We start from the raw sequence: 56,114 nt of genomic DNA on the forward strand, positions 1-56,114 counted from the left end.
TCGATCAAGGATCGCGCAGCGCTGGGGATTATACGCGCCGCCGAAAAGTCCGGAGCCCTCAAACCCGGCGGGACAATTGTGGAAGGCACCGCCGGTAATACCGGCATCGGCCTTGCCATGGTGGGCGCCGCGCTGGGTTACAGGGTCGTGATCGTCTTCCCGCGCACCCAGTCCAAGGAAAAGAAGGACGCGATCCGCCTGCTCGGGGCCGAGCTGATCGAAGTCGATGCGGTGCCCTATTCCAATCCTGCTCACTATGCGCGTTATTCCGGTCAGCTGGCGCAAGAGCTCAATGAAAGCGAACCCAATGGCGCCATCTGGGCCAATCAGTTCGACAATCAGGCCAATCGTGATTTTCATGCAGAAACGACGGCACAGGAAATCTGGGATCAGACCGACGGCGAGCTGGACGGCTTTATCTGCGCGGTCGGGTCGGGCGGCACGCTGGGCGGTGTTTCGCGCGGACTGAAAGCGCTGAACAAGAACATCCAGATCGGTATCGCTGACCCGGGCGGGGCCGCACTCTACGGCTATTACGCCAACGGCGAACTTGCTGCGGATGGAACATCGATTACCGAAGGCATCGGCCAGAGTCGTATTACCGCCAATCTGGAAGATGTGGTCGTCGATCATGCCTACCGGATTTCCGACCATGAGGCGCTGCCCATCCTTTTTGACCTGGTGCAGGAAGAAGGTCTGTGCCTTGGAGGTTCTGCTGGCGTGAATATCGCCGGAGCGATGCGACTGGCCCGCGATCTTGGGCCGGGCCACACCATCGTGACCATCCTGTGCGATCATGGATCGCGGTATCAGTCGAAGCTGTTCAATCCCGATTTCCTGCGTGAAAAAGAGCTACCGGTACCGTCATGGCTGAGCTGACGCTTCCCAACCTCGTCTCCGCTGAGGCCGCGCTCGCTTTTTACGGCGAGGACAACACGCTGTTCCTGGACGCAACCTGGACCTATCCCGGTGGCCCGCAGCCACTTACGGACCAGGTCGTCGAAGGCGCGATCGGCTTCGATATCGACAAGATCGCAGACGCTCATTCCAGCCTCCCTCACACCCTGCCGACAGCCGGAGATTTCGGACATCTGGTTGGCGCCCTTGGAATCTCCACCAACACCCGCCTCGTGGTTTATGACAGGATGGGCGTTTTCACGGCTCCGCGTGTGTGGTGGATGTTCAAGACTATGGGGCACGCGAATATTACAGTCCTCAATGGCGGTATGCCGGCCTGGATGACCGCGGGTGGACCGAGCGCTGACACGCTGGCACGGCCTGCGGGGCCCGCCAATTACCAGGCGCAGCTGGACGATAGGCGGATCGCTTCCATTAAAGCCATGAAATCGGCCGTCGACGCGCGTGATCACAGAATACTCGATGCCCGCAGCCCGCAACGCTTCTCCGGGTCCGGTGCGGAGCCCCGCCCCGGCATGCGTCCCGGCCATATGCCCGGCGCCACCAACTTTTTTTTCGGCGAACTGATGGATGAAACCGGCGCCCTTGATGTGAACAAGCTCCCGCCCAGTTTCCTTGCCGGCGACAGCAAGCCGGTCATTACCACATGTGGTTCCGGTGTCACGGCGTGTATCCTGACGCTTGCTCTTGAGGAAAAGGGCGTGCATTCACGGGTTTATGACGGGTCGTGGTCGCAATGGGGCAGCCGCGATGACCTTCCTGTCGAAACCGGCACCGGAGCTTGACCATGAAAGACGCCACGCGCCTGACCCGCATCGGTCGGCCTGCCCATGAAACAGGTCTGGTCAATCCGGCCATCGAACGCGGCTCCACCGTTCTTGCGCCAAGCGCTGGCGAACTCTATGACGCCCCGCCCGGACGGCCGCATTATGGCCGGGTCGGTCTGGCCGCGCAGCAGGCTTTGCGTGAAGCGATTCAGGATCTGCAGGGTGGCAGCTTCTGTGCCCTGACCAGCTCAGGCCTCCAGGCCAACATCCTCTCCATCCTGACCGTGGTCGAGGCCGGCGGAACCGTGCTGGCAGCAGACAATATCTACGGCCCCGTGCGCAGCTTCCTTCGGAATATCGCGCCGAGATATGGAATTCAGACCCGCTTCGTAGCACCTGATATCACTGACGAAATAGGCGATCACTTGGATGGTGACGTCCAGGCGATTTTGTTGGAAAGCCCGGGTTCGCTGACCATGGAATTGCAAGACCTGGAAGCGATTGCCCGTATCGCCCAGGACAAGGGCGTCACCACGATCATCGACGACACCTGGAGCGCCGGCCTCACGCTCAAGCCGCTTGAAATCGGTATCGATCTGGCTGCGCAGGCCCTCACAAAATACGTCGCCGGGCATTCCGACGTAATGCTGGGGGCTGTCGTGGCCCGCACCGAGGCACTTGGCCAACGACTGCAAACCACTGAACGGGGCATGGGTTTTTACGCTGCGCCGGATGACGCCTACCTGGCGGTTCGAGGGCTGCGCACGCTCGAACTTCGCATGCAGCGCAGCGCGACCAGCTCGCTTGACATAGCAGACTGGTTATCCGCGCGCGCCGAAGTCGGTGCCATCCGTCATCCCGCCCGCAGCGATCATCCCCAACACCAACTCTTCAAGCGGGACTTCACCGGAAGCGCTGGGCTGTTTTCTTTCGAGCTTCCAGGCTGGAGCGTGGCTGACAGTGAGATATTCCTCGATGCGATGGAAATTTTCGGGATCGGATATTCCTGGGGCGGTTTTGAGAGTCTCGCCATCCATTGCGATCCGCAGATCCGTCGCTCAGCCACCGAGGCCAGACATGACGGCGCATTGATCCGCCTGGCCATTGGTATGGAGGCCCCGGAGGATCTGATCATGGATCTTGAAAAGGGATTTGCCGCGGTTGCAGCGCACAGCTGAGTGGCGCCCCCGGCAGGACTCGAACCTGCAACCATCCGCTTAGAAGGCGGGCGCTCTATCCGGTTGAGCTACGGAGGCACATTCAGGGACTAGTGAGACCAAGGCTGTTTGCGGTCCGCGGAGAAATTCTCCGCATAGGACTTCACATAGCGCTTGGCCTGCTGTGGCTCGCTGACCTGGAAGGGAATGCCCTGGCGCTTGGCATAGGCAATCGCGTCATCCTTGTTGTCGAACTTGAGACGGACCTGGGTCTTGGTGTCTTTCGTCGAGGTCCACCCCATCAGCGGATCGGGTCTGCGCGCCATGGACGGCGTGAATTCGAGAAGCCATGTATTGAGTTTGCCGCGACCGGATTGCATTGCATTCTTGGTCGGACGGTAGATCTTCGCAAACATTCAGCTCTCCCCTCGGACGGGTTCCGACAATGGTCGGGGCGGCAAGATTCGAACTTGCGACCCCCTGGTCCCAAACCAGGTGCGCTACCAGACTGCGCTACGCCCCGTTATTGCCCTTATGTAAGCGGTCGGCTCTTAAGGCAAGCCTACTGAGTGTCAGAAACCGTTTCCTCTGCAGTCTCGGTTTCGGCAGCCTCGTCAACAGCTTCTTCAGCGATCGTTTCAGTGTTGTCGAAGAAGCGGTGTCGAACGATGTCGCCCGGACGGATTTCCAGATCAACCGCGCGACCGGCTGCCAGTTCGAGCACGCCTGCGACATCCGTGTCAGCACTCAGACTGCGGCGCGATTGCGGCTGGGCATAGGCGATGATCTTCTCGATCACGCCATCTTCGTCAACGTAGACGATATCCAGGGCAATGAGTGTGTTTTCCATCCACATGGACGCCGGACGAACCGGATCATAGCGGAACAGCATGCCTGCGCCCGGATCCAGCGTCTCTCGCCACATCAGGCCACGCTGCATCTGTTCCGGCGTTTCGGCCAGTTCGACCACAAATTCGTGCTCGTTTTCAGCAGTGGCGATGATGACGCTCTCAGGGCCGCCAAATTCTATGACGGTGTCCTGGGCGGACGGATCAACCTGTGCGGCAGCAGCGCCAGCAAAGGCCGAGACAAGAAGGGATGATATCAGAATGCGCATGGTCGGCACGCTATCCGGGCTTACCGGCCAACGCAATCATTCGATGCGCGCAATTCACCGCGCATTGCAGCAAAAGATCAGGCGTGTGCCACGTTTTTGATTTCCGCCGCCAAAGCGCCCTTCGGCCCTTCTACGCAACGGACCTGCAGACTCTCACCCGGCTGGACCTCGTCTAGACCTGCCCGTCGCAGCGTCGCCGCGTGCAGGAAGACATCCCCCTCAACCTCGTCACAGGTGACGAAGCCATATCCACGCAGCGCATCAAACCATTTGACTACAGCATTGCAGAAAGGAGCTGAGGACGCGGTGCCGGGATGAAAACGTCGTGGACGAACCGGAGCTTCGGCGTCGCCTCCCGTCATTTCGACAATCTCGATCGCCTGGCGCCCTTTGGCACCCTTGACCGCTTTGCAAACAATTGTCGCATTGGGAAGAGCCGGACCTTGTCCGTATCGTCGGAGACAACTCGCATGGAGCAGGATATCGCCCTGCCCGTCTACCGCATCAATGAAACCATAACCGCGCGCCGGATCATACCATTTCACGCGACCCTCGAGACGAAGCACTTCCGCGTCGTCGAAAACTTCATGAGCTAGAACCATAACTTTTTGCTCGCTTAGACAACCCTCGAGCGAATAGTTCTACACAATTTCAAATGTTAAGAGAAGGTGAATCACCCATTCTGTTGCATTTTGCATCCGCTACATCTAGCGACTGAGAGCCATTCTCAGCATCATTAACACAATATGTGGTGAGTGAGCACTGTTCACCCCCCTATAAGGTGCGAGTTGCATGAACTTTCGGTCATCTGCTTTTTTCTCCTCTCAGGCGAGTGATTTCTGTGGAAAAGTCACACCGTGGGGAGGCGCGTTCGTTAATTTTCACCTTTTCGGCGAGTGTAGAACGCAAATTTCGCACCTGCGAGGGTATGTAATCCAGGCGATTGTATCGCTAACGCGAATCGAAGCTTGCAGAAGAATCGCTCTCTATTCGCTTCAGAGGTTATTTCTCAGCCTGTCTGCTTCAATCAGTCGAACCTGTGCTTCGGTGGATCGGTAAATTCCACTATTGGAGCCGTGTTCTGAACACTCCACCGACTCAACCCAGCATCGACCTTTGGTCAAGGTCTGCACGATCTCATTGGCCTTGTGGAAGGTCATTTCTGCGACGCGCTCACAACTCGTGCCCTCAACCACCCGAACTCTCGCAATGCCGCGTTCGCCCAGCGCGACCAGCGCTTCGCGTTCCGGATCATCCTTTGCGACAAGAAGCGTGTGATCGAACATTTCATGCAGCCAGTCGCGGATCTGCCCGAAACCACCCTTCCCGAAATCCAGCACCCAGCCCCGCTTGTCCAGCTGCTCTGCAGCGAACACGAAATGGAAGCCGAAGGAATAGCCGTGCAGCAAGTGACAATCGCTCTCCGCAGCCCACTGCCGGGACGTGCAGGACAGCCCGCGTTCATTGCCGTAGGTCTTGGTCGAAAGATGCGCCATGGTCGTGATCCGATTGCAAAGCCCTCACCCTGTGGGTTCAACACAGGGGCAGGTCTGAATATCAGGCATGGAGGGGTAAAATCCACATCGTTGGCACTCCCTAGGGGAATCGAACCCCTCTTTCCAGGTTGAAAACCTGGCGTCCTAACCGATAGACGAAGGGAGCGCAGCGATGTGAGAGCGGTCGTATAAAAAAGCTTGGACCGGGTTGCAAGCACCTTCTGCTGAAAAACCTCAGCTTAATGCAGCAGCCATGTCCTCGACCTGCAGCTGGACCGTTTTGCGGCCCTGCCATTCATTGATCTTAACACGGCCCAGCACGTGCCAAAACCCATCTCCTGCCGCCAGAAGTGTCTCTCCCAGGGGATTGTCTGCGCAACGAAAGCATATGGCCTGCACCTGGGTACCGTCCGCCGCCGTGAAGCTGGCGCGCACATGATCCGTGCCCACACGCTTGGCGAAGGAGACACGCAGCTCCGGAACGACAACCCGCGGCTCCGGATTGCCCTGCCCGAAGGGAGCCAGGCTGGCAATGTGTTCGACAAGGTCCAGCGAGACGCCACTGGCAGAGACCAGTGTGTCCACCCTCAGCCTGCGTGCCTCGTGCGCCTGCGCCAGCTCGGGGGCAAGGCGGTCGTCGAGGAAACTCACCAGCGCGTTGATCGCATCAGCCTCCACACTCAAACCACCGGCCATGGCGTGCCCACCGCCTGCCAGCAACAGGCCGGCCTCGCGCGCTGCTGCAATGGCACCGCCCAGATTGACCCCCTCTACAGATCGCCCAGACCCCTTGCCAAGGGCTGGCGAGCTGGAGCGATCAATGCCTATAACGATCGCAGGCTTGTCGAAACGCTCCTTGATGCGCCCCGCAACCACCCCAATCACGCCAGGGTGCCAGCCATCCCCGGCCGCAACTAGAATCGAGCGGGCAGCCGCCTGCCCCTGGACCTGGGCCATGGCTTCGTCGAGCACACGCGATTCGATTTCCCTGCGCTCTCGATTGAACCGGTCGAGTTCAGCGGCGATACCGGCGAGGTCATCTTCATCTGTGCCGGAAAGCAGCCGAGTGCCCAGCTGTGACTGTCCGACCCGACCACCGGCATTGATCCGCGGCCCGAGAACAAAACCCGCATGATAGGTACTGGCCTCGCCTTCGACGGAGGCGATATCCGCAAGCGCTTTCAGGCCCGGGCGCTTCCATCCACTCATCACCTTGAGCCCCTGCGCGACCAGGGCACGATTGATGCCATGCAAGGGCACCACATCACATATCGTGCCCAGTGCCGCCAGATCCAGGAAGGAGAGAACATCGGGCTCGTCCCGCCCCTCGAATGCCCCGCGTCGACGTCCCTCGCGGTTCAGGGCGGCGAGCAGGACAAAACACACACCTGCTGCAGCCAGGTGGCCACAGCCAGACGTGTCATCGGGCCGGTTCGGGTTGATGAGTGCATCGGCGGGCGGGAAACGCTCATCCATCAAATGGTGATCCACCACGATCACCGACAGGCCCATGGCGGCAGCCGCTTCGAGCGGCGCATGTGCAGCGGCACCACAGTCGACCGTGATAACAAGCTCTACGCCCTGATCCTGCAAGCGCTGGAAGGCCTCGGTGTTGGGGCCATATCCCTCGTCGACACGGTCTGGAACGTAAAAGCTCCACGCCTGGTCCACGGCGCGAGCCCAGCCAAGTAATTGCGAGGCAGAAGTCGCCCCGTCCACATCATAGTCAGCGAACACCGCAACCCGGGTCCCGCTCTCAATAGCGTCCCAAATCAGCGCCGCGGCCTCATCCATGTCCCTGAAGGAGCTTGGGTCGGGAAAACTGTCTTTCAGTCGGGGATTGAGATAGCCGGCAACATCGCTCGCCTCATGCCCCCTGCCCGCCAGGATGCGCGCCAGCAACTCCGGTAGGCGGTGCTGGCGCACGATCGTGCTGACTGTCTCGTCACTGGCATTGTACCCATACCAAGACTTGCCGAGCACGGACCGCTCGACACCCAGGACGGCACCGCCAGAATGAGAGGTTTCGTCCCGGTGCGTCTTTTCCATGCCTAAAGCGGCAGGTCGGTGCGGATACGGCGGACGGAATGGTCGGCAGAATCAAGGACGAGTGTCTCGGAAGAAACAATACCGCCGGACTTGCTGACACCTTTCACGAGGTCGCCGTCCGTCACACCGGTTGCCACGAACAGGCAATGGCTCGCAGCCAGTTCGGACAGATCGTACTTGCGATCAAAATCGGTGACACCGACACGCTCGGCTCGCGCGCGCTCCTCATCATTGCGGAAGACCAGGCGCGCCTGCATTTGACCGCCGATGGAGCGAAGCGCCGACGCCGCGAGCACCCCTTCAGGAGCGCCGCCCTGGCCGATATACATATCGACATTGGTACCCAGCCCGGCCGCTCCCATGGCGCCGGCGACATCACCATCCGGGATCATGCGAACGCGACCACCGACGGATTTCACACCGTCAACAATATACTGGTGACGCGGACGCTCGAGAATACAGACCGTGATTTCGCTGGGATCAACACCCTTGGCCTTGGCCAGAGCGAGAACATTGTCTTCGGGCTTCGCATCCAGATCGACAACTCCGGCCGGTAGACCCGGACCAACAGCGATCTTGTCCATATAGGTATCCGGCGCATGCAACAGCCCCCCGCGAAGGCTTAGTGACAGCACAGCCAGCGCGTTCGGCATGTTCTTAGCCGTCAGCGAAGTTCCCTCCAACGGGTCGAGCGCGATATCGATCTCCGGGCCTTCACCTGTGCCGACTTCCTCACCGATAAAGAGCATGGGCGCCTCGTCACGCTCGCCCTCGCCGATCACGATGCGGCCTTTCATGGCCATCGCATTAAGACCCGTACGGAGCGCGTCTACGGCAGCCTGATCAGCACTTTCCTTTTCGCCACGACCAATCCAGTCGTACGCGGCCCGGGCTGCGGCTTCTGCGGCCTTGACCGCATCCATTGCAAGATTGCTCAGCGCCTTGGTGTCGCTCATTCTCTAAGTCTCCTGCCCCGGGTCGCGCCGGGATGTCCGAGTGTTATTGCGGCGGAGAGGTCCGTTCCCGGCCCGCCTCGATGAAGTCTTCCGTGCTCAGCCTGTCATCCCCGTCCAACGCCCGGGCCTGCTCCAGCAGTTCCTCGCGCTTTTCGAGCACGTCATTCATCTGAGCTTCGTTCTCCTGCCGAATGCTGGCATCAGACCGAGTTGCGTTAACGCTAACAGGCGTTTCGGAGGATGCAAGATGTTCCGCACGTCTTTCTGTAATCCAGTCAGGTTCTTCCACACTTGCCTGCGGCATTTGAACAGACGCACACGCAGAGCAGGTAAGGCAAAAAAACAGAATACCTATAAAGCGGTTCATGATATCTCCTCGCGCAGGACGCGCTTGTGATCTTCTATACCGTCTCTCGCCCATGTTCCAATCCCCGATCCAAAGGATTTCCCATGTCGAGTAAGGACAACCAGGACAACTCAGCCTTTCCCGGCGGCAATTGGACCGAATGGACCGAGAAAGATCTCGAAACGCTCGACCAGGTCTCGCGAAATCTGATGCAGGCATCGCTGAAGTCGCAGAAGCTGATGTCCGATGTCGTGGCCAAGGCCCTGGAGGGCGATCCAGTTCTGCCACAGGCTGACCCTTTTCATTCCGCGTCGGAATTCGGTGAGGTTTGGAGCCAGATCATCTCCCAACCGGAACTGGTTATGCAGGCCCAGGCCGATTTGATGAAGGGCTATCTGGATCTGTGGTCGAATACGACGAAGCGTGTCGTGACAGGGGATGAACAGGCAGCCATCAAGCCGGAAGCCGGAGACAAGCGCTGGCGATCGAAAGACTGGAATGAAAACCCGGTCTTTGATGCGATCAAACAATCCTATCTGCTCAACCAGCATTTCCTGATGGGACTGGTTCATGGCGTTGACGGGGTTGATGACAAGACCAAGCGCAAGGTCGAGTTCCTGACCAAACAGATGACAGACGCACTGGCACCCACGAATTTCGCGCTCACCAATCCCGATGTCATCCGCGAGACCATGCAATCACGCGGCGAGAACCTGACTCGCGGCTTGAAGAACCTGATGGCGGACCTGGAAAAAGGCCATGGCCGCCTGGCTCTGACGCAGACGGATATGGAAGGTTTCAAGGTGGGCCAGGACCTGGCTACCACTGCTGGTGAGGTCGTGTTCGAAAACGATATCATCGAGCTGATCCAGTACGCACCGACAACCGAGACCGTAAAGAAGCGTCCGCTTCTGATCTCTCCACCCTGGATCAATAAATTCTACATTCTCGACCTGCGCGAGAAGAACTCCATGATCCGCTGGCTGACCAAACAGGGTTTCACGGTCTTCCTGATTTCCTGGGTCAATCCAGGCCCCGAACTCAAGGACAAGACTTTCGAGGATTATATGCATCAGGGCCTGCTGGCCGCGATTGATGCAGTCGAGGAAGCCACCGGCGAAACATCCGTAAATACGGTGGGATATTGCGTCGGCGGAACGCTGCTTGCCAGCACGCTGGCCTATCTTGAGGCCACCGGCCAGCCTGACCGCATCGCCTCGGCGACCTTCTTTGCCGCGCAGACCGACTTTGAACTCGCGGGTGACCTGCTCATTTTTATCGATGATGAGTGGATGAAGGAAATCGGGCGCCTGATGGACGCCCAGGGCGGGGTGTTGGACGGACGCACCATGGCGGACACATTCAACCTGTTGCGCTCGAACGACCTCGTCTGGTCCTTCACCATCAACAACTACCTGTTGGGTCGCCAGCCGCAGGCCTTTGACCTGCTATACTGGAATGCTGACCAGACGCGCATGCCGAAAGCGCTGCACCTTTGGTATCTGGACAATATGTATCGCAATAATCGCCTCTCGAAGGGTGAGCTGAGTTTTGGGGATGTGCCGCTCGAGCTCAGCGCCGTTAAAACCCCGATCTATATGCAGGCCTCCCGCGATGATCACATCGCGCCATACCCCTCTGTCTACAAGGGCGCCAAGCGTTTTGGCGGGCCAGTTCGTTATATGATGGCCGGCTCGGGGCATATTGCCGGCGTCATCAATCATCCGGACGCCAACAAGTACCAGCACTGGACCAATGATGATTTGCCGGAAACCGTGGATGACTGGATCGCAGGCGCTGTCGAACACCCGGGCTCTTGGTGGCTGGACTGGCGCGAGTGGCTCAATGAACGGTCCGGTGAAGACGTTCCTGCGCGGACGCCCGGTGACGGCAATCTCGCCGCCATCCGCCCGGCACCCGGTCGCAATGTGCTTGTCCGCTCCGATGAGGAAACGGCCAGCCCGAAACCGCAAACCGTCGACTAGTTCCCAACCAGATACCGAGTTGTTCCGATGAAAAACCGCCTCTTCACGATCGCGTCCGCGACCAGTCTTCTGGCCCTTGCATCTGCGTGCACCCCGGAAGCTCCAACCATGTCCTATCAGGCCCGCGTCCTGGAATGTGTGCGAGAGAACGGGTTCACCATGCTGGCCGCGCACCGGGCAGGTTTTGGTCCGGGTTATGCAGAAAACGCCATTTCATCCATCCAGCGCAATGCGGATCTGGGTGTGCTCTATGCCGAGGTCGATGTTGCCGAGAGCGCGGATGGCCAGCTCTATCTGATGCACGACTGGACACTGGACCGCACCACGACCGGCACGGGCGAGATCCGGGAAATGGCGTGGAGCTATATCTCCACACTCAACCTGGTTGATCCGGACGGGCAAGAACTGGATGAAACCGTCCCGACATTCGAGGATACGATCCTCGCCGCCCGTGAGTCCGGGGTATATCTCAATCTCGATCTTAAAAACGTCTCCGAACAGACACTTGTCGAGGCGATTGCGGCCAATAATGCCGAGAATGAAGTGATCGTCATCGCCTACACCGTTGAGGATGCAGCGCTTTTACACGCGCTTAATCCCGACCTCGTGCTCTCGGCACCAAACCGCCCGGAGGAACTCGCAGCGGCCGGTGTCAATCTGGACAATGTCTATCTCTGGCTGGGTGTCGGCGAGCCGGATGCCGAACAGGATGCCGCCCTGGCCACACGGGGCCTGGAAGCGGCAGCAGGCCTCTTCCCGCTCGAAAATGGTGAGACGGCGCTCTACACCAACGCTGCCGCGACAGGCGTGGAAGTCCTCTCGATCGATGATGTTCTGACCGGATCCCGCGCGCTGGGCGGCCGGTCTGCGCTCGACCCACAGATCGAAACCTGCCGCACGGCTGCAAGGTAGCGGAGCGTCATTGACGCTCGCCGAACTGCAGCTCGATATAACGCGCGTAAAGACCGCCACGCTTCAGCAATTCCTCGTGCGTACCCAGGTCGACGACCCGACCGTTTTCCATCACGACAATGCGGTCAGCTTCGCGCACCGTTGCCAGGCGGTGCGCGATCACCAGCGTGGTGCGATCCCGCGATACGCGTTCAAACGCCTGCTGGATGACCTGTTCACTTTCGCTGTCCAGTGCGCTGGTCGCCTCGTCCAGCAGCAATACCGGCGCATCCCGCAGGATCGCGCGCGCAATCGCCAGCCGCTGCCGCTGACCACCCGAAAGCGTTCCGGCATTCTCGCCAAGCTGGGTGTCAAAACCCGCCGGAAGCGCGGAGATGAAGTCGTGTGCGTTGGCCGCCTTTGCAGCGGCAATCACCTCATCATGGGTGGCGTCCGGACGCCCGAACAGGATGTTGTCCGCCACACTGCCAGAGAAGAGCGGTGCATTTTGCTGCACGATGGCCAGCGCACCGCGCAGTTCGACCGGATCGAGATCGCGGATATCCACCCCGTCCAGGCTCACACCGCCGGTGGCCGGATCGTAAAGACGAAGCAGAAGCTGGAAAATTGTACTCTTGCCGGCGCCCGATGGCCCGACCAGGGCTATGGTTTCCCCCGGTGATACGTTCAGTGAAACATCGTGCAGAACGTCATCTTCCGGTCTCGCCGGATAGGCGAAGGTAACGCCATCGAATCTGATCGCGCCGCTCACGTCTTCAGGCAGGGCCTTCGGTTTTTCCGGTGCCTCGATATCGGTGTCGGCGGACAGCAATTCCATCAGCCTTTCAGTGGCGCCTGCGGCTCGCATGACCTCGGCATAGGTCTCCGTCAGCATGCCGACACCCGAAACGGCGACAAAGGCATACATGACAAACTGCGTCATCGCGCCAGGCGTGATAGCGCCCGATTGAACCTGGGTCGCACCGAACCACAACACCGCCATCAATCCCGCCAGAACCACCGAAAAGATAATCGCCGTCATATAGGACCGTGTGCGGATCCGGCGCAGCGAGGCCTGGAAATTGGTTTCCACCGAAGCCCCGAAACGCGCCCGCTCCTGGGATTCACGGGTAAAAGCCTGGACAGTTTCAATGGCCGAAAGGCTTTCGCTGGCTCTCGCAGACGCCTCAGCCAGCGTGTCCTGGCTGTCACGGGAGAAACGTTGCACCCGGCGACCAAACATCATGATCGGGCCCAGTATTACTGGCCCAAGAGCCAGCACCATCAGGGAGAGTTGCCAGTTCACAACCACCATCAAGGCCAGTGCCCCGCCGGTCGTCACCACCGTTCGAATCGCCACGGAAACAGACGAACCGACAACGGTCTGGATCAGCGTGGTGTCCGTCGTCAGACGCGACAGCACTTCACCGGTTCGTGTGCTGACATAGAAACCCGGGCTGAGGCTCAGCAGGTGGTTGAAGACGTTTTTTCGCAAGTCAGCGACGACACGCTCGCCCAGCCGACTGATAAAATAGAAGCGCAGCGCACTGACCATGCCGAGCACCACAGCCAGCCCCATGCCAACCAGGAAGAAGGTCGACAGTTCGGCATTGGGCAGGAGTTCGGTACAAACATCCGACGTCGCCGCACCGCCAAATCCACAATCCACCACCAGGCGGAAAGCACCGGGCAAGGCCAGTGTCAAAGCTGCGGCTAGCCCGAGGAAGATGACAAAGAGCAAAAGCGTCAGTGGATATCGAAGGATATAGGGCATGAGGCGGCTGAGCGGTTTGAGCTCACGACCCTTCTCGCGATTGGCCTGTTCGTTTTCCAGCTGGGTTGCAAAGCTCGATCCGCGATCCTGGTCGACACGGGCACGTTGATTTGGGGTGTCAGTCACTTGGGCCTCAAGACAAAGGGGGCTGCGTCCCTCATATAGGTGGCGCAGCCCCGACCTCCTAGGGGGAAGGATGGTTAGGGTTTGCGCGCGATCACGAAGACAGAATTACCGCTGCCCGGCACCCATTCATGTTCAATCTCAAAACCGCCATCACGCAGGCTGTCGACCAGCTGGCCATAGGTGAAGATGCGCACCAGCGGCAATCTACCAATCAGGCGCCCGCCCCACAGGAGAGGCGCCATGAACCAGAGTTTGTTGCCCAGGCAGGCCGTGCTGGTGATGAAATACCCGCCCGGTTTGAGCATCTCGCGCACTTTGGCAATCGCCGGACGCCGGTCTGACAAAAGGTGTAGGATAGACATCCCCAGCACGACATCGAAACTGACCTGAGGTGCCGTAAGCGTATCGAAATCGGCTTGCTGGAAAGTGACGTTCTCGACGCCGTTTTCCGCCTTCTGCCGATCGGCGATCTCGAGCATGTTTTCGGAAATATCCGTGGCGAGGATATGCTTTACAAATCGTGCGTGTTTCAGCGCCGTACCGCCGGTCCCGCAACCGAATTCCAGCACGTTACTGTCCTTGCTCAGCTTCTCGCGGGTCAGCTCGAGCTTGCGCTCATAGGCTGCCTCATCATTGATGGGCTGCTGAAAATACTTGGTCGCGATGCGATCCCAAAACCGGGCCTTGTTACTCATTATCTCTCTCTGATCGCTTGTGTTGCCCCTCTCAATACATATACAAGTATCGAATATACACCGATCATATTCGGACATCTGATATACATAGAACAATGAACTGGCAGGCTATCTCCTTTGACTGGAACCAGGTTCGGGCTTTTCTGGCCACGGCCGAGGAAGGCTCGTTGTCCGCTGCTGCGCGGGCCTTGGGACAAACCCAACCCACACTCAGCAGGCAAATCACCGCGCTTGAAGAAACCCTGGGAGTGATACTGTTCCAGCGCGGCCATCGCTCGACCGACCTCACCCAGTCCGGCATTGAATTACTGGAACATGTCCGGGCGATGGGAGAAGCCGCCAACCGCATCTCGCTTACCGCATCCGGCCAGGCCTCTACCGTGGACGGCCAGGTCACGATCACCTCGACGGATACGATGGCAGCGGTATTCCTGCCCAAGATCCTGCGCAAGCTGCGTGAGCAGGCTCCCAAAATCTCGATCGAGATCATTGGCGCATCGGAGATCCGGGACCTGCGTAAACGTGAGGCGGACATCGCCATCCGCCATGCTCGTCCAGACCAGTCCGACCTTTATTGCAAGCTCATCGGGGAGACGAAGGGCGCGCTGTATGCAACACGGGATTTTCTCGATGAGTGGGGACGACCGGAAACGCCAGAAGATCTGAAGAATTATCCCTTCATCGGCTTCGACCGGAATGAGGAAGCCCTGCCCTATTTCCGTGAAATGGGATTTGAGATCAGCCTGGACAATTTCCGTATCAGTGCCAATCGTGGCCCGGCCATCATGGCTTATGTGCGCGAAGGCCTTGGCATCACACCACTCACCCATGATTTCGCTGGCCTGTACCCGGAACTGGAAATGGTCCTGCCCGACAAGCTCAAGCAGCTCGATGTCCCGGTTTGGCTGGTCACGCACCAGGAACTCAAGACCAGTCGGCGGATCCGGCTGGTGTTTGACCTGCTGGCAGAGGAGCTGTCAGCAATCCTTCACGCCAGCCCGCCCCCTCAAAATATCAGTCAATAAAAAACGGGCGGCTCCATTTGGCACCGCCCGTCTCGTAACCTGTAAAGGTCGCAGCGATTAACGCTTGGAGAACTGGAAGGAACGACGGGCTTTCGCCTTGCCGTACTTCTTACGTTCAACAACGCGGCTGTCGCGCGTGATAAAGCCGTTGGCTTTCAGCACCGGACGCAGGCCCGGCTCGAAATAGGTCAGCGCCTTGGAGATGCCGTGGCGAACCGCACCGGCCTGGCCAGACAGGCCACCGCCCTTGACGGTTGCGACGATGTCAAACTCGTTGACACGCTCAGCGGTTTCCAGCGGCTGCTGGAGCAGCATGCGCAGTACCGGACGCGCAAAATACTGTTCCTGATCGCGTCCATTGATCGTGATCTTGCCATTGCCACGCTTGATCCAGACACGAGCGACGGCGTTCTTACGCTTGCCAGTGGCATAGGCGCGGCCGTGTTCGTCGATCTGCGGCTCGGTCGGAGTTGCGCTGGTTTCGACAGCGTCATTGCCGGCGTCAGTGATGACGTCTTTCAGGTCCTCGAGGGAACGTGCTTCATCAGCCATGATCAGCCTCGTGCGTTCTTGGAGTTCATGGATTTGAAATCGATCACTTCAGGCTGCTGAGCCTCGTGCTTGTGATCGGTACCGGCGTAGACGCGCAGTTTGGAGAACTGCTTGCGAGCCAGCGGGCTTTCTTTCGGCAGCATGCGCTTGACCGCAGCTTCCAGGACGCGTTCCGGGAAACGACCGTCCAGCAGTTTCGCCGGGCTGGTTTCCTTGATGCCGCCCGGGTGGCCGGTGTGACGGTAGTAACGCTTGTCGTCACGCTTGTTGCCGGTGAAGACAACTTTTTCAGCGTTGATGACAACAACGTGGTCGCCAGTGTCGACATGCGGGGTAAAGTCCGGACGGTGCTTGCCGCGAAGACGCATGGCGATGAACGACGCCAGGCGGCCAACAACAGCGCCTTCTGCGTCGATCACAATCCACTTGTTCTCGACTTCCGCCGGTTTTGCGGAGTAAGTTTTCATTTCAATCCTGCCTCAGATTTAGAGCCATGGTGCGAATTCGAGCGCGCGATGTACGTTCGAATGACTCAAGCGTCAAGCACCCATCGCAAAAAGCGTTGTTTTAATTACACCTAGCCATGCGGTTATATAATACCGCAAAACAGAAACCGGTCATACGAGCGTCGCAAACTCATTGTATTCGCTACGTGATTTCAAGCCTTATGGAGAGCGTCATGTCCCTGTCCCGCCGTCACTTTTTGCAGCAAGCTGCAGCAACCTCGATTGCCTTCACCGGACTGTCGGCCTGTCAGACAATGCGTGGCACGGCTCACGCCCCGCTGGACAATCTCGAACAGGCCTACACGAACATGATCAATCCGCATGGGCCTCTACGACGAGACCCAGCCGGATTGTTCGACCTGCCTGACGGTTTTTCCTACCGGGTCCTGTCGACCATGGGTGAAGAAATGTCCGACGGGCTGTTGGCCGCGGGAGATTTTGACGGCATGGGCTGTTTTGCGCGCCCTGACGGCTTGCTCACTCTCGTTCGAAATCACGAGCTTCGACAGGACCAATATACCAAGTCCGCCTTTGCATCGGATGCATCCCGGCTGGATCGTATTGATCGCTCGCGGGTCTGGGACTGGACCGAGGATGGTCGTCCCCACCTAGGTGGCACCACCCATCTGATCGTCAACCCGGACACGCTTCGGGTCGAACGCAGTTTCATGTCGCTGGCAGGAACCAATAACAACTGCGCTGGCGGTGTGACGCCCTGGGGCAGCTGGATCACCTGTGAAGAAACCGAGATGAATGCGGGCCCGGATGCCCGGGTCGAGCATGGTTATAATTTCGAGGTCCCCTCCTCGGCCACAGGCCTCATCCAGCCTGTGCCGCTCAAGGCCATGGGCCGTTTTCGCCATGAAGCAGTGGCGGTTGATCCGGCTAGCGGTGTCGTGTTCCAGACCGAGGACCAGCGCGGCACCTCCCTCTTCTATCGCTTCCTACCCGATGTGCCCGGCGAACTGGCCCGCGGTGGACGTCTGCAGGCACTCGCGGTACGCGGTCAGCCCGGCGCCGACCTCCGCAATTGGGACATGCAGTCACTCGCCCAGGGCGCTTCAGTTCAGGTGTATTGGATCGATCTGGACGATGTCGAGGCGCCGGACGCGGATCTTGCCGAACGTGGCCATGCAGCCGGCGCGGCGCGCTTCACACGCGGCGAAGGGCTCTGGTGGGGCAATGGGGAATGTTATTTCACCTGCACGGATGGCGGTCCGGCACGCATCGGCCAGATCTGGCGATACCGCCCGAGCCGTTTTGAAGGCCGTCCCGGAGAAGCCGGTGAGCCAGGTGAGCTCACGCTTTTCCTCGAGAGCACGGATGATCGCATCATGGAATATTGCGACAATATCTGCGTCGCGCCTTGGGGTGACCTCATTGTCGTGGAAGACGGAGATGCCGATCAATACATCCGCGGCGTGACGCCGTCCGGTGAGGTGTATACGATTGGCAGAAATGCCGATATCGGCCCTGATGGCGAAAAAAGTGAGATTACCGGACCATGTTTCAGTCCCGATGGTTTGACCCTGTTCTTCAACGTTCAACGAAATCCCGGGCGGACCTTCGCCGTCCGCGGTCCCTGGCGCGTGCGAGCCTGATAGGCTGCTCGCTGCTGGCTCTGGCAGCCTGCGGTGAAATTGAGGAACCGGATGCCGCGCCGGATGTCGCCGTGAACTTTGAACGCGAAGTCCTGGTCACGGCTGCCTTCCGCACACGCGACGAAGACGCTGCGGACATCGTATTCCTGCCCAACCTTGAAACCCCATCCCTGGGCGCCATCATCGGAGCACCACGCTCCGGTGGACTCGATGTGTATGACGCCGATGGCGAAGTGCGTGCCGAACATGCCGGCCCCGGCTTGTCCACTCTCGCAGCTGCGCCGGACTTCCAGCTCCGCGGCGAACGTTTGCCACTTGTTTTCGGCGCCGCCAGTGACGCTTCTGCCTTGCACGGTTTTGTCGTGACGCTCGCGGATTTCCGGGTGTTTGAACTCCCTCTGGGCGAATTCACACCCCGCGACGGCGTGGCCGGGCTGTGCATGCTGGAGGAAGGTATTGGCTATATTGACCTGGTCCTGCTCGGCACCGGCGCCACCGCAGAAATCATCCGCATCCAGGACAGCGGCGAAGATCTGCTGAGTGTAACCCAGCGCAGCAGTTTCGAGCTTCAGGCGCCGGCTCGCGAATGCACCACGATCGACAACGCGATCTTTACTTTGAGCCCTGCGGGTGGCGTCACCAGGCTCTCCGCTGACGGTGTTGTCGAAGCTGAATTGCAGATCGCTGCGACCGGCATTGCCTCTGGCGATTTCAACGGATCCAGCCTGATTGTCCTCACGAACGCCGCAAGTCGGGAGCTGCACACTTTCCATGCGGCTGATCTGGAACGCGCTGCCAATGTGACTGTCGTGGACGGATTGAGCACGCCTGGTATCCAGGAACCTGCGGCAATCGACATTACCGCCACCACTTACGGCTATACCGCTTATGGCGACGGCATGCTCGGCGTGTTTGATCGCTCGGACAATCGCGTGAAGGTCATCTCTCGAGAGGCCTTCACCCGGGCCTATTTCACGATCGAATAGACCGGTTGCATCAAATCGATCTGCGGGCGGTCCAGGCGGCCGCCCCGCAGGCGATAAAGAGAATGATGGCACCGCCCTGGTGCAGCAGGCTCAGCGACAGTGGTGCCACCGCCAGCAGCGTCGCGATACCCAGCGCCACCTGGGCCAGGACCAGCGCCGGCAGGATCACCATGAAGGGCTTCAGCGATACGCGCGGCTCACGGAAAATCAGCCAGGTCGTTACGCCCGTCAGGATCACCACAAGATAGGCCAGCCAGCGATGCTGCAGCTGAACGGCTGCCCGACTTTCAAAAATCGCCTGGAAGAAAGGCAGGTTCTGGGCGCTGAAAGCATCCTGCAGATAATCGGAGGGAACCAGTTGCCCGCTCATCAGCGGCCAGGTGTTGTGCACAACGCCGGCATCAATCCCGGCCACGAAAGCACCGGCCATGATCTGAACGAAGACCAGACCCCAGAAAAAGAGGAACCAGCGCGTGTGAGTGCCCGCCCGGACTGGCGGTGCGCCGTATCGCGCTTCCAGGGCGCACCAGACGGTTGCGCCCAGCAGGACAAAGGCCATGCCGAGATGGGTGGCCAGGCGGTACTGGCTGACATCCAGCCGATCAACAAGGCCTGACGCCACCATCCACCAGCCAATGGCGCCCTGCAGACCACCCAGCACGAGCAGCACCAACAGACGCGGCTTGAGGCGCGCTGTCAGATCTCCTCGCAGCCAGAAGACAAGCAGCGGCACCGCGAAAGCCAGGCCAATCAGTCGACCCAGCTGGCGATGCCCCCACTCCCACCAGAAAATGAACTGGAATTCCTCCATGCTCATCCCGCGGTTGACTTCCTGGTATTCGGTGGTTGAGCGATAGAGCTGCAGAGCCTCTTCCCAGTCCGCAGTCGAAAGCGGGGGAATGGCACCGGTGATCGGTTTCCACTCTGTGATCGACAGACCACTATCGGTCAGGCGTGTAGCACCGCCAACAATGATCATCGCGCAGATCATCAGCGCGACAATAAACAACCAAGTCGCGACCATGGGAGGGGTATGGGAACGATAGCTCATGACAACTCCTGTTGGCACCGTAGCTATCGCATCCGGGCGCGAGCGCAAGCACCCAGGACGGTGAAATCATGTCGCAGGCTGAATTGGGGCTCGCCCTTAAACTTTACTCGCGCCATGATGCCGAAAAGCGATGAGGACGAAAATGAGCTTCACGGATCAGACGGTTGTTATCATCGGCGCCGGCCAGGCGGGTGGTCAGTGCGCCTTGAGTCTGCGCCGCAACGGATTTGACGGCAAAATCCTCATTGTCGGTGAAGAACCACATCCGCCCTACCAACGCCCGCCCCTGTCCAAGGCCTATCTGTCCGGTGAGATCGGTGAAGACCGTCTCTGGGTGCAGACACCGGAAGCCTGGGCCGAACAAAAGGTCGAGATGCGTACCGGCCTGCGCGCCACGGCCGTCAATCGAGAGGAACAGATCGTCGCCTTCGAGGATGGCAGCAGCCATCGCTATGACCACCTCGTCTTCGCGACCGGTTCGCGCGTGCGCGAACTTCCCGTCGCGGGTGCAGAGCTGGAGGGTGTACGCTATCTGCGCAATATAGCCGATGTCGATAAACTCAAGGCCGACGTAGGGCCCGGGCGACGGATCGCCATCATTGGCGGCGGCTATATCGGGTTGGAGGCCGCTTCGGTCGCCAAAAAACTTGGCGCCGAAACCGTCGTGGTGGAGGCCATGCCGCGCCTTCTGGCCCGGGTAGCGCCGGAAGAACTTTCAGCCTTCTATCTAAACGCCCACCAAAGTCGTGGCGTCGATGTCCGCCTAGCCAGCCAGGTCAGCAAGCTGACCGGCGAGAACGGACGAATTACCAGTGTCGAGCTGGCCGACGGCAGCCGTATCGAGTGCGACAGCGCCCTCGTCGGCATCGGCGTTCTGCCCAATATCGAACTGGCCAGTGCCATTGGTGTTGAATGTGACAACGGAATCCTGGTCGATGAAACGTGTCAGAGCTCGGTTCGCGACATTTATGCGATCGGTGATTGCTGCAATCAGCACAACTGGCTTTCCGGGACCCGTATGCGCCTGGAATCCGTGCCCAACGCGCTGGAACAGGGAAAGCTGGTTGCAGCAGCGATCTGTGGAACTCCGCTACCGAAGCGCGAAGTACCCTGGTTCTGGTCCGACCAGTTTGACCTGAAACTGCAGACCGCTGGGCTGCTCCAGGGTGCAGATACACAGATCGTGCGCAAGGGGGCCAGCCCCGACCAGATAGCGATCTTCCATTTGCGCGACGGCGTCCTAGTCGCCGCAGACTGCGTCAATGATCCCCAGAGCTTCATGGCGTCCAAAATGATGATCATGAAGAACGCAAGGCCCGATCAGGCAGACCTGGCCAATCCGGAAATCATGATGAAGGACATCATGAAGGCCGCTCAATAGCGATGGGAAAAATGGTCGGAGCGGCGAGATTCGAACTCGCGACCCCTCGCCCCCCAGGCGAGTGCGCTAACCGGGCTGCGCCACGCTCCGACTTGTTTTCATGGCAGGTCGCCACGACGGGGACGCCGTTATAGGCACAGGCCGAAAACGGAGCAACACCCCATTCAGCGAGATTCAGATCTTTGGATTGAGCGCCGACTTCAACTTCGCCCGCGCGCCTTCCAATTCCTGGATCACATCCTTGATCTCACGGTTGGATCGACCACCCGGCGCCGCCTTGCGGACGGGTTCAGGTCTGGCCTCCACATCTGCACTGTCAACTGCCCTGGCGATGTTTCTGTTCGGGTTATTGCCCAGCTCGACGATTGAGGCGACGCCATTGTCCTTGATGAACTTCTTGGCGCCCTTGATGGTAAAGCCTTCTGAATAGAGCAGATGCTTGATTCCGCGCAGCAAAGCGAGGTCTTGCGGTCGGTAGAACCGCCGCCCGCCCGCACGTTTCAGCGGACTGATCTGGGCAAATTTACTCTCCCAGAAGCGTAATACATGAGCCGGAACGTCAAGCTCCTCAGCGGCTTCGCTGATGGTGCGAAAGGCGTCCGGTGATTTGTCCAAGACCGACATGCGTTTATCGCGTCAGCCTTCGACCCCGTTTACAAGGTCTAGTCCTTGGACAGAGCCGAATCGACGCGCTCCTTCAGAACGTGCGATGGTTTGAAAACCAGCACGCGACGAGCTTCAATCGGAACTTCTACCCCTGTCTTGGGATTGCGCCCGACACGACCACGTTTGTCGCGCAGGAGAAAGGATCCGAACGACGACAGTTTAACAGATTCGCCGTTCGCAAGCGTATCGGACACCATACCCAATACAGCCTGAACAAGATCCGCAGATTCCTGGCGGGAAAGACCGACTTCTCGGTATACCGCCTCGGCCAGATCTGCACGCGTAAGAGTTTTATCCGACATAGCAATCCCCAGACAGATGAGTACAGGCTAAGCCCCAAAATGGGGGCGCGTCAACGCTCCGACCAAGAAAAAAGTCAAGAAAATCGGCAATTTCGCGTTTTAGTAACGCGCGAGAGCCGCGCCCCAGGTGAAACCTCCGCCCAGAGCTTCCATCAACAGGAGGTCGCCGCGCTTGATCCTGCCATCCTGAATCGCCCGGTCCAACGCCAGCGGAACCGAAGCTGCAGACGTGTTGCCGTGATCGGCGACCGTGGAGATAACCTTCTCGGTCGGAATGGACAGTTTGCGCGCCACCCCTTCCAGGATTCGCTGATTGGCCTGGTGCGGCACGAACCAGTCAACATCCGCAATATCAACCCCCGCTCGCCCGGCAATCGTGGTCATGGATTCGGCGATATTGGTCACGGCATGGCGGAAAACCTGGTTGCCGACCATGCGCAGATGACCGACAGACTGAGTTGCGGACGGACCACCATCCACATGGAGCAGGTCCTTGTAACGCCCGTCCGAGCGCAGATAGCTCGCCATGACACCGGCATCATCCGCACCGGTTTTCTCTTCACCGCTCAACACAACAGCGCCGGCACCATCGCCAAACAGGACGCACGTCGTACGATCGGTCCAGTCCACGATGCGCGACATTGTCTCGGCACCCACTACCAGCGCCTTGTTCGCCTGGCCGCGGGCGATGAAATTATCTGCGATCGACATCGCATAGACGAAGCCGGTACACACCGCCTGGACGTCAAACGCTGCGCCCTGGGTGATGCCCAGTCGCGCCTGTAACACGGTCGCAGTGGAGGGAAAGGTGAAGTCAGGCGTTGTGGTCGCCATCACAATGAGGTCGATGTCAGCGACATCCAGCCCGGCATGTTCCAGCGCCTTGCGTGAAGCCGCCTCAGCCAGGTCAGACGTGGTCTCGCCTTCGCCCGCAATATGCCGCTGTCGAATACCCGTGCGCTCGCGGATCCACTCATCGCTGGTATCAACCATCGAGGACATTTCCGCATTGGTCAGGATGCGTGCGGGCAGATAGGACCCGACGCCGGCAATCCGCGAAATACGCTCAGTCATTACTCAGCCATTTTTTCCTGCTCGTCGAAGTCCATGAACTTGTCGAGCATGCGCCGTAATTCCGGCATGAAATTACTCTGTGCCATGGCGTAACCCAGGCCGAGCGCGGAAGCGAAACCTTCACCATCAGCACCGCCATGGCTCTTGACCACAATACCCTTGAGGCCCAGCAGGACACCGCCATTGATGTAACGCGGATCCATACGCTGCCGCAGACGGTCAAGCGCGCCCAGAGACAACAGGCCGGCGGCGAGTTTGGCCAGCAGTGAGCTCGTCAGCGCTTCACGCACCCATCCGGCAACCAGTCGCGCCGTACCTTCAGCGGTCTTGAGCGCGATATTGCCGGTGAAACCATCAGTCACGACCACGTCGATATTACCGGCGCTGATATCATTGCCCTCGATGAAGCCCTGGTAGTCGAGGTCCAGTCCGGAATTGCGAATAAGGCCGTCAGCCTCGCGCACGATATCATTACCCTTGAGCTCTTCCTGACCGACATTGAGCAGGCCGACCTTGGGCTTGCTCTCACCAAAAACGGCGCGATGGAACGCTTCGCCCATGATGGCGAACTCGACCAGCTGGGTTGCACCGCACTGAACATTGGCACCGACATCAAGAACGACAGTATGCCCCTTCGGCGTCGGCCAGTTCGCAGAAATCGCCGGACGGTGTACACCCTTTTTCATACGCAGGATGACCTTGGAAATCGCCATCAGCGCACCGGTATTGCCGGAAGACACGATCGCATCCGCCTCACCCGATTTCACGCACTGGATCGCATTCCACATGGAGGAGCCGCGCGCACGACGCACCGCCTCGCTGGGCTTGTCCGTCATCTGGACCTGGCTATCGGAATGGCGTAGCTCGCAGACAGCTGCGACCGCCGGATATTCATCCAGCAGCGGTTGCAGCTCAGCCTGGTCGCCATGAAGGAGATATTTCGTCTGTCGGTCCGGCCAGCGTTTAAGCGCTTGCACGATACCCTCAACGACCGCGCGCGGGCCAAGATCGCCCCCCATCGCGTCTACCGAAATCGTAGGAATGCCAGTCATGCAGGAAGGTCGCGTCCCCTTGCGACGGCTTGAACCGCCAAAATCCAGCGGAACTTATCGGACCTCCGGACAGATGCAAGGCGGGAAAACGGTCAGCCGAGCGTGATGAAATCCGGAGCGGCGCCTTCCGCAAGCGTCAACGCCCCTTGCGCATCAAGCTTTTCCGCACTCGCCCGCACGTAGTCCGAGAGTTTACGCGACGCTGAATTTGTCTCTTCCGACGCAAAAATATTGCGGGCAATCGCGAGCTCCAACACGCCCGGGTCGTCAACTTTCAGCGCCTCGTCATAAACGCTGGCACGTCCATAAAAGCCCTCGGCCATGAAGCGGATTTTCTTGCCCACTCCGGAATCGCCTACCCCCATCTCGCGCATGGCCGCGTCAAAATCATCGAACATGGTGTCAAATAGAACCTGGGAGATATCGCGGTGCGCCTGTTCAGCACTCGCCTGAAACACACGGATCACCAGGGTGGTATGTAACACCACCATCTCGAAGCGACCCTCGAGCGTGTCGGGAACGCAGTCTTCGCCATACAGGGCAGGCTGTCTGGATGCAGCAAGCAGATGCTCGTACAACTCTCTCGCCAGCAGTTTTTCCGGTCGCGGCTTGAACAATCCGAACAACATGTAATCGGCGCTCCTCAATCTTTGCACTTGAGGCTAAGCTCCCGCGAGGGTAGGTCAATACGGCAAGTACAGGCCGGGCCGCCCCCGGAGGAGTGAATTCATGCAACGCAGCGTCCGTATTTCTGCCGTTATTATTGCCTGCACGCTTGGCGTCGCAGCGTGTAATCCCACGCTTCGTTCGCACGGGCATCGCTATGGTATCAACGTGGAACCGGAAGTGACCGTTGCCGAGGACACGCAACAGACTGTGTTGCAGCGCTTCGGAAACCCGTCCACACGCGGCACGTTCGAAACGAACACCTGGTACTACATCTCGGCAACACGTGAGTCGCTGGCCTATCTGCGTCCCTCCACCCGTGACCGTCGCATCATCGCCATCACCTTCGACGACACTGGCGTTGTCTCCGAAGTGAACGAATACGGTCTGGATGATGGTCGCGTCGTGGCCTACTCCTCCACGGAAACGCCGACCCGCGGTCGTGAGCTCTCCATCCTGGAACAGCTGCTGGGTAATGTCGGCACGCTTCCCAACGAGCAGTTTGGTGGCGAGCAGAATCTGCCAGGCGGTGCCGGTGGCCCGCGTCGCGACCAGTAGGTCTACTCCGCGCCCTCTGACAATTCAGGCATGACGACGCTTGCCAGACGCAGCGCCAGACGGCTCTGTGAGAAATAGCGTGTGCCACCATTGTCGAGTTAGACCACCGTGACTGAAGTGTCCGGTGCGTCCGCATCGAAATAGTGCCGGAATACGACCCGACCGCCTCCGCCGTGGCCGACGCCGGTAAATTCACCATGCTGCTCAAATTCCCAGCCATGAGAAAAGCGCGACAGGCCACCGTCCGGCAGTGCAAAGCCCTGCCAATGCTCCAGCAGGGTTTCTCGCGGCACGAACCGACCCCGCACCAGCGCCTGCGCCCATAGCGTAAAGTCGTCGAGGCTCAGATTGAGACCGGTTCCGGAGAAATGATACGGCATCCAGTAGAGCATACCCCTCGAGCCTCCACCTTCTGCCTCCGACTGGTAGCTGGTCACAGCATTATCGATGTGTGCGCCCTCTCGGGAAAACTCCAGATCCGACATGTCGGCAACTGCGGCCTGGCCCTGTGCCAGCAGGGTTTCATAAGGCTGCCCTGACGCGCGCTCGAGGGCCAGGCGCCCAAGGGCGTAGTTGGTCTGCGTATAGCGAGACCCCGTTCCTCGTTCGAATAGAAATGGCTCGTCGAACACCCGTTCCAGCGCAGACCGGGCCGTGAGCTCGAAGGGGCGTGAGAAATACTCCGGGAAGCCCGACGCATGCGAGATCGCAGTTGCCAGCGACACCTGTTGCCAGCTCTCGGGAAGATCAGTCACCAGCGTGCCTAAAGTGGCATCCAGGGCAATTTCCTGGCGCTCGACGGCCTGGAGAAGGGCCACATTGAACAGGAGTTTGGAGGCAGAATAGACCGGATAGACCGAACTTCCATCCGGCGCTGCGCCGCTCACCTGATCAACGACACCACCATGGTTTTCATAAATCACCTCGGCACCGGCCAGCAACACAACCGAATACCCAATCGTCCCGTAAAGCGCCTGACTGTCGATCAGTATGTCATCAAGGCGTGTTCGCTGGTCTGCGGATAGCTCCTGCGAGCCGGGCTGGGCCAAGACCTGACCGCACAGGCTGGCGAACAAACACGCCATCACCACCACCTTGAACCATGAAGTGGCCAGAGTTTTCATTTACCAATCCCCACGCGTAGAATTCGCCCAGTTTGGATCGGGAAACGCAAAGATTTGGTTCCCGGACCTGCATCTGGCCAGGGGCTATCAAGGGACATGCTTATGAACTGGGACACGACGGATTATGTGATCGCAACGGCCCTGTTTGCCAGCTGCGCGCTGGTGACCTGGCTGATCACCCGCAATGCACGATCACACTGGCATATCCTGGCCGGCACCCTCGCCGCTCTGGGTGCGCTTGTCCTGGTCTGGATGCAGCTGGCCGTCGGCCTGATCGGTTCCGGCGAGCATCCGATCAATCAGGCCATGACGCTGGTGCTTGCAGCGGGAGCCATCGGATCCGCGCTGTCCCGTTTCCGGGCCAGCGGGATGCGGACGACCATGCTTGCGGTCGCCGGAACACAGATGACGCTCGGCGCGCTGGGCTTCATCCTGGCAACGCCGGACCTGTTCAGCGATGTTTTCCTGGTCACCACTTTCTTTGCGGGGATCTGGACGGGGTCAGCGCTTCTTTTTCACCTGGCCTACCGCAGAGAACAGCGCGCATGAGAAAAGCCCCGGCCAGCTGACCGGGGCTCTCCAGTTCGATCGATCTGGACCGCTTAGCCAGCCAGGAAGGCGAGCAGCAGCAGAGCCACGATATTCGTGATCTTGATCATCGGGTTCACAGCCGGACCGGCCGTGTCCTTGTACGGGTCACCAACGGTGTCGCCGGTTACCGAAGCTTTGTGAGCTTCGGAACCCTTGCCACCATGATTGCCGTCCTCGATATACTTCTTGGCGTTGTCCCATGCACCGCCACCGACGGTCATGGAAACGGCCACGAAGAGACCATTGACGATCACACCCAGCAGCATCGCACCGACGGCCGTCAGGGCAGCAGCCTGGCCGGCAATCGCGTTGATGGCGAAGTAAAGCACGATCGGTGACAGAACCGGCAGAAGCGACGGCACGATCATCTCGCGGATCGCAGCCTTGGTGAGGATGTCCACGGCGCGGCCGTAATCCGGCTTCGCCTTGAACTCCATGATGCCCGGGATCTCCTTGAACTGTCGGCGTACTTCGGCAACGACCGAGGTCGCGGCACGACCGACAGCCATCATCGACATGCCACCGAACAGGTAAGGCAGAAGACCACCAAAGAGCAGGCCGACGATCACGTACGGATCCTTCAGCGAGAATTCCAGCTCCATGTGAAGCAGGTGCTCGATGTCGGTTGTATAAGCCGCGAAAAGGACCAGGGCACCCAGACCGGCGGAGCCGATCGCATAACCCTTGGTGACCGCTTTTGTCGTGTTACCAACAGCGTCCAGCGTATCCGTCGTGTCACGAACGCTTTCATCGAGGCCCGCCATCTCGGCGATACCACCGGCATTGTCGGTGACCGGACCGAAGGCGTCGAGCGCGACGATCAGACCCGCCAGGGCCAGCATGGTGGTCACCGCAATGGCGATACCGAACAGGCCTGCAAGCATGAAGGTCGATAGAATACCGAGAATGATGATGATCGCCGGCAGAGCAGTCGCTTCCAGGGAAACAGCAAGACCCTGGATGACGTTGGTACCATGGCCGGACTCGGAGGCTTCAGCCACCGACTTCACCGGACGGAATTCCGTGCCGGTATAGTATTCCGTGACCCAGATGATCGCCGCCGTAACGACGAGACCGATCAGGCCGCACCAGAACAGGTTCATGCCGGTAATCATGGTGCCGGCAACTTCGCCGATCTCGCCCATGCCATTCGGCAGGGCATAGGTGTTGACCACCCACAGACCACCAATGGACAGCACACCCGCAGCGATGAGGCCCTTGTAGAGCGCGCCCATCACATTGGTACCGCCGCCCAGGCTGACGAAGAAGGTACCGATGATGGAGGTGACGATACACACCGCAGCGATTGCCAGCGGATAGATCATCATCGTTGCGCCGAGACCATCCGCAAAGAAGATCGCCGCGAGAACCATCGTCGCAACAACCGTCACGGCATAGGTCTCGAACAGATCAGCAGCCATGCCGGCACAGTCGCCGACATTATCGCCGACATTGTCAGCGATGGTTGCAGCGTTGCGCGGATCATCCTCCGGGATACCGGCTTCGATCTTGCCGACCATGTCGCCACCCACATCAGCACCTTTGGTGAAGATGCCGCCCCCCAGACGGGCGAAGATGGAGATCAGGGAGGCGCCAAAGCCCAGGGCGACCAGAGCGTCGATGACCGTACGGTCTCCCGCCTCAAAGCCCATCGCGCCGGTCAGCAGCCAGAAATATCCGGCCACACCCAGCAGCGCCAAGCCAGCCACCAGCATGCCGGTGATCGCACCAGAGCGGAAAGCGACAGCCAGGCCTGCAGCCAGGCCGGTGCTAGCGGCTTGGGTCGTGCGCACATTGGCGCGGACCGAAACCAGCATGCCTATGAATCCGGCCGCGCCGGACAGGACTGCACCGATGGCAAAACCGAGTGCGACTTGCCAGCCCAGAGTGACGGCAATCAGGATACATACGACGACACCGACGATGGCGATGGTGGTGTATTGGCGCTTGAGATAAGCGTTAGCGCCTTCTTGGATGGCCGATGCAATTTCCTGCATCTTCTCCGAGCCTGCACTCGCGCTCATCAGGCGTTGTGTTTGCACAACCCCATAGATGATGGCGAGAACAGCTGCGGCAATGGCCAGCATAAGCATGTTCATGGCGTAGAGCCCCGTTATTTTTCCTCACATCGGCCTTTATTTTCAACGGGGAAGTCAAACGCGGGAATCGCGCCGACCGTAAAAAACTCCCCCTAGACGAATGGACTATGCCCAATGCCCCTAGGGGGTGCAATACGCCGACGCGCTTGACCCGCTAAATATCCAAGAAAAAAGGAAAACAGACGCTATCGGGCGAAAAGACGGACGTCGAAACTCCGAATCTCGAGCGTTTCGATTGCGCCTGCGCCGTAATACTCGCCAAGTGCCTGCGACCAGGCGGCCACGGCTGCTTCGCGGTTCAGGGCCTGCCCATCTTCAGTACTCAGATCTTCACGGAACGCGGTTCGTGTCATCAAATCAAGAGCATAATGGGTGTTTTCCTGCATGCGCCAGACGTCATGCCCCTGGGCCACACGCATGCGAACCAGCACATAGGCGAAACCGGTGAGACGGCCATTCTCCGCCAGCGGAGCGACCACGGCCGGCATGGTGAAGGAACGAGGATCATCCTCTTCCTCCACATATTCGTCTTCATTCTCATTGCCGCTGGAAAACAGCATGAGGAAACGATTTCCGGAACCGCCGGAACTGCCCTCGTCATCGCTCGACGGCGGCGCAGAGGCCGCGGCCAGCGCCGTCGAGCTTAGAAGAACCGACATCAGGAGCGAAATCAGAAAACGCATCACACACCTCACCATCCAGCCGAAAGCGTAAGTGAGAGGCGTCAAAAATGCGTAAAACCGCCTGCAGCCACATCCAGAGCCACGCCTGCATCATCCAGAAGCTGGCAACCTTCACCCGCAATAACCCGTCCAATCCAGTTCAGGGAAAGCCCGGTTTCCTCCTGCAGCGCCAGGATGTCGCCGGAGCGTGAGGATGGTGCTGTGAACAAGAGCTCGTAGTCATCGCCGGCACTCGCCAGCTTGATGAGACCTGGCTGCCCCTCGTTTTCCAGCCACAACAGTGCGGGATCTGACAGCGGGATCATGGCGCTTTCGATTTCCAGCCCGACACCGGAGGCTTTTGCCAAATGAACCGCGTCGGCAATCAAGCCATCCGAGATGTCGACACAGGCTGACGCCAGCCCCCGCAGCTCCAGGCCAAGTTCCAGACGCGCCTCGGGATGTTCATACCGGGCCAGCAGGTCGGCCTGCTTGTCCAGCGTGTTCAACGCCATTTTGAGGCCGAGCCCGGCATCGCCGATCGTTCCAGACACCCAGACATCATCACCTTCACGCGCGCCAGAGCGCACAAGCCCCTGCCCGCTCGGCACTTCCCCGATCAGCGTCAGGGAGATAACCAGCTGCTCGCCTCCTGATGTGGTGTCTCCACCAATCAACGGAAGTTCCAGCGGCTGTGACAGGGCCGCGAACGCCTTGGCAAGCGCCTCCCGGCGAGAAGCCTCCCAGCTTTCCGGGAAAGCCACAGAACTCATGAAAGCCAGGGGAAAGGCGCCCATGGCGGCAAGATCGGAGAGATTGCTGTGCAGGGCCCGCGCCGCGATAACGTCGGCGCTTGCATCAACCGGAAAATGGCGACCTTCCACCAACATGTCGCTCGCCAGCACGATTTCGTGGCCAGCCTGCGGGGTCAGCAAGGCGGCGTCATCCAGCAGGCCGAGCGCTGCGGGATGACCCAGTGTCATGGGTTTCAGGAAGGTCTCGATAAAGTCGAACTCGTTCGAGCCGCTCATCACCTAGAATTCCGAAGCGCGCGCCTTGCGGCCGCACTTGTCCAGCGCGGCATTGACGAATTTCGGTTCGGAGCCCTCGAAGAACGCGTTGGCGATCTCGACATATTCATCGATCACGACCTTTGCGGGAACATCGTCGCGCTTGAACAGCTCGAAACCGCCGGAGCGCAGAATGGCCCGAACGGTCGCGTCCAGACGCTCCATACGCCAGCCATCGGCCAGGACTTCATCAATCGCCGGGTCAACTGTCGCCTGGTTGCTGACCACGCCGCTGACAAGATCATCGAAGAAATCCTCGTCCGCCTCGACATATTCCGGACCTTCATGCGCCGCACCGAAACGGTGATCGCGAAACTCCCGAATCACGTCCTTGGCGCCGCGTGAGGCAATTTCCATCTGGTAAAGCGCTTGCACAGCGGACAGCCGGGCCATGCGACGCAGACGCGCACGGCGTTCGGACGGGTTTTCTTTTTCAGTCATCTCAATCTTCCGCTTCGCCGCGGAAACGGTCACGAAGCTGCAGGATGGACAGGCAGGCTTCGGCCGCGTCAGCGCCCTTGTTCTTGTCGACCGCCCTTACCATGGCCTGCGCCCGGTTTTCCACCGTCAGTATGCCATTGCCGACCGGCACACCTTCCAGCGACAGATCCATCAGGCCGCGCGCAGACTCGCCACAAACATAGTCATAATGCGTCGTCTCGCCGCGAATGACACAGCCCAGCGCGATATAGCCGTCATAACCGGCATCGGTCAGCTCGGCTTGGGTGATAGCACCGGGGATTTCCAGCGCACCGGGAACCTCGACGACGTCAAACGAGCAGCCCGCCGTGGCCAGCGTCTCGGATGCGCCCTTGATCATCGGGTCAGCGATCTCGCGGTAAAAGGCGCCGGCGATGATGAGAATGCGATAGCCGCTCATGTCAGTCTCCAGAAAACAGGCGTTCCTTGCGAACGCTCAGGCCGTACCCTTCCAGACCGACAATGGTCTGCGGCTTGGTAGTCAGCAGGTCCATTTCCTGCACACCGAGGTCGAGCAGAATTTGCGCGCCGATGCCGTATTCGCGCAGGCGACGGGCCTCGCGCTCATCCTGCGGGAGAGCGGGATGGGCGCCCAGGCGCTCGACAATCGCCGTGTGGCTGGTTTCGCGGATGAATACCATCACGCCGGGACCATCATTCTCGGCCAGCGCCTTGATACCCGCTTCTGCAAGGCCACCACGCCCCCCCGCCTCACGCAGGACATCGTCCACGAAGGAGACCTTGTGCATGCGGACCAGGGTCGGCTCGTGGGAGGACGGCTTGCCCTTGACCAGCGCGACATGTTCCGCGCCATCAATCGTATTGCGGAATACGACCAGCTTGAACGGCCCGCCCCACTGGCTGGTGAACTCGCTCTCCAGCCGGCGCTCGATGAAACGGTCATTGCGGCGGCGATAGGCGATCAGGTCCTCGATCGTGCCGATTTTCAGCCCGTGCAGCTGAGCAAAGGCGATGAGATCGGGCAGACGCGCCATGGTGCCGTCTTCATTCATGATCTCGCAGATCACGCCAGAGGAACCGGCACCGGCCAGCCGAGCGACATCAACAGACGCCTCGGTATGCCCAGCCCGGATCAGGACACCACCATCGCGGGCGACCAGTGGAAAAACGTGTCCCGGTGTTGCGATGTCATCAGCGCCCTTAGATGGGTCGGTAGCGACTTCAATCGTCCGCGCGCGATCATGCGCGGAAATTCCGGTCGTGACGCCGTCACGCGCTTCGATGGACACGGTGAAAGCCGTCTGGTGGCGCGAACGGTTCTCCGAGGACATCAGCTTCAGATCGAGCTGTTCGATACGTTCCTGGCTCATCGCGAGGCAAATCAGGCCGCGACCGTGTTTGGCCATGAAATTGACCGCGTCGGGCGTTGCGAACTTGGCGGGGATGACCAGGTCACCCTCGTTTTCGCGGTCCTCGGCATCGACCAGGATAAACATACGCCCATTGCGGGCGTCCTCGATAATGTCCTCGATCGGGGAGAGAGGGATATCGCTCACGCCTGATCCTCCGAAAATTCGTTCAGGCGCGCGGCGTAGCGCGCCATGAGATCGACCTCAAGGTTTACGCGTGCGGCTTTTTGCAGTTGGCCCAGCGTCGTCACCTCTGCGGTGTGGGGAATAATCATCAGATCGAAGGTCTCGCGGGTGACATCATTGACCGTCAGCGACACGCCATCGACCGTGACAGAACCCTTCTTGGCGATGTACTTGTTGAGCTCCGCCGGTGGCCGGATTGTGAAGACGATCCAGTCGCCCTCATTCCGGCGATCCACGACCTCACCGACGCCATCCACATGGCCGGTAACCAGATGTCCGCCAAGCTCCTCGCCCATGGCCAGGGCGCGTTCCAGATTGACGGAGCGGCCTTCGCCGAGATCACCCAGCGTGGTCAGACGCAGGGTTTCCGGCGACACCTCGACGGCATACCAGCACCCATCCGCGGTGTTTTCTTTCTCGACCACGGTCAGGCAGGCGCCGGCATGGGCGATGGATGCACCCATATCGATCGTGTCGGCATCATAGGGTGCCTCCACTTCAAACCGGACCACGTCGGTCCCGGATATCGAGCGAATTCGCCCCTTGGCCGTGATAATGCCTGTGAACATCAGCGAACCCGTTCGTAAGTTTCCTGCAGATCATCACCGCGTTCGGTGACGGATATGCGCTTGAAGATGGGGGCAAGATCGAGACTCTCAAGGCCGAGTTCTGCACACACGGACAATCCCTCGCCCCCCAAAATCTTCGGGGCTCGAAACCACTCAATGCGATCAACGAGATCCGCCTTGATCGCTGATGCGGCGATTTGACCGCCCGCCTCTATCATCACGCGCTCATATCCGTCGATCGCAGCAGCGATATCACCAGAAGCGCGTAGGATGACCTGCCGGTCACCACGCGCGAAGACTTTCGCGCCCATATTCATCCGGCCCTGGCGGTCCAGCACGAGCAGATCCGGCTGTTTCTCCGGCATGGGATCGGTACGCGCCGTGAACTCCGGGTCATCTGCCAGGATAGTGCCGACACCGGTCAGGATCACATCATGCGCCGCGCGCATGCGATGCACTTCAGCGCGGCTTTCCGGGCCGGTGATCCATTTGGATTGTCCGTTGGACAGCGCAATCTTGCCATCAAGCGAGGTGGCTAATTTGAGCGTGACCCGCGGCTGGGCGGATGGGCTCATTTTTTCTTGTCGCCTTGCGCATTCTTGCCGCCGCCGAGGTGTTCATCCTTGATGAATTCGCGGAAGTCCTCAACGCGGTGGAAGTCCTTGTAGACCGAGGCGTAACGCACATAGGCAACGCTATCGACGCTTTTCAGCGCCTCCATCACCAGCTCGCCTACACGGTCCGAAGTGATGTCCGTTTCGCCGGAGCTTTCCAGCTGGCGCACAATACCGGAGATCATCTGTTCGATACGATCCGCCTCGATATTGCGCTTTTGCGCCGCGAGCTGGATGGAACGGCTGAGCTTTTCGCGATCAAACGGGACCCGGCGACCAGACTTTTTCGAGACCGTCAGTTCGCGCAACTGCACCCGTTCAAACGTGGTGAAACGGGCCGCACAGGACGGGCATTGCCGCCGGCGGCGAATGGCATTGCCATCTTCCGCCGGGCGGGAGTCTTTGACCTGGGTGTCTGGATGACCGCAAAAAGGACAGCGCATTCAGTTACCTTAGGCCAGTTTCGGATAGATTGGGAAGCGTGCTGTCAGCGCCTTCACTTCCTCACGCACCCGGGCCTCGACCTCGGCATTGCCTTCCGGGCTCTCAACGAGTGCGTCGAGAACCTCAACCATTAGCTCGCCAATGCGCTTGAACTCGGCCTCACCGAAGCCCCGCGTCGTACCCGCCGGAGAGCCGACACGCAGACCGGACGTGACCGTCGGCTTTTCCGGATCAAACGGGACACCATTCTTGTTACAGGTGATATAGGCCCGCTCGAGCGCTTCCTCGGCGATATTGCCCTTGAGACCTTTCGGACGCAGGTCGATGAGCGCGAGATGGCTGTCGGTGCCACCAGACACAATGTCATAACCGCCAGTCAGCACAGCATCGGACATAGCCTTGCAGTTGGCGACGACCTGTTTCGCATAGGCCTTGAACTCCGGTCGCAGCGCTTCGCCGAAGGCAACGGCCTTGCCGGCGATGACATGCATCAGCGGGCCACCTTGCAGGCCCGGGAAGATTGCAGAGTTGAATTTCTTTCCGAGATCCAGGTCGTTGGAGATGATCATGCCGCCACGCGGACCGCGCAAGGTCTTGTGAGTGGTCGTCGTGCAGACGTGCGCGTGCGGCACCGGGCTGGGATAGACCCCGCCGGCGACCAGACCGGCCACGTGCGCCATGTCGATCAGAAGATAGGCGCCAACCTCGTCAGCAATCTTTCGGCATTCGGCAAAATCGATCTCGCGCGGATAGGCGGAACCACCTGCAACGATCAGGGCCGGCTTGACCTCGTGCGCCTGCTTGCGCAGCGCGTCATAGTCGATCAGGGCCGTGTCCTTGTCGACGCCATAGGCATGCGCCTCGAACCATTTGCCCGACATGTTCGGGCGCGCGCCGTGTGTCAGGTGACCACCGGCATCCAGCGACATGCCCAGGATTTTGTCACCCGGCTTGAGCAAGGCCAGGAAGACACCCTGATTGGCCTGGCTGCCAGAACTCGGCTGGACATTGGCATAGGCAGCGCCAAACAATTCCTTGGCCCGATCGATGGCCAGTTGTTCAACGACATCAACATGCTCGCACCCGCCATAATAGCGGCGCCCCGGATAACCTTCCGCGTATTTATTCGTCAGCGGAGAGCCCTGCGCCTCAAGCACAGCGCGCGACACGATATTCTCTGAAGCGATCAGCTCGATCTGATTCTGCTGGCGCAGAATCTCGGCGTGAATGGCTCCGGCAACTTCGCGATCGGATTCGACGACCGGCTGAGAGAAAAACGCTTCTGTGGAAGCCGTATCCATCGTGTCAGTGAGAGTGTCAGTCATGGCGGGTCCTTACTCGTTATGCCGCTTTGATAGGATGGTGCTCACGGGCCTTCAAGCTTCCTTTTTGCAAGACCGCATCTCGCCTCGTGAACGCCCTGCAATATTACGGAATATTTATATTACTCACACTGCACGTAACGAATACCGAAATGCACTTCTGAAGACTTGAATTGTGATTCAACTAACCATATCCCTCCAATACGAACAGCGTTCACTTTACGCTGCCCTCATCCAAAAAAAGCAAAAAGGGATCGGATATGACTGACAACGCTCTGCCTGATATCGACAGAGAAGAACTGCTTCGCATGACGACTGAAATCGTCTCGTCATATCTGTCACACAACTCAATGCCGGCCGAAAGTGTGCCAGACCTGATCAAGTCTGTGCACGCCACAATGACAAGTGTTTCCTCGATCGAGGAAAAAATTGAGCAAAAAGTAAAGCCGGCTGTACCAGTTTCCAAATCAATCGCGGACGATCACATCGTTTGTCTTGAAGACGGCAAGAAGCTGAAAATGCTCAAGCGCTATCTTCGCTCCCAATACAACATGTCCCCGGACGAATACCGCCAGAAATGGAATCTGCCCTCGGATTATCCGATGGTCGCGCCCGCCTATTCACGCAAGCGTTCGCAGTTTGCCAAGGATATTGGCCTGGGCCGGGGCGCCAAGGCGTAAGACCCAGCTTCAAGCAGTAATACCGCGGCCGGGCTTCGAACCCGGCCGTTTTTTATTGGCGTCCTTGTCCTGTTTCCATTTCAGCTTGGCGACGGCCAGGCGCTCGATTTCCGCCCGCGAAGTTTTTTCAGGCACCTGAAAGACGACCTCGTCACCGGTCACACCGTCAACCGCAGCGACACGCACTGCGTTCCCGATCCCGACAATTTCAAGATAGATATCGTGGCCGCCCATCCAGCCTCACGATCAGGCGGTGGCGAGGCCGTCCTGGCCTTCCGCAGACGCCTCTTCCCAGACCACGTCGAGCGCCGTGATCAATTGATCAAACATCTCATCCGTATGCAACGGTGTCGGCGTCAGTCGAAGACGCTCGGTGCCCCGCGGAACGGTGGGATAGTTGATCGGCTGCACATAGATGCCGTGATCCGCGAGCAGACGATCGGTGATGCGCTTGCACAGAACCGGATCGCCAACCTTGACCGGGACGATATGGGTCACGGACGGCATCACAGGATAACCGGCGTCGGCCAGGCGCTGTTTCAGCGTCGCCGCGCGTTCCTGGTGTTTCTCGCGCAGATGATTGGATGATTTGAGATATTCGACGCTTGCGCGGGCTCCGGCGGCCAGCGAAGGAGGCAGTGCCGTCGTGAAAATGAAGCCCGGTGCCATGGAACGGATCGCATCGATGATAGCGCCGTCCGCGGCGATATAGCCGCCCATTACGCCAAACGCCTTGCCCAGAGTGCCCTCGATAATGTCGACACGATGCATAAGACCATTCCGCTCGGCGATGCCGGCGCCGCGCAAGCCGTAAAGGCCCACTGCGTGCACTTCGTCGAGATAGGTCAGCGCATTGTATTTTTCAGCCAGGTCACACACGGCCTCGATCGGACCGATGTCACCGTCCATGGAATAGACACTCTCGAAGGCAATCACTTTTGGCGCATCAATCGGAGCGGCCTTGAGCAATTCTTCCAGATGCTCGACATCATTGTGCCGCCAGACATGTTTCTCACAGCGCGCGCCCTTCACACCTTCGATCATCGAGGCGTGGTTCAGCTCGTCGGAGAAGATAATCAGACCCGGCAGGATCTTGCCCAGCGTCGCCAGCGTGGCTTCGTTGGCGATATAGCCGGAGGTGAAGAGAAGTGCGGCATCTTTCTGGTGCAGGTCGGCGAGCGAGTGCTCGAGCTCGACATGATAATGCGTGGTGCCGGAAATATTGCGGGTGCCGCCAGCGCCTGAACCGACTTCGTCGATCGCGGCTTTCATCGATTCCACGACGCAGGGAATCTGCCCCATGCCGAGATAATCATTGGAGCACCAGACCGTCACATCGCGGACATCACCTTCCGGTGTGCGCCAGCGAGCATTGGGGAAATCACCCTTCTTGCGCATGAGATTGGCAAAGACGCGGTAACGGCCTTCCGCCTTGACGCGACGTACAGCTGATCCAAATGCGGCTTGGTAATCCATGGGGGCCTCGTAACAGTCTGTCCCGCTCAGTGGGAACTGAGTCTCGGTATAAACTGTTAACGGCGCTCCTGCGAATGGACGAAGCGCCGCACCCTGATTTTTTTGCAGTACTTACATCCGGAAGCGGATGTGATCTGACCAGAAACGTTCGATCCGTGTGAGCGCTGTATTGACGGTCGGAAGCGTCTCGCCTTCCACACCACCCACCGGATGCAGGGATCCGGCCTGGCGCGCAAAGAGTTCATTGAGCTGTTCGCGCACCGCATGACCGCTTTCGGTCAGGCTGACACGCACAGACCGACGATCCGTGGAAGAACGCTCGTGGCGGATGTAACCGGCATCCACGAGCTTCTTGAGATTATAGGAGACGTTGGAGCCCAGATAATGGCCACGCGTCCTCAATTCGCCCGCAGTGAGCTCCTGGTCACCGATATTGAACAACAGCAGCGCCTGCACGCTGTTCACATCCTCGAGCCCTTCGCGGTCCAGCTCGTCCTTGACAACATCGAGAAGCTGGCGATGCAAACGCTCCACCAGTTGAAGAAGTTCGAGATATTCTGCCTGCGGTCCTGCCTGCGGCGTTACGCTTTCAGCCAATGCCATGGTCTGTACTCCACCCGATCTTTTTGATCTTTGGATGGGACGCTAAACGCAAAGCTCTAAAAACCGCTTAATTTTTACCCCAACTTCCTATCAATAGCTCGTAAATACCTGAAAAGTCTTTATCACGACCGCCCAGATTGTCGAACATGGCATAGAGCGCCTCGGCCTGGGCACCCAGCGGCGTGGATGCACCGGCGCTTTGGGCCGCATCCTGGGCGAGTTTGAGATCCTTCAGCATCATCGCCGTGGCGAAACCGGGCTGATAGTCGTTATTGGCCGGCGTGGTCTGGACCGGACCCGGCACCGGGCAATAGCTGGTCATGGACCAGGACTGGCCGGAGGCCTTGGACGAGATATCGAAGAATTTCTGCTGGTCGAGACCCAGCTTGTCCGCCAGTGCGAAGGCCTCACACGTGCCGATCATGGTGATGGCCAGCAGCATGTTGTTACAGATCTTGGCGGCCTGGCCTGCACCGGTATCACCGGCATGGATCACGGCCTTGCCCATCGCCTGCAGGAAAGGCTCGGCGGCGGCAAAATCGTCTGCGGAACCACCGACCATGAAGGTCAGCGTGCCGCCCGTGGCCGCTGCGACACCGCCAGAGACCGGCGCATCGACAAACTTGAATCCCTTGTCGACGGCCGCACCACCGACATGGCGCGCACTGTCGACGTCAATCGTGGAGCAATCCAGGAAGAGCGTACCCGGCGCCGCGACCGGGAAGACCTGGCCTTCATAGACCGCGCGCACATGTTTGCCCGCGGGCAACATCGTGACCACGGCGTCCGCGCCGGCAACGGCGTCCGTTGCGGACCCTGCGGCTGACGCGCCCTGCTCCACCGCCTGAGCCACAGCGGCGTCGGACAGGTCAAACGCCTTCACATCATGGCCGGCCTTGACCAGGTTGGCTGCCATGCCCGAGCCCATATTGCCTAGACCGATAAATGCGATCGTCGCCATCTCGTATTCTCCCCTTGCCTGTCCTTAAGCGTCGTCGCCCAGGAAGGTCATTTCATGGTCTGCGTCGAGGGGTTCAAAAGCCTCGGCGATATCATTGTCATTGACGCTGGCCAGCGTGGACGGATCCCAGACCGGCGCATTGTCCTTGTCGATGATGACGGCGCGTACGCCCTCATAGAAATCCTTGCCCTTCAGGCACCAGCTCGAAGCGCGCAGGTCCTGGCGCATGACATCTTCAAAGGACAGGTCCGCGCCCTTTCGCAGCGCCGCCAGCGTGAGCTTCAACGCGGCCGGGGACTTGGACGACAGGATTTTCGCCTGTTTTGTCGACCAGCCATCACCGGCGCCCTCGATGCGCGCAATGATCTCCTCGACCCGATTGCCGGCAAAGGCTGCATCGATCAGGCCGCGCGTATGAGCCAGGTCGCTGTCACCGGGATCTCCGGAAAATTCTTCGAGCAGGACTTCCAGCGCGTCGTCATCGGAAAGATCTGCGCTCTCTAGAGCCGCCACCAGCGCATCATACTGGCTGGACGGGCAGTAATGGGTCGCGAGGCCCGATGCGACCGCGTCAGCAGCCTTGAGGCGAGCGCCCGTCAGCCCCATCCAGGTGCCGATCTCGCCAGCCAGACGCGGCAGAAAATAGGCCCCGCCCACATCCGGGTGGAAACCGATCCCGGTCTCCGGCATGGCAAACATCGTGCGGTCGCCTGCAACACGGTGGGAGCCGTGTACGGAGACGCCAACACCGCCGCCCATGGTGATGCCATCGATCAGCGCCACATAGGGTTTGGGATAGTGGAAAATGAGCGTGTTGAGACGATACTCGTCGCGCCAGAACAGCCAGGCATCATCATTGCCGGCCTTGCCGCTGTCATGCAGTTTGAGGATATCCCCGCCCGCACAGAACCCCTTCTCGCCCGCGCCATCAACGACGATCGCCTTGACATCGTCATCATGACGCCAGCTCTCCAGCGCCTCGATCATCATCAGACACATCGGGTGGGTCAGCGCGTTGAGCGCCTTGGGACGATTGAGCGTGATCCGGCCAACCTGACCGGTCTTGCGGGCGATGATTTCGGGTTCGTCAGTCAAGGTTCAGTCCTCGTCTTCGATGCAGAAGATTCCAATTTTCTTGCCGTCTACTACACCAACGGCGAGGTCGAAAGTGGATTGCGTGAAAGGTTGCCAGCCGCCACTACATCCACCCCCGATGATCTCTCCCCAGTTCGTAAAGGCACGTGCCGCGTCCGAGAAATCAGCAAAAAAGCTGTTCACCCGTGGATGGGACAACAAACGCCTCGGCAGAGCAAACGAGTTATAGGCGATCCCTTTCTTGGCCCGGTCCGCTGCCAGAAGCCTCGCTTCGTCCAGGGGGACCTCTCGCCAATGCGAATGCGTAAACTCATCCGCCAGCGGGGCGACGGCAGGCTGGAATGAATGACGCAAACGGATCAAACGCGCTCGATCAGACCCAGAAGCATAAACCTCTTCAGCGACCAGCCATGACAGCCAGTTGCGGCGACCACTGCTGGTCACCGTCAGCAGGTCACTCATAAAACTCCCTCAGCGCCCACTCATCCTCGACCCATTCCGGTTCGAGGGTGGCGAAGACCAGGCCGATCCAGCCGAAACGATCATCATTGGCCTGTTCGGCCAGGGCGGGTTCGTGTTTGAGCGGGACCCAGCAGACCAGATCGCCGACTTTTACGTCCTGCTTGGGCGCATAGGTCGTTTTGGAGAGCGCGATGAAACCGCCATCATTGGACGCGACACGCAGGGTCAGGCGCAAACAGCCATCCTCTTCCACGGACATGGGTTCATCAGCGCCGAACTCGTCCTTGGCGTCCAGAACGATCCCGACCATGGGCTGTTCGGGCACAATGCCCTCTTCCGCATCGGCACAGGCCTGGGCGAAGGCCTCCAGGGTGGTGTCAAAGCTCTTTGGCTCGCTGGCCCCGGTCTCTTCGCCCATGGCGCTCTCCTTTATGCGGTCAATTGCTTGGCGATGATCACTCGCATGATTTCATTCGTGCCTTCAAGGATCTGGTGGACACGCAGGTCACGCACGATGCGCTCGAGCGGATAGTCTTTCAGATAACCGTAACCGCCGTGCAGCTGCAGGGCCTGGTTGGCGACGTCGAAACAGGTGTCCGTCGCAAACCGCTTGGCCATGGCGCAATACTGCGCCGCCATCGGGTCCTTGGTATCGAGTGCCGCTGCCGCGCGATAGAGCATCAGGCGCGAGGCATCGAGCTCGGTCGCCATGTCGGCCAGCTTGAACTGGGTGACCTGGAACTGGGCCAGCTCACGACCGAATTGCTTGCGGGTGTGGACGTATTCCTTGGCAGTCTCGAACGCCTCGGTCGCACCGCCCAGCGAGCAGGCACCGATATTGATACGGCCACCATTGAGGCCATTCATCGCCAGGGTGAAGCCCATGCCCTCATCGGCGAGACGGTTGGCGACCGCGACGCGGCAGTCCTCAAACGTGACGACGCGCGTCGGCTGGGCATTCCAGCCCATTTTCTTTTCGTTCGCGCCAAAGCTGAGACCGGGCGTGTCCTTCTCGACCACGACGGTGGAGACCCCCTTGGGACCATCATCACCGGTGCGGCACATCACGACGTAATAGTCAGACGTACCCGCGCCGGAAATGAACGCCTTGGAACCATTGAGCACGTAATGATCGCCATCACGCTTGGCACGGGTGCGCAGGCTCGCCGCGTCGGAACCGGCACCCGGCTCTGTCAGGCAGTAGGACGCGATCTTGTCCATGGTCATCATGCCCGGCAGGAAACGCTGGCGCTGTTCCTCATTGCCCCAGGTGTCGATCATCCAGGCGCACATATTGTGGATAGACAGGAAGGCCGCTGTCGCGACACAGCCGCGCGACAGCTCTTCAAAGATCAGCGCCGCATCCAGGCGGGTCAGGTTGGAACCGCCCACATCCTCGCGCGTGTAAATTCCGGCAAAGCCCAGCTCGGCGGCTTCGCGCATCACATCGACAGGGAAAATCTTCTCTTCATCCCAATGCGCTGCGTTCGGCTTGAGCCGGTCGTCAGCAAATTTGCGCGCCATATCGCGGATCAGGGACTGGTCTTCGGTGAGAGAGAAGTGCACGGCGGCGCTCCATGATTTGCTTGCGTTGGGCGGAGAGCTATCGCGGCTTGACCCGCGGGGCAAGTTTCGTTTGTTGCATGGGCGCGATCCGGCATAACGACGCTGCCATTAGCCCCGACGGGAAACAGCTATTCCGCTGCGCTGCACAATACGCATGATCTGTTCAGGAAGTTGCGGCCAGGCACCTGAGCGGGTTTGCCACACTATCCCCTGATCCCGTATCCAGTTACCAGAACACTGAATCACAACCGCGCCGGACATCGACATGTATCCTTCCACACGACTTCGCCGTACCCGCCAGGCTGACTGGTCCCGACGCCTTGTGCAGGAAAAGACACTGACGGTGAATGATCTCATCTGGTCGGTGGTGGTTTCCGACACAGCTGATCCGGTCGAACCCGTGGCCGCCATGCCAGGTGTGGAAAGACTGTCCCTGAAAGCACTGGCAACCGCAGCGAAGGATGCGGAGATGCTTGGCATCCCGGCCATCGCCCTCTTCCCGCACATCGATCCCTCGAAAAAGGATGACGAGGGCAGCGAGGCGCTCAACCCGGACGGGCTCATCCCCCAGGCGATCAAGACCATCAAGGATGCCGCGCCCAATGTCGGTGTCATCTGTGACGTGGCCCTCGACCCGTTCACCACGCATGGTCATGACGGATTGCTGGACGGAGACTATGTCGCCAATGACGCGACGGTGGAAATGCTGGTCGGTCAGGCGCTGTTACAGGCGGAAGCCGGCTGTGACGTCGTCGCTCCCTCCGACATGATGGATGGCCGCATCGGCGTCATCCGCGAGGCGCTGGAAAGCCACGGCCATCACAACACGATGATCCTCTCTTATGCTGCCAAATACGCGTCGGGCTTTTACGGCCCCTATCGCGAGGCCATCGGCTCAGCAGCCGCCCTCAAGGGTGACAAGAAGACCTATCAGATGGATCCCGCCAATGCGGCCGAAGCCCTGCGCGAGGTTGAACTCGACATCGCCGAGGGCGCCGACATGGTCATGGTCAAACCCGGCCTGCCCTATCTGGATATCGTCCACGCCCTCACCGAAAACTTCGCCGTCCCGGTCTATGCCTTCCAGGTCTCCGGCGAATACGCCATGATCCAGGCCGCCGCCCAGAACGGCTGGATCGACGGTGAGCGCGTCATGCTGGAAAGCCTGATGAGCTTCAAACGCGCCGGTGCCAGCGGCATCATCACCTATTTTGCGCCAAGAGCGGCGCGGGCGCTGGGGGGCTAACCAATGGACCGGTCCCATTTGGACTGCCCCAATTGTGGAACGCCCATCCCAAGATCTCAGCGACACAGATTTGGGCTTCGTGGTTTCTTCAATTTGTTTGGAACGCAGTGCAGGTCATGCGGAGCTCGACTGAAACGCACCCATGGCTTTACGATCATCCTGATCGGGTTTGGACTGATATACGGATTGGCGTTCGCCATGGCCCGCTTTCCCGATTTCGCCATTGCAATCTATATTGTTGTCGTCTTTGCGTATTTGGTGTTGGCCGGAGCCCTCCAAACCTACAAGGTTCGAAAGTAGACTGCGTGATTACGTTCTGAGGGGCCCTTATCCCTGGGGGTCAGCTCGCTGAGCTCGCCCCCTTCGCTTGCACTTTGTTTCGGCACTTCCCCGCAGGGGAAGATAAATTGCCGAACATCATCATAGTTTGTCATCCCTGACGAAGGCCCGGACGCGAAGCGAGCCGGGCGCAGATCAGGGATCCTCGCCGGCATACCCATGGGTCCCGGCTCTCCGCCCCGATCAAGTCGGGGCATCCGGCCGGGATGACGAAACGCCACTTATCCTCCCCACCGGGGAGGTGGCGGCGTAGCCGTCGGAGGGGCCGGAGCGCGTCAGCGCGGAGGTCAGCTCGCTACGCTCGCCCCCTTCGCCTTCACTTCGTTACGGCACTTCCCCGTGGGGGAAGATAAGACTGCCTTGCCCTTGTCCCGCATCCATGCGACATCGGCCCCTCAACGGAGATTTTATGACTCTTGAGTCCTGACGTGCCCGCCATTGTGGCGGGCTTTTCGAGAACTGATTAACGCGCCCGCCTTGTGAGCGCAGTGTTTTCTCATGTCAGGAACAAGACATTGAATGCGAATTTGAAATCTGAAATTTCCCTGCGTCCGGCCACTCTCGATGATGTCGATGCGCTGACCGCCCTGTCCTACAAGACCATTCGCCAGAAACACGCCGAAGTGATCGGGTCGGATGCGGTCGAGGGCTACATCGCCTCCGGTGCGGTGCCCAAATACTATACCGAGCGCAACGCGTTTCTCTGGGTGGCAGAGCGGGGCGAAGAACCGGTCGGCGCGGTGGCCATCAAGGACAATGAAATCCACCTGATGATGGTCACCGTAGACCATCACCGCAAAGGCATTGGCGAAGCCCTGCTGGAGCATGGCGAGCGTCTGCTCTTCGACACGTTCGGGACCATCGAGCTGGAGAGTTTTCGGGATAATGCCCAGGCGGTGAATTTCTACCGCAAACACGGCTGGCAAGCGGTCTCGGAATATCCGATGCCGGAGGTCGGCATTCCCATGGTTCGGATGGGGAAGCAGCGTATCAGTCGCTGATCTTCATCGCAGGCAATGACCATTTGAAAACGATCGCGCAGCCGCGAAGGACGAGTGCCAGAGCGGCTGCGCCCAGCGTCACCCATTCCACCGGCAGGCCCAGCGACAGGCCGGCCACATAGGCACCGGCACCGGCCAGCGCTGCGAGGGCATAGATGTCCTCTTTCAGCACCAGCGGCACATCATTGACGATGATATCGCGAATAAGTCCGCCAAAGGCCGCGCTCATCACGCCGGTCAGAAGCGCGATTGACCAGTGGGCACCGGCGGCCAGACCAGCCCGGGCACCGATTACGCAAAAGACGGACAGCCCCACCGCATCCGCCCAGTTCAGCACGATCCGCCGCGAGGCCAGGGATTGCGCCCAAGGCGAGGTGAAATAACCCAGCAAGGCGCCCACAAGCGCGAGACCCAGATAACTCGGCTCGTCGATCCAGTAGACCGGCAGTGCGCCCAGCAGGATGTCCCGCAACGTCCCCCCGCCCATGCCCGTGACAGCACCGACAATGGCCGCTCCGAACGGGTCCAGGGACTTGCGCGCGGCCAGCATGCCGCCGGAATAGGCAAAAAACCCGATCCCGGCATAGTCCAGGATAGCAAAGAGGAGATCGATGCTCATCATTGAGTGGTCTTGGTGTTCGCCAACTTGCGCCGCGCGACCTCAAACGCCATGAAATCCACCAGGTCGCGTGACCGCCAGGCCACCAGCATGAGATATCCGACCACGACACCCCAACCGGTCATCAGACCTATGAAAAACGGTTCATCTCCGAATCCGAGATCTTCCATGAGCGTTGGGGAAACTTCATTAATGGCAACAATAGCACCGACGGGGATCGTGATCAGCAACAGTGCCGTCGTCCGAAAGACCCGCTCCACTCGCTCTGCGTTCAAACGCGCATACTCCAGCAGGAAGTCGACCTGCCCATCGCTCAGCCCGCCCAACAGGCCGAGCCCGACTTTCCAATGCTTCGATCGCGTCAATATCGTGAGCTGGTCGTTGGAGGCTTGCATCCACGTCCGCTTCCTCGTTCCGGCAAAGAAGATCAGTTTCCAGGTCACGAAAAGCTTCACCAGACGCACCCAAACACCCATCGCAACCTTGTCAGTTTCGATATAGCGACCGTATTCGCCCTTACCCGCGGGATCACTCACCGGGCTTCTCCAGGCGGGCGATCAGGCTGGACGTATCCCAGCGATTGCCGCCCATCTCCTGAACATCGCCATAGAATTGATCCACCTGCGCGGTGACCGGCAGCCTGGCGCCATTTCGACGAGCTTCTTCAAGTGTGATGCGAAGATCCTTGCGCATCCAGTCAATGGCAAAGCCATAATCGAATTTGCCCGCGACCATCGTCTCCCAGCGATTTTCCATCTGCCAGGACTGGGCCGCGCCCTTGGAGATCGCGCCGATCACCAATTCCGGATCAAGGCCCGCGCGCTTGGCAAAGTGCAGACCTTCCGACAGCCCCTGGACGACACCGGCGATACAGATCTGGTTGACCATCTTGGCCAATTGCCCCGATCCCGCCGGACCGATCAGCGACATCGCCTTGGCGTAGGCATCCATGACCGGTTCGGCGCGGGCGAAGGTATCCGGCTCGCCGCCGCACATGATGGTCAGCTGACCGTTCTCGGCGCCGGCCTGACCACCGGAGACCGGCGCATCGATGAAACCGATTCCGGCATCGCGCGCATCCATGTCCAGTTCGCGGGCAAGTTCTGCGGATGCTGTTGTGTGATCAATCAGGATGGCGCCGGGCTTCATCGCCGGAATGGCCTGCTCGGCAATCGCGAGCACATCGGGATCGTCGCCCAGGCACATCATGACGAGGTCCGCATCCGCAACAGCAGCCTCGACAGTGTCCGCGGCCTGACCGCCATGTTCCTCCGCCCAGGCCAGTGACTTTGCACCCGTGCGGTTCCAAACGGTGACGTCATGTCCTGCTGCCTTGAGGTGGCCGGCCATGGGATACCCCATCACGCCGAGCCCAAGGAAAGTACAGCTTGCCATCTTGCCCTCCCATCGCTTTCACTCACTTGCTAGTGTGTGCCGCAAGGGGGGGCAAGACATCATGACGAATTCGATTGTGCGCTTTGCAGCCTGGGCTGCCGGCATCATCCTAGCACTGCTGGCATTGCTGGCCTTCAGTTTTGTGATTCGTCTGTACGCGTCCCTGCCTCAAACCTCTGGCCGCCTAGAGCTGGCCGGATTGCGCGCCGAGGCCCAGATCGTCCGTGACGAACATGCGGTGCCGCATATCTTCGCGAGCAATTCCCATGATGCGTATTACGCCCTTGGCGTCGCCCACGCGCAGGACCGCCTCTGGCAGATGGAAATCACCCGCCGCGCACTGCGCGGTCGCCTCTCGGAGTTTCTCGGGGAAGCCGGGCTGGAGAGCGATATCTGGTTTCGCACCATGGGGCTGGGCGAAGCCGCGGACACGGCCGTAGCCAATCTTCCGCCGGATGTTCAAGGCGCGCTGCAGGCTTACTCTGATGGCGTCAACGCCGTTATCTCAGCGCCCGGTTTTGTCGCCCCGCCGGAATACCAGATCCTGATGTTCGAGCCGGAAGCCTGGACGCCCGGCGACACGGTGACCGTCTACAAGGCCATCGCGCTGGACCTGTTCGGCAATGCCTTCTCAGAGCCCCGATTGAACGCCTTGATCGAGCAGCTCGGCGAAGAGCAGGCGCGCCAGTTCATGGGCCGCTACCCGGATGAAACCCCGCGCTCCCTGTCCATGGCCGATCTCGGTCTGGAAGATACTCCGGACGCGCAATACGATGAGGCCATCCCCACGCTTGGCCCGAATGAGGAAGCCCGTGACGGCTCCAATAACTGGGTCGTGTCCGGGCGTTTGACCGAAAGCGGCCATCCGATTTTGGCCAATGACCCGCATCTGGGCCTGCGCGCACCGGCGATCTGGTATCTGACCCGGCTGACGACGCCGGAAGGCTCAACGGTCGGGGTCACCCTGCCCGGCACGCCTTTTGTAACGCTGGGCCGCAATGATCACATGGCCTGGGGGTTCACCAATACCGCGCCCGATGTCGGTGACCTGCACGCCGTGACCGAAGACGCCGTGATCGACAGCCGCGAGGAAATCATCCAGGTTCGCTTCAGCGACGCTGTCACCATCACCCGCCGCACCACCGCAACCGGCCCGGTGCTGGATCCGGAACATTTCGATTATCCCGTGCCGGAGGACGCAGACTTCCTGGCCCTGCAATGGATGCTGGATGAACCCGATGATACGACCGCCGGTGTCGGCATGCGCATTCTCAGCGGCGAAAACTGGGATGATTTTGTCAATGCGCTGCGCGGCTTCATCGCGCCCCAGCAAAGCATGGTTTTTGCGGCGGTGGACGGCGATATCGGCCTTTACGCCCCGGCCCGCATCCCGGTCCGCGACGAGTCCGGCGCCTGGGTCGACACCATCCCGTTCGAGGAACTGCCGCACACGCGCAATCCGGAGCGCGGATTCATCGCGACGGCCAACAACAAGATCATCCCTGACGGTTATCCGCACTACCTTACCAGCGATTGGTATGGGGTCAGCCGCATCACCCGGATCTATGAAGGCATCGAGGCGCGTGAACAGCACACCATGGAAAGCATGGCCGCGCTGCAATACGACACAGTCTCGACGATCGCGCGCAATCTCCTGCCTGTTCTGCTCACCGCGACACCGCAATCACCGGAGGGCCAGCGCGCCATCGCGCTGCTTGCCGAGTGGGATGCGGACATGGCGATCGATATCCCCCAGCCGCTGATCTTCTCGGCCTGGATGCAGCATCTTGGCCCGGCAATCTACAATGATGAGCTGGGCGACCAGGCGGATCGCTGGGTCGGCTACCGGCAGCAATTCATGGAAGATGTACTGCTGGGTGATGCAGCGCACTGGTGTGCAGATGTCGAGACAGGCGAAGGCGCGTGCGATGACCTGCTGGGGCCGACCCTGGATGCGGCCATGGCCGAGCTGGTGCAGGAGATGGGCGGCGATATCGCGGCCTGGCAATGGGGCGATGTGCACTATGCGCGCCATGCCCATGCGCCCTTCTCTGACATCCCGCTGCTGGCCGGTCTCTTCACGATCGAGACCCCCATCCCCGGTGACGGTTCAACGGTGAATGTCGCGCATCACAGCTGGCGGCGCGGCGATTATGCCGTGGTCCATGCAGCATCCTACCGGGCGCTTTATGATCTGGGTGACCTCGACAGCTCGCTCTACATGATCACGACCGGGCAATCAGGGCATTTCCTCTCAGAGCATTATGATGATCTGGCCCCGCAATGGGGACGTGGCGACTACATCCAGATCCGCACCGACTGGACCCCGGCATCCGCGCCGGAGGGCAGCGAAACGCTGAGGCTTTACCCGGCCACGCCGTAATTGCCGCGATAGAATTCCAGCGCTGCCACATCACGCGGGGTTGTCATCTCGATGACCTCGCCCACCAGGATGTCGTGGTCACCGCCCGCATAGACCGCATAGGGTTTGCACAGGAAGGTCGCGACGGCGTCATGGACGAGTGGGGCCTTGTCACCATCCCAACGGATCTCGCAGGCATTGAAGTCTGCATCCTGGGCACAGGAATGGGCCAGGTGGGACTGGTCGTGTGCGAGGATGGAAATGCCGTAATACGGCGCAGCTTCGAAAATCGAGCAGCGTTCGGAGTTCTTTTCGATCGACCAGAGCACCAGCGGCGGATCAAGCGAAACCGAAGCAAAGGAATTGATCGTCATGCCCAGCGCCTCGCCATCCACGAACGCACCGACAATGGCTACGCCCGTTGGATAGCGCCCGAGCGCATTGCGGAAATCCCGGCTGTTAATCACGAATTTGCCCTCAATGCGGGTTCGGAAACCTGACCTTAACTGTGATCCAATATTGAGGAGTCAGAAAAATATACAAGGTGGGTAGTCATGGCGGGCACAGATCAGCCAATTATCATCAAGAAAGTCGTCAAGGGCGGCGGGGGCGGACACCATGGTGGCGCCTGGAAAGTGGCCTATGCCGACTTCGTGACCGCGATGATGGCCTTCTTCCTGCTGATGTGGCTCATCAACACCACCACGCCGGAACAAAAGCGCGGTATCGCTGACTATTTTGCGCCTGCCTCGGTTTCGCCGGCGAACTCCGGTTCCGGTGCTCCGCTTCAAGGCACGTCCCCGGGTGATGATGGCGTACAGGGGTCCGGTGATAGTTCCCAGCGCCAGCGTCTCGCCCCGACCGCCCCGCAGCGCAATGACCGCCGCCAGCAACAAACCCCCGAGGCATCTCCGGCAGAGGACGGCGAACCAGCCGTTGCCATGGATGCTGTGATGGAGGCGCAGGAGCGCCGCGCCGAAGCTCAGCTCTACAGCGCCTCCCAGTCGCTGCGCCAGGCGATGCAGGAAATGCCGGAGCTTGCCGAGCTCTCCAATCACGTTCTCATGGACATCACGCCGGAAGGCCTGCGCATTCAGCTGATCGACCAGGAAGGTCGCCCGATGTTTGATCCGGGGTCTGTCGAGCCGAATGATCGCGCCGTGGCCCTCTTGCGTGCCGTCGCCCGTATCGCAGACCGCCTGCCCAACCGGGTCGCCATCGCCGGCCACACTGACAGCGGACCAACCTCGGCGGATGGCTATTCCAACTGGGATCTCTCTTCCGACCGCGCCAATGCCGCCCGCGCCGTTCTGCAGAGCGAAGGCATCACGGATGACCGCATCTATGAAGTGCGTGGCAAAGCGGGCTCCGAACCGCTTTATCCAGACGACCCGTTCATGCCGGGCAATCGTCGGATTTCGATTACGCTGCTACGTGAAGCGCCGGTCCTGCCAAACGGACACCGCCTCTAACGCCGCGATAATTCAGCGCAATACGATTTCGGACTTCAATTTGGACAGGCAAGCGTGTTAGCGTTTTGCCTTGTCCAATCTGGAATCGAGCTCTCCTTAATTGATGCAAGAACTGGCGTCTGTAGATTTCTGGCAGATGTGGGTCGTCCTCGCGGGCGTCATCACGGCGGTTGTCTTTTATTGCTGGGACAGGTTTGCCATCGAAGTGGTCTCCGCCTCGATTGTTGTCTCGCTCATGGCGTTTTTCCATTTCTTCCCGCTCGAGACTGGAAACCCGACAGCGACACAACTGCTTGCAGGTTTCGCCAATCCGGCGCTGATCACGATCCTCGCCCTGTTGATTGTCGGCCAGGGCATATTCCAGACCGGCGCCATGGATGGGCCGACGCGCTTCCTTCTCAATTCCTATGAAATCCATCCCAGGTCGACGCTGCTGGCGATGTTCGGCTTCGTCTTTGCGGTCAGCGCCTTCATCAACAACACGCCCGTCGTGGTGATGTTTGTTCCAATCCTGGTCGCCATCGCCAAGCGAATGGAACAAAGCCCGTCCAAGCTGATGATTCCGCTGAGCTATGTGTGCATTCTGGCGGGCATGACGACACTGATCGGTTCCTCGACCAATCTCCTGGTCGCCGACAGCCTGTTCATGACCACCGGCCAGACGCTAGGTTTCTTCGCCCCCTCCGGTATCGGCGCTTTCCTGGCGGCTGTAGGCCTTATCTACATCCTGACCATCCTGCCGCGGCTGCTGCCCGATCGTGCAGGCATGGAGGAAAGCCTGCACGGCGCTGACGGCCGCCAATACATCGCCCAGCTGGAAATCACCCCCGGACACCCGCTCGACGGCAAACAGCCGGTCGCCGGCATGTTCCCGGATCTGCCGGACATGACCGTTCGCATGATCCAGCGCGGCGAACACGCCATCCTGCCCCCCTTCTTCGAGCTTACCTTGAAGCCGGGTGACCTGGTGATCGTCGCCGCGACACGCCAGAAACTTCAGGACCTGCTTTCCAAGAATGCCGACATGGTCAAAGGCCTGATTGAAACCTCTTCGGACGGCGAGGACGACGCTCCGGGTGATCAGCTGGGGCTGACCGAAGCGGTTGTCGCGCCGGGCTCACGCCTGATTGGCCGTACAATCGAACAGATCGGTTTCAGGCATAATACCGGTAGTGTCGTGCTGGGCATTCAACGCCGCAGCCGCATGATCCGTTCGCGCATGGGCGAAATTCGCTTGGAAGCCGGTGACACGCTCTTGCTGTTCGGATCCGGCCGGGCCATGCGCCGCTTGCGGGCCGACCGCGACCTCCTGTTGCTGGAATGGTCAAAATCCTCCATCGCGGATCCACGCAAAACCCTGTCAGCGCGCATCATATTCGGCTCGGTGGTCTTTCTGGCTGCGACTGGCATCGCACCCATTGTGTTGGCGAGCTTCCTGGGCGCCGTCGCCATGTTGGCGACAGGCTGTCTCAACACGCGTCAAGCAGCGCGTGCGGTCGACATGCGCATCTATCTTCTCATCGGCTCAGCCTTCGCCTTGGGCAGTGCCCTGCAGGTCACCGGAGGCGCCAATCTTCTGGCGAGCGGCGTTGTCGCGGCGTTTTCACCGTTTGGACCCGTCGTCCTGCTGTCCGCGCTCTTCATTTTCGTTGCCGCGCTGACCAATGTGCTCTCCAACAGTGCCACGGCCATCCTGTTTACGCCGATCGCGGTCGGCGCTGCCGAACAGCTGGGCCAGGACCCAACCCTGTTTGCCCTCACCGTGCTCTTCGCCGCGAACACCTGTTTCGCGACACCAATCGGATACCAGACCAATCTCCTGGTCATGGGGCCTGGTCACTACACATTCGGAGACTACCTCAAGGCAGGCACACCGCTGGTGATTGTCATCTGGCTGGCCTTCACCGGATATCTGGCCCTGCGTTACGCAGCGGGCTGGATGTAAGGATGAGCCTTTGTGTTATAGTGCCCTGACAAGCCAGCAGTAACAGGTTTCCGGTGACCCACCCATTCGCGACGCGACAAATCCCCTTCTTCCTCACGGCGTCCACGCCCTGCCCCTATCTTCCGGGCAAGATGGAACGGAAGGTGTTTACGCGGATCGAGCCCGGTGAGGGTCCGGCCCTTAATGACAACCTGACCCATGCCGGTTTTCGCCGCAGCCAGTCAGTACTCTACCGACCCGCCTGCGAGGCCTGTGACGCCTGCAAATCCGTTCGCATCGATACCAATACGTTCGAGTGGTCCCGCAAGTGGCGCAAACTGATCAAAAAGAACCGCGACCTCACACTTTGCACCGATAACAATGTCGCCACTGCAGAACAATATGAGCTGATGACCCGCTATCTCGCCTCGCGACACCATGATGGCGACATGGTCGGGATGAGTTTCGGCGAGTTCGTCATGATGATCGAAGAAGGCGCCCAGCGCACGCATGTGGCCGAATATCGTGATCCAGCAGGCCAGCTGATCGCCTGCGCCCTCACGGATGTCCTCAAAGACGGCATCTCGCTGATCTACAGCTTTTTCGATCCGGATCAGGCCCGGCGGAGCCTGGGCAGCTATGTGATCCTGGATGCGATTCGCCAGGCGGCTGCTCTTGGGCTGCCGCATGTGTATCTGGGTTACTGGGTCTCGGGCAGCCGGAAGATGGAATACAAGGCAAAATTCCAACCTCTGCAGGTTTTGACGCCTGCAGGCTGGACGGGCTTCGATACGCTCGATATCGATGAGGACACAGATTTCAACGGGTAACCCGCCCGACTGCCAGTCCTCGGGGGAGAGAGTTCATGGACAGACGTACATTCCTCAGCGGAGCCGCCATTGCCGGCGCCTCCATCGCTTCGGCTTGCGGCGATACCAGCCAGCAGGGTTCTGACGTCGCCTCTCCGGCGATCAATCGCGGCGTGAAACGCCTGCGCATGGTCACGACCTGGCCGGCCAACTTCCCGGGACTGGGCACGGCGGCCAACAATGTCGCGGCCTACGCCAATGCCGCCTCAGGCGGCACGCTGGACATTCGTGTCTACGCGGCAGGCGAGATTGTCAGTGCGTTCGAGGCCTTTGATGCGGTCTCCGAGGGCACGGCAGACATGTATCACGGCGCGGAGTACTACTGGCAGGGTAAGTCGCCGGCCTTCAACTTCTTCACCGCTGTACCGCTGGGCATGACAGCCACCGAGATCATGGGCTGGGTGGAATTCGGTGGCGGCCAGGCGCTCTGGGACGAGCTGTCCGGCCAGTTCAATATCAAGCCGTTCCAGGCCGGTAATTCCGGCCACCAGATGGGCGGCTGGTTCAAACGCGAGATCAATTCGCTGGAAGACTTCCGCGGCCTGCGCATGCGTATTCCGGGCCTGGGCGGCAATGTCCTGCGCGAACTGGGCGGTGCAGCTGTCACGCTCTCCGGCGGCGAGATCTATCCGGCGCTCCAGTCCGGCGCCATCGACGCGACCGAGTGGGTGGGCCCTTGGAATGACCTGGCCTTCGGCTTCTATCGGGAAGCGCCCTTCTATTATGGCCCGGGTTTCCACGAGCCGGGCTCCTGTCTCGGTGTCGGCATGAATCTGGGTGTCTGGAATGACCTCGACGAGGATCACAAGGCGATCATCCACGCGGCCTGCCGTGCGGCCAACAATGTCTCGCTGGCCGAGTTCACCTATCAGAATGCCCAGGCGCTCGACGTGCTGCTCAACGAGCATGGTGTCCAGCTGCGCTCCTTCACCGACGAGATGTGGAGCCGGATCGGTGAGATTTCCGAACAGGTCGTCTCCGACACCGGTAATGCTGATGCCATGACGCGCCGCGTCTATGAGAGCTACATCACCGCACGCAACCAGATGCAGAACTGGGGCCGGATCTCGGAAATGCCGTACATGGCGCATCGCGACCGCATTCTGCGCGGCTAGATCATGCGGCAGGGCGACGGATTTCTTCTCGTTCTGGTCCTGGTCGGGATCGGACTGAGTATTGTGGACGGGATGACCGGTGGCGGTGTCGCTGGCTGGTTCCAGGCCAATCTGCCGGGCATTGCACAGAGCATCGGCGGCAAGCTGGCGCTGGCCGCACGCTATCTCTGGCCCGTCCTGACCCTGCCCCTGATCATGGCTGTTCTTGGGCGCTTCATCGCCCTGCCGAGCGTCTGGCATGGCTTCCAGCGCAGCCTGATTGGCTTGATCGAAACCATCACCGGCGCCTTAGGCGGCGCTGCACGCTGGTTTGCGCTCGGCCTCGTGGTCGTCACCGCCACCATCGTTGTGCAGCGCTATGTTTTCGGCTTTGCCTCTACCAAGCTGCAGGAAAGCGTCATCTACATGCACGCCCTGCTCTTCCTGCTCGCCTCGGCCTCCACCCTGCTCGCAGACGGGCATGTGCGCGTGGACATCTTCTATTCCAAGGCCAGCGAACGCGGCAAAGCCTGGATCGACCTGCTGGGCGTCTATCTGACCCTGATCCCGATGAGCGCGCTCATCCTGTGGGCCTCGACGGGCTATATGAATTCCACCTGGCGCATTCTTGAACGCTCGCGTGAGAGTGACGGTCTGCCCTTTGTCTTCCTGCTCAAGACCGCCATACCGTTGTTTGCCGTGCTGATGATCCTGCAGGGTAT

The 56,114-nt window shown here is 59.8% G+C and carries 60 protein-coding genes and 4 tRNA genes (2 of these 64 running past the window's edge); 20 read left to right on the forward strand and 44 right to left on the reverse strand.

What is annotated here, in order from left to right; genetic code table 11:
* The 3 genes in view from SIC17_RS00540 to metC are tightly spaced (at most 2 nt apart) and all read left to right on the forward strand, a layout consistent with a single transcriptional unit that may run on beyond the window.
* Positions 1-879 carry the 3' portion of a cysteine synthase A gene (locus SIC17_RS00540; protein ID WP_412546068.1) on the forward strand. Its footprint begins 120 nt before the window's first position, so the window shows 879 of its 999 coding nt (coding positions 121-999); the start codon falls outside the window, past its left edge; the stop codon is at positions 877-879.
* Positions 867-1,703, forward strand: coding sequence for a sulfurtransferase (locus tag SIC17_RS00545; RefSeq protein ID WP_412546069.1), 837 nt, complete (start codon positions 867-869; stop codon positions 1,701-1,703). The genes SIC17_RS00540 and SIC17_RS00545 overlap by 13 nt, the downstream gene beginning before the upstream one ends.
* A gap of 2 nt (positions 1,704-1,705) precedes the next feature.
* Complete coding sequence (metC, locus tag SIC17_RS00550; RefSeq protein WP_412546070.1) at positions 1,706-2,863, forward strand: cystathionine beta-lyase; 1,158 nt, start codon at positions 1,706-1,708, stop codon at positions 2,861-2,863.
* Between the two features lies 1 nt (position 2,864).
* Here metC and SIC17_RS00555 read toward each other — a convergent pair.
* The 10 genes from SIC17_RS00555 to SIC17_RS00600 all read right to left on the reverse strand — a co-directional run bounded on the left by SIC17_RS00555 (position 2,865) and on the right by SIC17_RS00600 (position 8,629).
* Positions 2,865-2,941 (reverse strand) — tRNA-Arg (locus tag SIC17_RS00555).
* 11 nt (positions 2,942-2,952) lie between these two features.
* Positions 2,953-3,258: an ETC complex I subunit gene (locus SIC17_RS00560; RefSeq protein WP_291895467.1), complete on the reverse strand. Its 306-nt coding sequence runs from the start codon at positions 3,256-3,258 to the stop codon at positions 2,953-2,955.
* A 30-nt stretch (positions 3,259-3,288) separates the two neighbouring features.
* Positions 3,289-3,365: transfer RNA gene (locus SIC17_RS00565), tRNA-Pro, on the reverse strand.
* Positions 3,366-3,404: 39 nt separating this feature from the next.
* Positions 3,405-3,959, reverse strand: coding sequence for a DUF192 domain-containing protein (locus SIC17_RS00570; RefSeq protein ID WP_412546071.1), 555 nt, complete (start codon positions 3,957-3,959; stop codon positions 3,405-3,407).
* Positions 3,960-4,036: 77 nt separating this feature from the next.
* Entirely contained in the window at positions 4,037-4,561 is a 525-nt protein-coding gene (locus SIC17_RS00575) for a cold-shock protein (protein ID WP_291895471.1), read from the reverse strand.
* A 393-nt stretch (positions 4,562-4,954) separates the two neighbouring features.
* The gene (locus tag SIC17_RS00580; RefSeq protein WP_291895472.1) at positions 4,955-5,455 is read right to left on the reverse strand and encodes a 6-pyruvoyl trahydropterin synthase family protein; all 501 of its coding nucleotides are present in this window, start codon (positions 5,453-5,455) and stop codon (positions 4,955-4,957) included.
* A gap of 91 nt (positions 5,456-5,546) precedes the next feature.
* Positions 5,547-5,621 (reverse strand) — tRNA-Glu (locus SIC17_RS00585).
* A 68-nt stretch (positions 5,622-5,689) separates the two neighbouring features.
* Positions 5,690-7,504 (reverse strand): single-stranded-DNA-specific exonuclease RecJ, encoded by a 1,815-nt coding sequence (gene recJ / locus SIC17_RS00590; protein ID WP_291895473.1) that lies wholly within the window; start codon positions 7,502-7,504, stop codon positions 5,690-5,692.
* Positions 7,505-7,506: 2 nt separating this feature from the next.
* Positions 7,507-8,460 (reverse strand): class II fructose-bisphosphatase, encoded by a 954-nt coding sequence (glpX, locus tag SIC17_RS00595; protein WP_291895475.1) that lies wholly within the window; start codon positions 8,458-8,460, stop codon positions 7,507-7,509.
* Between the two features lie 43 nt (positions 8,461-8,503).
* Positions 8,504-8,629, reverse strand: coding sequence for a hypothetical protein (locus SIC17_RS00600; RefSeq protein WP_412546072.1), 126 nt, complete (start codon positions 8,627-8,629; stop codon positions 8,504-8,506).
* A 281-nt stretch (positions 8,630-8,910) separates the two neighbouring features.
* Between SIC17_RS00600 and phaC the strand changes: the two genes are divergently transcribed.
* Both phaC and SIC17_RS00610 read left to right on the forward strand, forming a co-directional pair.
* The gene (gene phaC, locus SIC17_RS00605) at positions 8,911-10,791 is read left to right on the forward strand and encodes a class I poly(R)-hydroxyalkanoic acid synthase (RefSeq protein WP_412546073.1); all 1,881 of its coding nucleotides are present in this window, start codon (positions 8,911-8,913) and stop codon (positions 10,789-10,791) included.
* A 27-nt stretch (positions 10,792-10,818) separates the two neighbouring features.
* Positions 10,819-11,703 (forward strand): glycerophosphodiester phosphodiesterase family protein, encoded by an 885-nt coding sequence (locus SIC17_RS00610; RefSeq protein ID WP_412546074.1) that lies wholly within the window; start codon positions 10,819-10,821, stop codon positions 11,701-11,703.
* A gap of 7 nt (positions 11,704-11,710) precedes the next feature.
* Here the strand turns inward: SIC17_RS00610 and SIC17_RS00615 are convergent, their stop codons facing one another.
* Positions 11,711-13,582, reverse strand: a complete 1,872-nt coding sequence (locus SIC17_RS00615; protein ID WP_412546075.1) for an ABC transporter transmembrane domain-containing protein — start codon at positions 13,580-13,582, stop codon at positions 11,711-11,713.
* Positions 13,583-13,656: 74 nt separating this feature from the next.
* Positions 13,657-14,277, reverse strand: a complete 621-nt coding sequence (locus tag SIC17_RS00620) for a class I SAM-dependent methyltransferase (RefSeq protein WP_412546076.1) — start codon at positions 14,275-14,277, stop codon at positions 13,657-13,659.
* A 95-nt stretch (positions 14,278-14,372) separates the two neighbouring features.
* On the opposite strand from SIC17_RS00620, the gene SIC17_RS00625 reads away from it, so the two are divergent.
* A complete protein-coding gene (locus SIC17_RS00625) occupies positions 14,373-15,302 on the forward strand; it encodes a LysR family transcriptional regulator (protein WP_412546077.1) in 930 nt (309 codons plus the stop codon).
* A gap of 57 nt (positions 15,303-15,359) precedes the next feature.
* Here SIC17_RS00625 and rpsI read toward each other — a convergent pair whose 3' ends face one another.
* Positions 15,360-15,812 (reverse strand): 30S ribosomal protein S9, encoded by a 453-nt coding sequence (rpsI, locus tag SIC17_RS00630; protein WP_366524271.1) that lies wholly within the window; start codon positions 15,810-15,812, stop codon positions 15,360-15,362.
* Between the two features lie 44 nt (positions 15,813-15,856).
* The gene (rplM, locus tag SIC17_RS00635) at positions 15,857-16,321 is read right to left on the reverse strand and encodes a 50S ribosomal protein L13 (protein ID WP_291895487.1); all 465 of its coding nucleotides are present in this window, start codon (positions 16,319-16,321) and stop codon (positions 15,857-15,859) included.
* A gap of 212 nt (positions 16,322-16,533) precedes the next feature.
* Between rplM and SIC17_RS00640 the strand changes: the two genes are divergently transcribed.
* A complete protein-coding gene (locus SIC17_RS00640) occupies positions 16,534-17,961 on the forward strand; it encodes an alkaline phosphatase PhoX (RefSeq protein ID WP_291895489.1) in 1,428 nt (475 codons plus the stop codon).
* 71 nt (positions 17,962-18,032) lie between these two features.
* Positions 18,033-18,947, forward strand: coding sequence for a hypothetical protein (locus SIC17_RS00645; RefSeq protein ID WP_291895491.1), 915 nt, complete (start codon positions 18,033-18,035; stop codon positions 18,945-18,947).
* A 10-nt stretch (positions 18,948-18,957) separates the two neighbouring features.
* Here SIC17_RS00645 and SIC17_RS00650 read toward each other — a convergent pair whose 3' ends face one another.
* Positions 18,958-19,998, reverse strand: a complete 1,041-nt coding sequence (locus SIC17_RS00650) for a COX15/CtaA family protein (protein ID WP_291895492.1) — start codon at positions 19,996-19,998, stop codon at positions 18,958-18,960.
* 142 nt (positions 19,999-20,140) lie between these two features.
* On the opposite strand from SIC17_RS00650, the gene SIC17_RS00655 reads away from it, so the two are divergent.
* Positions 20,141-21,379 carry an NAD(P)/FAD-dependent oxidoreductase gene (locus SIC17_RS00655; protein ID WP_412546078.1) on the forward strand — a complete coding sequence of 413 codons (1,239 nt, stop codon included), beginning with the start codon at positions 20,141-20,143 and terminating at the stop codon, positions 21,377-21,379.
* A gap of 12 nt (positions 21,380-21,391) precedes the next feature.
* On the opposite strand, the gene SIC17_RS00660 is transcribed toward SIC17_RS00655, so the two are convergent.
* From SIC17_RS00660 to SIC17_RS00685, 6 genes are all read right to left on the reverse strand, one after another.
* Positions 21,392-21,469 (reverse strand) — tRNA-Pro (locus tag SIC17_RS00660).
* Positions 21,470-21,553: 84 nt separating this feature from the next.
* A complete protein-coding gene (locus SIC17_RS00665; RefSeq protein ID WP_412546940.1) occupies positions 21,554-21,994 on the reverse strand; it encodes a MerR family transcriptional regulator in 441 nt (146 codons plus the stop codon).
* 47 nt (positions 21,995-22,041) lie between these two features.
* Complete coding sequence (locus SIC17_RS00670; protein WP_291895498.1) at positions 22,042-22,347, reverse strand: integration host factor subunit alpha; 306 nt, start codon at positions 22,345-22,347, stop codon at positions 22,042-22,044.
* Between the two features lie 99 nt (positions 22,348-22,446).
* The gene (locus SIC17_RS00675) at positions 22,447-23,421 is read right to left on the reverse strand and encodes a beta-ketoacyl-ACP synthase III (RefSeq protein WP_412546079.1); all 975 of its coding nucleotides are present in this window, start codon (positions 23,419-23,421) and stop codon (positions 22,447-22,449) included.
* Entirely contained in the window at positions 23,421-24,473 is a 1,053-nt protein-coding gene (gene plsX, locus SIC17_RS00680) for a phosphate acyltransferase PlsX (RefSeq protein ID WP_412546080.1), read from the reverse strand. Before plsX ends, SIC17_RS00675 begins: the two co-directional genes overlap by 1 nt.
* 92 nt (positions 24,474-24,565) lie before the next feature.
* Positions 24,566-25,102 carry a ubiquinol-cytochrome C chaperone family protein gene (locus SIC17_RS00685; protein ID WP_412546081.1) on the reverse strand — a complete coding sequence of 179 codons (537 nt, stop codon included), beginning with the start codon at positions 25,100-25,102 and terminating at the stop codon, positions 24,566-24,568.
* Positions 25,103-25,202: 100 nt separating this feature from the next.
* Between SIC17_RS00685 and SIC17_RS00690 the strand changes: the two genes are divergently transcribed.
* Entirely contained in the window at positions 25,203-25,697 is a 495-nt protein-coding gene (locus SIC17_RS00690; protein ID WP_291895505.1) for an outer membrane protein assembly factor BamE, read from the forward strand.
* A 98-nt stretch (positions 25,698-25,795) separates the two neighbouring features.
* Here the strand turns inward: SIC17_RS00690 and SIC17_RS00695 are convergent, their stop codons facing one another.
* The gene (locus SIC17_RS00695; protein ID WP_412546082.1) at positions 25,796-26,821 is read right to left on the reverse strand and encodes a serine hydrolase domain-containing protein; all 1,026 of its coding nucleotides are present in this window, start codon (positions 26,819-26,821) and stop codon (positions 25,796-25,798) included.
* A gap of 102 nt (positions 26,822-26,923) precedes the next feature.
* On the opposite strand from SIC17_RS00695, the gene SIC17_RS00700 reads away from it, so the two are divergent.
* Positions 26,924-27,370, forward strand: coding sequence for a hypothetical protein (locus SIC17_RS00700; protein ID WP_412546083.1), 447 nt, complete (start codon positions 26,924-26,926; stop codon positions 27,368-27,370).
* 53 nt (positions 27,371-27,423) lie between these two features.
* Here the strand turns inward: SIC17_RS00700 and SIC17_RS00705 are convergent, their stop codons facing one another.
* The 10 genes from SIC17_RS00705 to glyA all read right to left on the reverse strand — a co-directional run bounded on the left by SIC17_RS00705 (position 27,424) and on the right by glyA (position 36,207).
* On the reverse strand, positions 27,424-29,511 hold the full coding sequence (locus tag SIC17_RS00705) for a sodium-translocating pyrophosphatase (protein WP_291895509.1): 2,088 nt from the start codon (positions 29,509-29,511) through the stop codon (positions 27,424-27,426).
* 185 nt (positions 29,512-29,696) lie between these two features.
* Positions 29,697-30,194, reverse strand: a complete 498-nt coding sequence (locus tag SIC17_RS00710) for a hypothetical protein (RefSeq protein WP_412546084.1) — start codon at positions 30,192-30,194, stop codon at positions 29,697-29,699.
* Between the two features lie 41 nt (positions 30,195-30,235).
* The gene (gene thiL, locus SIC17_RS00715) at positions 30,236-31,204 is read right to left on the reverse strand and encodes a thiamine-phosphate kinase (protein ID WP_291895512.1); all 969 of its coding nucleotides are present in this window, start codon (positions 31,202-31,204) and stop codon (positions 30,236-30,238) included.
* A 3-nt stretch (positions 31,205-31,207) separates the two neighbouring features.
* Positions 31,208-31,684 (reverse strand): transcription antitermination factor NusB, encoded by a 477-nt coding sequence (gene nusB, locus SIC17_RS00720; RefSeq protein WP_291895513.1) that lies wholly within the window; start codon positions 31,682-31,684, stop codon positions 31,208-31,210.
* 1 nt (position 31,685) lies between these two features.
* Positions 31,686-32,123, reverse strand: a complete 438-nt coding sequence (ribH, locus tag SIC17_RS00725) for a 6,7-dimethyl-8-ribityllumazine synthase (RefSeq protein ID WP_412546085.1) — start codon at positions 32,121-32,123, stop codon at positions 31,686-31,688.
* A gap of 1 nt (position 32,124) precedes the next feature.
* Positions 32,125-33,240: a 3,4-dihydroxy-2-butanone-4-phosphate synthase gene (gene ribB / locus SIC17_RS00730; RefSeq protein WP_291895517.1), complete on the reverse strand. Its 1,116-nt coding sequence runs from the start codon at positions 33,238-33,240 to the stop codon at positions 32,125-32,127.
* Positions 33,237-33,848, reverse strand: coding sequence for a riboflavin synthase (locus tag SIC17_RS00735; protein ID WP_412546086.1), 612 nt, complete (start codon positions 33,846-33,848; stop codon positions 33,237-33,239). The genes ribB and SIC17_RS00735 overlap by 4 nt, the downstream gene beginning before the upstream one ends.
* Positions 33,848-34,423, reverse strand: a complete 576-nt coding sequence (locus SIC17_RS00740; protein WP_412546087.1) for a RibD family protein — start codon at positions 34,421-34,423, stop codon at positions 33,848-33,850. The genes SIC17_RS00735 and SIC17_RS00740 overlap by 1 nt, the downstream gene beginning before the upstream one ends.
* The gene (nrdR, locus tag SIC17_RS00745) at positions 34,420-34,905 is read right to left on the reverse strand and encodes a transcriptional regulator NrdR (RefSeq protein ID WP_412546088.1); all 486 of its coding nucleotides are present in this window, start codon (positions 34,903-34,905) and stop codon (positions 34,420-34,422) included. Before nrdR ends, SIC17_RS00740 begins: the two co-directional genes overlap by 4 nt.
* A gap of 9 nt (positions 34,906-34,914) precedes the next feature.
* Positions 34,915-36,207, reverse strand: a complete 1,293-nt coding sequence (gene glyA, locus SIC17_RS00750) for a serine hydroxymethyltransferase (RefSeq protein ID WP_412546941.1) — start codon at positions 36,205-36,207, stop codon at positions 34,915-34,917.
* Positions 36,208-36,488: 281 nt separating this feature from the next.
* Here glyA and SIC17_RS00755 point away from each other — a divergent pair, with 281 nt between their 5' ends.
* Positions 36,489-36,908: a MucR family transcriptional regulator gene (locus SIC17_RS00755; RefSeq protein WP_291895525.1), complete on the forward strand. Its 420-nt coding sequence runs from the start codon at positions 36,489-36,491 to the stop codon at positions 36,906-36,908.
* 9 nt (positions 36,909-36,917) lie between these two features.
* Here the strand turns inward: SIC17_RS00755 and SIC17_RS00760 are convergent, their stop codons facing one another.
* The 8 genes from SIC17_RS00760 to SIC17_RS00795 all read right to left on the reverse strand — a co-directional run bounded on the left by SIC17_RS00760 (position 36,918) and on the right by SIC17_RS00795 (position 43,071).
* Positions 36,918-37,142, reverse strand: coding sequence for a DUF6898 family protein (locus SIC17_RS00760; RefSeq protein WP_291895527.1), 225 nt, complete (start codon positions 37,140-37,142; stop codon positions 36,918-36,920).
* Positions 37,143-37,154: 12 nt separating this feature from the next.
* On the reverse strand, positions 37,155-38,384 hold the full coding sequence (gene hemA, locus SIC17_RS00765; protein WP_412546089.1) for a 5-aminolevulinate synthase: 1,230 nt from the start codon (positions 38,382-38,384) through the stop codon (positions 37,155-37,157).
* 111 nt (positions 38,385-38,495) lie between these two features.
* On the reverse strand, positions 38,496-38,987 hold the full coding sequence (ldtR, locus tag SIC17_RS00770) for a transcriptional regulator LdtR (RefSeq protein ID WP_291895531.1): 492 nt from the start codon (positions 38,985-38,987) through the stop codon (positions 38,496-38,498).
* Between the two features lie 67 nt (positions 38,988-39,054).
* Positions 39,055-39,948, reverse strand: a complete 894-nt coding sequence (gene mmsB / locus SIC17_RS00775; protein WP_412546090.1) for a 3-hydroxyisobutyrate dehydrogenase — start codon at positions 39,946-39,948, stop codon at positions 39,055-39,057.
* A 24-nt stretch (positions 39,949-39,972) separates the two neighbouring features.
* Positions 39,973-41,043, reverse strand: a complete 1,071-nt coding sequence (locus tag SIC17_RS00780; protein ID WP_412546091.1) for an enoyl-CoA hydratase/isomerase family protein — start codon at positions 41,041-41,043, stop codon at positions 39,973-39,975.
* Between the two features lie 3 nt (positions 41,044-41,046).
* Positions 41,047-41,505 (reverse strand): hypothetical protein, encoded by a 459-nt coding sequence (locus SIC17_RS00785; RefSeq protein WP_291895536.1) that lies wholly within the window; start codon positions 41,503-41,505, stop codon positions 41,047-41,049.
* On the reverse strand, positions 41,498-41,923 hold the full coding sequence (locus SIC17_RS00790) for a hypothetical protein (protein ID WP_412546092.1): 426 nt from the start codon (positions 41,921-41,923) through the stop codon (positions 41,498-41,500). Before SIC17_RS00790 ends, SIC17_RS00785 begins: the two co-directional genes overlap by 8 nt.
* Positions 41,924-41,934: 11 nt before the next feature.
* On the reverse strand, positions 41,935-43,071 hold the full coding sequence (locus SIC17_RS00795) for an isobutyryl-CoA dehydrogenase (protein WP_412546093.1): 1,137 nt from the start codon (positions 43,069-43,071) through the stop codon (positions 41,935-41,937).
* Between the two features lie 265 nt (positions 43,072-43,336).
* Here SIC17_RS00795 and hemB point away from each other — a divergent pair, with 265 nt between their 5' ends.
* A complete protein-coding gene (hemB, locus tag SIC17_RS00800) occupies positions 43,337-44,317 on the forward strand; it encodes a porphobilinogen synthase (protein ID WP_412546094.1) in 981 nt (326 codons plus the stop codon).
* Positions 44,318-45,183: 866 nt separating this feature from the next.
* A complete protein-coding gene (locus SIC17_RS00805; RefSeq protein ID WP_412546095.1) occupies positions 45,184-45,657 on the forward strand; it encodes an N-acetyltransferase family protein in 474 nt (157 codons plus the stop codon).
* Here SIC17_RS00805 and SIC17_RS00810 read toward each other — a convergent pair.
* From SIC17_RS00810 to SIC17_RS00820, 3 genes are read right to left on the reverse strand one after another with little or no spacing between them, the layout of a single operon-like run.
* Entirely contained in the window at positions 45,647-46,276 is a 630-nt protein-coding gene (locus SIC17_RS00810) for a trimeric intracellular cation channel family protein (RefSeq protein ID WP_412546096.1), read from the reverse strand. The two genes, SIC17_RS00805 and SIC17_RS00810, sit on opposite strands and share 11 nt — an antisense overlap.
* A complete protein-coding gene (locus SIC17_RS00815; protein ID WP_291895545.1) occupies positions 46,276-46,812 on the reverse strand; it encodes a hypothetical protein in 537 nt (178 codons plus the stop codon). Before SIC17_RS00815 ends, SIC17_RS00810 begins: the two co-directional genes overlap by 1 nt.
* Positions 46,805-47,671 carry an NAD(P)-dependent oxidoreductase gene (locus SIC17_RS00820; protein ID WP_291895546.1) on the reverse strand — a complete coding sequence of 289 codons (867 nt, stop codon included), beginning with the start codon at positions 47,669-47,671 and terminating at the stop codon, positions 46,805-46,807. Before SIC17_RS00820 ends, SIC17_RS00815 begins: the two co-directional genes overlap by 8 nt.
* 61 nt (positions 47,672-47,732) lie before the next feature.
* Here SIC17_RS00820 and SIC17_RS00825 point away from each other — a divergent pair, with 61 nt between their 5' ends.
* Complete coding sequence (locus tag SIC17_RS00825; protein WP_412546097.1) at positions 47,733-50,054, forward strand: penicillin acylase family protein; 2,322 nt, start codon at positions 47,733-47,735, stop codon at positions 50,052-50,054.
* Here the strand turns inward: SIC17_RS00825 and SIC17_RS00830 are convergent.
* The gene (locus SIC17_RS00830) at positions 50,036-50,500 is read right to left on the reverse strand and encodes a flavin reductase family protein (protein ID WP_412546098.1); all 465 of its coding nucleotides are present in this window, start codon (positions 50,498-50,500) and stop codon (positions 50,036-50,038) included. The two genes, SIC17_RS00825 and SIC17_RS00830, sit on opposite strands and share 19 nt — an antisense overlap.
* A gap of 87 nt (positions 50,501-50,587) precedes the next feature.
* On the opposite strand from SIC17_RS00830, the gene SIC17_RS00835 reads away from it, so the two are divergent.
* The 5 genes from SIC17_RS00835 to SIC17_RS00855 form a co-directional block, all read left to right on the forward strand.
* Positions 50,588-51,505: a flagellar motor protein MotB gene (locus tag SIC17_RS00835; protein WP_412546099.1), complete on the forward strand. Its 918-nt coding sequence runs from the start codon at positions 50,588-50,590 to the stop codon at positions 51,503-51,505.
* A 103-nt stretch (positions 51,506-51,608) separates the two neighbouring features.
* Complete coding sequence (locus SIC17_RS00840; protein WP_291895552.1) at positions 51,609-53,450, forward strand: SLC13 family permease; 1,842 nt, start codon at positions 51,609-51,611, stop codon at positions 53,448-53,450.
* Positions 53,451-53,503: 53 nt separating this feature from the next.
* Positions 53,504-54,259, forward strand: a complete 756-nt coding sequence (locus tag SIC17_RS00845; RefSeq protein WP_412546100.1) for an arginyltransferase — start codon at positions 53,504-53,506, stop codon at positions 54,257-54,259.
* A gap of 35 nt (positions 54,260-54,294) precedes the next feature.
* Entirely contained in the window at positions 54,295-55,413 is a 1,119-nt protein-coding gene (locus SIC17_RS00850; RefSeq protein WP_412546101.1) for a TRAP transporter substrate-binding protein, read from the forward strand.
* Between the two features lie 3 nt (positions 55,414-55,416).
* On the forward strand, positions 55,417-56,114 hold the 5' portion of the coding sequence (locus tag SIC17_RS00855) for a TRAP transporter small permease subunit (protein WP_412546102.1). 85 nt of this gene lie beyond the right edge of the window; the window shows 698 of its 783 coding nt (coding positions 1-698); its start codon is at positions 55,417-55,419; its stop codon lies beyond the right edge, outside the window.

The sequence above is a fragment of the Maricaulis sp. MIT060901 genome, assembly GCF_047123815.1.
Lineage (GTDB): Bacteria > Pseudomonadota > Alphaproteobacteria > Caulobacterales > Maricaulaceae > Maricaulis.

Excerpts from the sequence above, each read along its gene's own strand:
- SIC17_RS00545 (WP_412546069.1), top strand. The coding sequence starts at position 867 with ATGGCTGAGCTGACGCTTCCCAACCTCGTCTCCGCTGAGGCCGCGCTC.
- metC (WP_412546070.1), top strand. The coding sequence starts at position 1,706 with ATGAAAGACGCCACGCGCCTGACCCGCATCGGTCGGCCTGCCCATGAA.
- SIC17_RS00560 (WP_291895467.1), bottom strand. The coding sequence starts at position 3,258 with ATGTTTGCGAAGATCTACCGTCCGACCAAGAATGCAATGCAATCCGGT.
- SIC17_RS00570 (WP_412546071.1), bottom strand. The coding sequence starts at position 3,959 with ATGCGCATTCTGATATCATCCCTTCTTGTCTCGGCCTTTGCTGGCGCT.
- SIC17_RS00575 (WP_291895471.1), bottom strand. The coding sequence starts at position 4,561 with ATGGTTCTAGCTCATGAAGTTTTCGACGACGCGGAAGTGCTTCGTCTC.
- SIC17_RS00580 (WP_291895472.1), bottom strand. The coding sequence starts at position 5,455 with ATGGCGCATCTTTCGACCAAGACCTACGGCAATGAACGCGGGCTGTCC.
- recJ (WP_291895473.1), bottom strand. The coding sequence starts at position 7,504 with ATGGAAAAGACGCACCGGGACGAAACCTCTCATTCTGGCGGTGCCGTC.
- glpX (WP_291895475.1), bottom strand. The coding sequence starts at position 8,460 with ATGAGCGACACCAAGGCGCTGAGCAATCTTGCAATGGATGCGGTCAAG.
- SIC17_RS00600 (WP_412546072.1), bottom strand. The coding sequence starts at position 8,629 with ATGAATGACGTGCTCGAAAAGCGCGAGGAACTGCTGGAGCAGGCCCGG.
- phaC (WP_412546073.1), top strand. The coding sequence starts at position 8,911 with ATGTCGAGTAAGGACAACCAGGACAACTCAGCCTTTCCCGGCGGCAAT.
- SIC17_RS00610 (WP_412546074.1), top strand. The coding sequence starts at position 10,819 with ATGAAAAACCGCCTCTTCACGATCGCGTCCGCGACCAGTCTTCTGGCC.
- SIC17_RS00620 (WP_412546076.1), bottom strand. The coding sequence starts at position 14,277 with ATGAGTAACAAGGCCCGGTTTTGGGATCGCATCGCGACCAAGTATTTT.
- SIC17_RS00625 (WP_412546077.1), top strand. The coding sequence starts at position 14,373 with ATGAACTGGCAGGCTATCTCCTTTGACTGGAACCAGGTTCGGGCTTTT.
- rplM (WP_291895487.1), bottom strand. The coding sequence starts at position 16,321 with ATGAAAACTTACTCCGCAAAACCGGCGGAAGTCGAGAACAAGTGGATT.
- SIC17_RS00640 (WP_291895489.1), top strand. The coding sequence starts at position 16,534 with ATGTCCCTGTCCCGCCGTCACTTTTTGCAGCAAGCTGCAGCAACCTCG.
- SIC17_RS00650 (WP_291895492.1), bottom strand. The coding sequence starts at position 19,998 with ATGAGCTATCGTTCCCATACCCCTCCCATGGTCGCGACTTGGTTGTTT.
- SIC17_RS00655 (WP_412546078.1), top strand. The coding sequence starts at position 20,141 with ATGAGCTTCACGGATCAGACGGTTGTTATCATCGGCGCCGGCCAGGCG.
- SIC17_RS00670 (WP_291895498.1), bottom strand. The coding sequence starts at position 22,347 with ATGTCGGATAAAACTCTTACGCGTGCAGATCTGGCCGAGGCGGTATAC.
- SIC17_RS00675 (WP_412546079.1), bottom strand. The coding sequence starts at position 23,421 with ATGACTGAGCGTATTTCGCGGATTGCCGGCGTCGGGTCCTATCTGCCC.
- plsX (WP_412546080.1), bottom strand. The coding sequence starts at position 24,473 with ATGACTGGCATTCCTACGATTTCGGTAGACGCGATGGGGGGCGATCTT.
- SIC17_RS00685 (WP_412546081.1), bottom strand. The coding sequence starts at position 25,102 with ATGTTGTTCGGATTGTTCAAGCCGCGACCGGAAAAACTGCTGGCGAGA.
- SIC17_RS00690 (WP_291895505.1), top strand. The coding sequence starts at position 25,203 with ATGCAACGCAGCGTCCGTATTTCTGCCGTTATTATTGCCTGCACGCTT.
- SIC17_RS00695 (WP_412546082.1), bottom strand. The coding sequence starts at position 26,821 with ATGAAAACTCTGGCCACTTCATGGTTCAAGGTGGTGGTGATGGCGTGT.
- SIC17_RS00700 (WP_412546083.1), top strand. The coding sequence starts at position 26,924 with ATGAACTGGGACACGACGGATTATGTGATCGCAACGGCCCTGTTTGCC.
- SIC17_RS00705 (WP_291895509.1), bottom strand. The coding sequence starts at position 29,511 with ATGAACATGCTTATGCTGGCCATTGCCGCAGCTGTTCTCGCCATCATC.
- SIC17_RS00710 (WP_412546084.1), bottom strand. The coding sequence starts at position 30,194 with ATGCGTTTTCTGATTTCGCTCCTGATGTCGGTTCTTCTAAGCTCGACG.
- thiL (WP_291895512.1), bottom strand. The coding sequence starts at position 31,204 with ATGAGCGGCTCGAACGAGTTCGACTTTATCGAGACCTTCCTGAAACCC.
- nusB (WP_291895513.1), bottom strand. The coding sequence starts at position 31,684 with ATGACTGAAAAAGAAAACCCGTCCGAACGCCGTGCGCGTCTGCGTCGC.
- ribH (WP_412546085.1), bottom strand. The coding sequence starts at position 32,123 with ATGAGCGGCTATCGCATTCTCATCATCGCCGGCGCCTTTTACCGCGAG.
- SIC17_RS00735 (WP_412546086.1), bottom strand. The coding sequence starts at position 33,848 with ATGTTCACAGGCATTATCACGGCCAAGGGGCGAATTCGCTCGATATCC.
- SIC17_RS00740 (WP_412546087.1), bottom strand. The coding sequence starts at position 34,423 with ATGAGCCCATCCGCCCAGCCGCGGGTCACGCTCAAATTAGCCACCTCG.
- nrdR (WP_412546088.1), bottom strand. The coding sequence starts at position 34,905 with ATGCGCTGTCCTTTTTGCGGTCATCCAGACACCCAGGTCAAAGACTCC.
- glyA (WP_412546941.1), bottom strand. The coding sequence starts at position 36,207 with ATGGATACGGCTTCCACAGAAGCGTTTTTCTCTCAGCCGGTCGTCGAA.
- SIC17_RS00755 (WP_291895525.1), top strand. The coding sequence starts at position 36,489 with ATGACTGACAACGCTCTGCCTGATATCGACAGAGAAGAACTGCTTCGC.
- SIC17_RS00760 (WP_291895527.1), bottom strand. The coding sequence starts at position 37,142 with ATGGGCGGCCACGATATCTATCTTGAAATTGTCGGGATCGGGAACGCA.
- hemA (WP_412546089.1), bottom strand. The coding sequence starts at position 38,384 with ATGGATTACCAAGCCGCATTTGGATCAGCTGTACGTCGCGTCAAGGCG.
- ldtR (WP_291895531.1), bottom strand. The coding sequence starts at position 38,987 with ATGGCATTGGCTGAAAGCGTAACGCCGCAGGCAGGACCGCAGGCAGAA.
- mmsB (WP_412546090.1), bottom strand. The coding sequence starts at position 39,948 with ATGGCGACGATCGCATTTATCGGTCTAGGCAATATGGGCTCGGGCATG.
- SIC17_RS00785 (WP_291895536.1), bottom strand. The coding sequence starts at position 41,505 with ATGAGTGACCTGCTGACGGTGACCAGCAGTGGTCGCCGCAACTGGCTG.
- SIC17_RS00790 (WP_412546092.1), bottom strand. The coding sequence starts at position 41,923 with ATGGGCGAAGAGACCGGGGCCAGCGAGCCAAAGAGCTTTGACACCACC.
- hemB (WP_412546094.1), top strand. The coding sequence starts at position 43,337 with ATGTATCCTTCCACACGACTTCGCCGTACCCGCCAGGCTGACTGGTCC.
- SIC17_RS00810 (WP_412546096.1), bottom strand. The coding sequence starts at position 46,276 with ATGAGCATCGATCTCCTCTTTGCTATCCTGGACTATGCCGGGATCGGG.
- SIC17_RS00820 (WP_291895546.1), bottom strand. The coding sequence starts at position 47,671 with ATGGCAAGCTGTACTTTCCTTGGGCTCGGCGTGATGGGGTATCCCATG.
- SIC17_RS00825 (WP_412546097.1), top strand. The coding sequence starts at position 47,733 with ATGACGAATTCGATTGTGCGCTTTGCAGCCTGGGCTGCCGGCATCATC.
- SIC17_RS00835 (WP_412546099.1), top strand. The coding sequence starts at position 50,588 with ATGGCGGGCACAGATCAGCCAATTATCATCAAGAAAGTCGTCAAGGGC.
- SIC17_RS00840 (WP_291895552.1), top strand. The coding sequence starts at position 51,609 with ATGCAAGAACTGGCGTCTGTAGATTTCTGGCAGATGTGGGTCGTCCTC.
- SIC17_RS00850 (WP_412546101.1), top strand. The coding sequence starts at position 54,295 with ATGGACAGACGTACATTCCTCAGCGGAGCCGCCATTGCCGGCGCCTCC.